This window comes from Streptomyces sp. NPDC048417, from assembly GCF_040651615.1.
In the GTDB taxonomy this organism is placed as follows: Bacteria; Actinomycetota; Actinomycetes; order Streptomycetales; family Streptomycetaceae; genus Streptomyces.
The window spans coordinates 186,152-243,822 of sequence record NZ_JBEZKI010000007.1; the positions used below are offsets into that span (position 1 = coordinate 186,152).

Here is a 57,671-nt window from a genome sequence, read left to right on the forward strand (position 1 = left end):
AGGATGACCGCCCTGGACCTCGCGCTGCCGGCCGCCGCCGCCCTCTGGGGTGCGGCGGCCGGCACCCTGCTGCCGCGCGCCGCGTACCGCTTCTCGGCACCGGCGGGGGAGCAGTGGCGCACCACCTGCCCCGCGGGCCACCCGCTCAGGGGCTGGCTGGGCCGCGCGCGCTGCACGGAGTGCACGACAGCCGAGGGGGCGCAGAACTTCCCCCTCACACCGGCGCACGCGACCGACTGCACGCCGCCCCCCGACGACAGTCCTGGGCCCGGCGCCGAACCCACCGAGGCGGCGCTCACCGACGGCTCCACGCCCGCGCATGCCGACCGCGGCGCGCCCGGCGCCCACACCACCGCGCCGGCTCCCGACGGCAACCTCGCGCCCGCACCCGACGGCCGGTCCGCGCCCGGCGTCCGCCCCGTCCAACCGGCGCCCGACGACGGACCCGCGCCCGGCGCCCACCCCACCCCGCCCGCGCCCGGTGGGCAGCGCACGCCCACCGCTCGTCCGCGCGCGGCCTACGGCCCCCGCACCACCCCCCTCGCCGTCGCCACCGCGCTGGTCTGCGTAACCCTGGCGCTCGCCACCGGTACCCGCCCCGAGCTGGCCGTCTGGCTGGTGCTCGCGCCGGTGGGCGTGCTGCTCGCGGTGGTCGACTTCCGGGTGCAGCGCCTCCCCGACCCCCTCACGCTCCCCCTCGCGGCCGCGGCGCTCGCCCTCCTCGGTGGGGCCGCGCTGCTCCCCGAACACGCCGGCGACTGGCTAACCGCCCTCTACGCGGCCCTCGCGCTCGGCGGCGCCTACTTCGTCCTCTTCCTCATCAACCCCGGCGGGATGGGCTTCGGCGACGTGAAGCTCGCGCTCGGCATGGGCGCCGTCCTCGGCTGGTACGGCTGGCCCACCGTGCTGCTCGGCACCTTCGCCGGCTTCCTGTTCGGCGCGCTGTACGGCGGTGCGCTCGTCGTCGTACGGCGGGCCGGGCGCAAGACGGCGATCGCGTTCGGGCCGTTCCTGATCGCGGGCGCGTTCGCGGGGCTGCTGGTCGGCGCGTACACGGCCTGAGGTCCGGCCGCTCGGAGGCCTGGCGTAGGCTGGCCGGGTCTGTCCACAACCCTTGACGAAAGGGACGCCCAGGTGACCGAGAAGGCCGACCTCCAGTCTGTCCTCGACCGTGCCGCCGCCGGTGGGCGGATCACCCCGGAAGAGGCGCTCGACCTCTACCGCGACGCGCCTCTGCACGCGCTGGGCGCCGCCGCCGACGCCGTACGCCGCCGCAGGTACGCGGGTACCGAGCACATCGCCACGTACATCATCGAGCGGAACATCAACTACACGAACGTGTGCGTCACGGCGTGCAAGTTCTGCGCCTTCTACGCGGCCCCCAAGGACACGGCCAAGGGCTGGACCCGCGACCTCGACGACATCCTGCGCCGGTGCGCGGAGACGATCGAGCTGGGCGGCACCCAGATCATGTTCCAGGGCGGCCACCACCCCGACTTCGGCGTCGAGTACTACGAGCAGAACTTCAAGGCGATCAAGGACGCGTTCCCGCAGCTGGTGATCCACAGCCTGGGGGCGTCCGAGGTCGAGCACATGGCCCGGATCTCCGGCGTCTCGGTCGAAGAGGCCATCACCCGCATCCACGAGGCGGGCCTCGACTCCTTCGCGGGCGCCGGCGCGGAACTCCTCCCCGCGCGCCCCCGCAAGGCCATCGCGCCCCTCAAGGAGAGCGGCGAGCGCTGGCTGGAGATCATGGAGGCGGCGCACAACCTGGGCGTGGAGTCCACGTCGACGATGCTCATGGGCACCGGCGAGACCAACGCCGAGCGCATCGAGCACCTGAGGATGATCCGGGACGTCCAGGACCGCACGGGCGGCTTCCGGGCCTTCATCCCGTACACCTACCAGCCCGAGAACAACCATCTGAAGGGCCGCACGCAGGCGACCCTCTTCGAGTACCTGCGGATGATCGCGATCGCCCGGGTCTTCCTCGACAACGTCGCCCACATCCAGGGCTCCTGGCTGACGACCGGCAAGGAGGTCGGCCAGCTCTCGCTCCACTACGGCGCCGACGACCTCGGCTCGATCATGCTGGAGGAGAACGTCGTCTCGTCGGCCGGCGCCAAGCACCGCTCCAACCGCCTGGAGATCATCGACCTGATCCGCAAGGCGGGCCGCGTCCCGGCGCAGCGCGCCACGACGTACGAGCACCTCGTCGTCCACGACGACCCGGCGAACGACCCGGTGGACGAGCGGGTGATGTCCCACATCTCGTCGACGGCGATCGAGGGCGGGACGGCGCACCCGGAGTTGAAGCTTCTCACCTCCAACTGACCGGGCCGTGGAGACGATTCACACGGCGGACCGGGTCTTCGCCGCCTGGGACTCCGAGCCGATCGAGAACGGCGCCGTGGTGGTCGTACAGGACCGGATCGGCGCCGTGGGTACGTACGAGGAGCTGCGCGGGGCGTTCCCGCAGGCGCGGGTACGCCGGTGGCCGGGGTCCCTCGGCCCCGCCCGGCTCCACGACGGCCCCCTTCCGGACGCCCCCAGCCCGCGCGAGCGCGTGCACGCCGTGCTGAAGCGGGGAGCGGTGGTGGTCCTGGAGGCGTACGTCGACTCACCCGGACTCCGGGCGGCGGCGGAACGCAACGATGTCTCCGTGGTCCTGGCACCGCGCCCCGCACGGCTCGTCGAGACAGCCAGAGCCGACCTGGCCGTGTTCGACGAGGCGGGGGCGTGCGTCGCGACGGTGTGCGCGGGGCGACTTGTCCACAGACGGAAGTAGCAGCGCCCCGTAAGGGGCGCGGGGCCGTATCGGTATGCGGCTCCGCCGTGTGTGCGCGATCCGCCCCCACCGGCCCGCGGACGGCACTCAGCCCGCGAACGCCTTCGCGAACGCCCCCGAACTCTGACTGACCCCACTGCAGTCGGTCGCGGCGTCGTCGTCACCCGAACTCCCGCTCTCGCACTGCTGGTCCCGGAACGTCGACCACATCGAGACCCAGGCGATGCCCTTCTCGTCCGCGAAGCTTCGCACGTCGGCGGCGTCCGACAACGTGAGCGTCTCCCCGTCCACGTCGTTCACCCCGATCATCGAGGTCAGCGCCATCCCGCCCCACGCCCCCGCGTCGGACAGCCCGAACACCTTCTTCAGCTGCGTGTGCGTGGCCTTCGCCGAGGTGACCGCGTAGTCGCCCATGTCCCCGTCGTACGACTCGCCGTAGTTCATGGTCATGATGTCGACCGTCGAGACCTGCACGTCGTACTTGTTCGCGGACTCCAGCAGCGCGAGGCCGTCGGAGTCGAGCCCCGACGGCATCACGGGCAGGGTGAAGGAGACCTCCAGGTCCGGCCGTTCCTTCTGGAGCTGCGCGATCGCCTGCGACCGCAGGGCGACCGAGTCGGAGTCGGTCAGCGTGTCGCCCTCGATGTCGAAGTCGGCCTGGGTGGAGCCCGCGGCGTCCAGCGCGGCGCCGTACGCCGCGGCGAGCTTCGACGCGCTGGAGCAGGTCGTCGCGAGCTCCTTGCCCGAGGCCCCGCCGAAGGACACCCGGACCGACGCGCCGTCCTGCTTCAGCTCGGAGATCCGGGACTTCACGGCCGAACTGCCGATCGCGGTCGTCCCGTTCCACTTCGGCGTGCAGCTGCTGCCGTCGGAGATCACGAAGGCCAGGTTGTACGCCGACGGTGAGCCCGCGTCGTCCGTGCCGGCGGCCTCCGTTGCGCTGACGTAAGGCGCGTAGGACGTACTCGATGTATCGGATGTGCCTGATGTGTCTGATGTGCCGGACTCGGCGGTGGCGCTCGGCGAGGCCGAACCCCGCTTCGACGGTGCGGGCGCCGCGTCCGACGTGCCGTCGGAGCCCGAGGAGCACCCCGTCACTGCCATGGCAAACAGGCAGGTAAGCCCAGCGGCCGGCCTCAGGAAACCCCGCATTAAGATGCACCCGCTCTCGTGATTTGTGTCTCAGGACCGAAACAAACCCTGATTCCAAAGGAAAACGTCTCACACGTACGTGGTGTTCAACCGTTCGATCAATACATAGAAAACTCATGGAATGAAGGGTGCGAATCAGATGAACAGGGCGATGTAAAAGGGGCGTTGAGTAGGTTTCCCCTCCCGTGTGGTCTCCGCAGGTGTTCACAGAATCTCTCAGCGAAAAGACAGGTAAAGGCGTTTCTCATGGGCGCCTCACAAGAACTCTGAAGGCGATCACATAAAGGCTCCCTAATATCTCGGGATATGCAATCCGAGCCTGCCATCGAAAGCCGCGCCGCCGGGCGCGGTCGCCGCCGCAAACAAGGCAACGGGTCTGCCGAGGGGCCCGTTTTCGTCGACTCTTCGGGACGCCGGTCCAAGCTGCTGCGCCGCGTCGGCCTTCTCCTCGGCGTCGTCTGCCTCGCCTACACGGGCGTGCTCGGCGCCGCCTTCATGGGCTGGGGCACCTCGCTCACCCCGGACTCGCTGCTCCCCGACTTCGCACGCGCGGGCAACGCCCCCGGCGGCGAGCGCCCGCAGGGCGGCATCGGCCGTCAGGCCGGCCTGCCCAGCGGCCGCCCGACGGCGCCGCCCTCGACAACGGCCGCCCCGTCGGCATCCGCATCCGCATCCGCATCCGTGTCCGCCTCCGCCACCGCCAACTGACCGGAACGCAGGCCCCTTTCCCATGACTACACCGACCTCCTCACGCGGCCGCAGGCGCGCCCCCTCCCGCATCGAGCGGGCGGCCGGCCGGGCCGCGGCGCTGCAGAAACCACGTGTCATCCTCGCCCTGCTGCTCCTGCTGGCGCTGACCTGCGTGATGCTGCTCGACGGCTATCTGCGCGCAGAGGTCGGCGGCGACCAGCGGGTCCGCACCGGCGCCAGCTCCAGCAAGGTGCCGGACAAGGTCCTCGACGGCGGCCCGATCCTCACCTTCCGGGGCGGCCAGGCGACGACGATCTCGGTCCCCTCCAAGACCATCGCCCTCACCTTCGACGACGGCCCGAACCCGACCTACACCCCGCAGGTCCTCAAGATCCTCGACCAGTACGACATCCCGGCCACGTTCTTCCTGGTCGGTTCGATGGTGTCGCGCTACCCGAGCATCGTGAAGACCATGGTCGAGCAGGGCAACGAAGTGGGCATCCACACCTTCACGCACGTCGACCTGTCGTACCAGAGCGACGCCCGGGTCAACCGTGAGATGCAGCAGACCCAGCTGGCGCTCGCGGGCGCGGCCGGGATCACGACGACCCTGTTCCGCGCGCCGTACTCCTCGGAGACGGACGCCATCGACAACTACAGCTGGCCCGTCTACCAGAAGCTCGGCAAGGAGGGCTACACCAGCGTCTTCGTCGACACCGACAGCGACGACTGGAAGAAGCCGGGCGTCTCCAAGATCATCAACTGGGCCACGCCGAAGAAGAACAAGGGCGCCTCGGTGCTCTTCCACGACGCCGGTGGCGAGCGCTCGCAGACGATCAAGGCGCTGCCTCAGTACATCAAGAAGATGAAGGCGAAGGGCTACACCTTCACCACCATCAGCGGTGTCATCCAGAAGCAGGGCACGGGCAACGGCCAGTCCGCCACGACGGCCGGAGGTACCGGCGGCACCGGAGCTACCAGCGGCACGTCCGCCACCGGAGTCGCCGAGGCCGGCGCCCTCACCGGCACCGCAACGGGCTCCGGCAGCGGAAACACCGGCGGAAACGGCACCGGCACCGGTACCCCGCCCAGCGGAACCACCCCGAACGGCGAGAACGCCCCGAGCGCGGGCGCGGGCGCGGGCACGGGCAACAGCAACAGCAACCGCAACCGCAACCCCCTCACCACCGGCCTCCAGGCGGCCCACCGCACCGCCACCGGCATGACCCTCTACGAGGGCAAGGCGCTCCTCGTGGCGGTCGCGATCGCCGAATGGGCGCTGCCGGTGCTGTCGGTCCTGCTACTCGTCGTCGGCGTCGCGGTCATGGGCCGCTTCGGCATGATGCTGCTCATCGCCCGCCGCCACTACCGGCTGCGCAACAAACGCCGGTTCAGCTGGGGGCCGACGGTCACCAGACCGGTGAGCGTGATCGTCCCGGCGTACAACGAGAAGGAGTGCATCGCCAACACCCTGGAGTCGCTGGCGCAGAGCACCCACCCGATCGAGGTCATCGTCGTCGACGACGGCTCCACGGACGGCACCTCGGAGATCGCCCGCGCCGCCGCCGACAAGCTCGGCATGGCCAACGTCCGGGTCATCCGCCAGGAGAACGCCGGCAAACCGGCCGCCCTCAACAACGGGGTCCGCAGCGCCAGTTACGACATCGTCGTGATGATGGACGGCGACACGGTCTTCGAACCGGAGACGGTACGACACCTCGTGCAGCCCTTCGCCGACCCCGAGGTCGGCGCGGTCGCCGGCAACGCCAAGGTCGGCAACCGCAACACGATCATCGGTGCCTGGCAGCACATCGAGTACGTGATGGGCTTCAACCTGGACCGCCGCATGTACGACCTGTTGCGCTGCATGCCGACGATCCCCGGCGCGATCGGCGCGTTCCGCCGCGAGGCGGTGCTGGAGGTCGGCGGGATGAGCGAGGACACCCTCGCCGAGGACACCGACATCACCATCGCCATGCACCGCGCGGGCTGGCGGGTCGTCTACCAGGAGCACGCCAAGGCCTGGACCGAGGCGCCCGCTTCGCTCAAGCAGCTGTGGTCCCAGCGCTACCGCTGGTCGTACGGCACCATGCAGGCCCTGTGGAAGCACCGCAAGTCCCTGACGGACAAGGGCCCCTCGGGCCGCTTCGGCCGGGTCGGCATGCCGCTGGTGGTGCTCTTCCAGATCGTCACGCCCGTCTTCGCCCCGCTCATCGACGTCTTCACGGTCTACTCCATGATCTTCGTCGACTTCGAGGCGGCCCTGCTGGCCTGGCTGGCGGTCCTCGGCATCCAACTGGGCTGCGCGGCCTACGCGTTCCGGTTGGACAAGGAGCGCTACCGCTACCTCCTGATGATGCCGCTCCAGCAACTGGCCTACCGTCAGATGATGTACCTCGTCCTCATCCACTCCTGCATCACCGCCCTCACCGGCGGCCGCCTGCGCTGGCAGAAACTCAAGCGCACCGGCGAGGTAGGCACGCCGGCGGGGGTGAGCGGCTGATGACCTGGGACCAGCAGCAGAACCCGTACCAGCAGGGCTACGGCTACGACCACGGCGGCTACGACCACGGCGGCTACGACCACGGCGGCTACGACCACGGCGGCTACGACCGCGGCGGCTACGACCATGGCGGCTACGGTCAGCAGCCGCAGTACGGTCAGCAGCAGTACGCGCAACAGCCGTATCCGCAGCAACAGCAGTACGTCGAGCACGGGCCCACCCCGGTGGCGGAGCAGACGGCCCCGCTTCCGGCGGTGGCACCGGAGCCCGAGCCGGGGCCCGTGTCCGAACCGGAGTCCCCTGCCCATGAACCGGCACCCGCTCCCGATCCGCGGCCCAAGCCCCCCGGCAGGGACCGCTACTTCGACACCCTCCGCGCGGTCGCCCTGATCCGTGTCGTCACCTACCACACCTTCGGCTGGGCCTGGTGCGGCATGGTGTTCCCCTCCATGGGCATCATGTTCGGCCTGGCCGGCACGCTGATGGCGAAGTCCCTGGAGCGTCCGGCGCTGAAGGTGGTCAAGAGCCGGCTGCGTCGTCTCCTCCCGCCGTTCTGGTTCTGGGGCTTTTTCGTCGTGCTGGCGATGCTGGTCCACGACTGGATGCCGGGCTGGCAGATCGTCTACTGGGTCGTGCCGCTCGGCGACCCGCCGGGCAACGCGTGGGGCGAGCAGGCCTGGGAGATCCTCTGGTACCTGCGGACGTACCTCTGGTTCGTCCTCCTCTCCCCGGCCCTGCTGTGGATCTTCCGTAAGGCGCCCGTCCCGGTCCTCGTCCTCTCCCTCGTCCCGATCCTGATCCTGAACTTCGTCTGGTCCGGCCCGGACAACCGGCTCGGCAGCGCCCTGTGGGACCTGTCGACGTACCTCTTCTGCTGGATCCTCGGCTTCGCCCACCGCGACGGTGTGCTCCAGCGGATGAAGCCGGCCCTGGTGGTCGTCGCCTCGCTCGCCGCCATGGGGTACGGCGGCTGGTACGCCTTCTCGCACCAGGCCGACTTCGGGACCTACGACCTGGACGAGAACCCTCTCGCGCAGGCCTTCTGGTCGGCCGGGTTCGTGCTGCTGCTGATGTGGGCGAAGGCGTATTTCAGGATCGACTTCGCCTGGCTGACCCGCTTCCGGCGGCTGGACCGCACGGTCACCGTCTTCAACGCCCGCGCGGTGACGATCTACCTCTGGCACGAGATCGCGCTGATCCTGGCGGTCCCGCTGATCGACCAGATGTGGAACGTGCCCGCGTTCGAGAAGTGGCTCCCGCTGGACAGCCAGTGGTTCATGTTCGGCGTCGGCTGGATCCTGATCGCCGTGTTCATCCTGCTGTGCGGCTGGGTGGAGGACGTGGCGGCGAAGAAGAAGCCCCGGCTTCTGCCGTGAGGGAGGGCTGCAAGAATGGCGAGGTGACCCGCGCCTCCCTGAACAAGCAGCCGCACGAAGTCGCCTCGATGTTCGACGACGTGGCGGAACGGTACGACCTGACCAACGACGTGCTGTCGCTCGGCCAGGACCGGCACTGGCGGAAGGAGGTCGCCCGGGCGGTCGACGCGCGACCCGCGCAGAAGGTCCTCGACCTGGCGGCCGGCACGGGCACCTCCTCCCAGCCGTTCGTCCGGGCCGGCGCCTACGTCGTGCCCTGCGACTTCTCCCTCGGCATGCTCCAGGTCGGCAAGCGGCGCACCGCCTGGATGCCCTTCACCGCCGGGGACGCCACCCGGCTGCCGTTCAAGGACGACACCTTCGACGCCGTCACGATCTCCTTCGGCCTGCGCAACGTCCAGGACACCGACGCGGCGCTGCGCGAGATGTACCGGGTGACGCGCCCCGGCGGCCGGGTGGTGATCTGCGAGTTCTCGCATCCCACCTGGGCGCCCTTCCGGACCGTCTACACCGAGTACCTGATGCGCGCGCTGCCGCCGGTCGCCCGCACGGTCTCCTCCAACCCGGACGCCTACGTCTACCTCGCCGAGTCCATCCGAGCCTGGCCCGACCAGCCCGCGCTGGCCGGACGGCTGCGTGAGGCGGGCTGGTCGAAGGTGGCCTGGCGCAACCTCACCGGCGGAGTGGTCGCCCTGCACCGGGGCTTCAAGGAGGCCTGAACCCGCCTCCGCGAAGCCCGAGCCCCGTCCTGGGCGTCACCCGCCGATCACCTCGAAGGTGTCACCGGGCTGGTCCAGCTCCCGTTGCAGCCCGCCCGTCGGTGGCCGTGGGATGCGTGGCTCGCGCACGCCTCCGCCGCCCTCGCCCTCACCGAAGTCGAACCACACGTACACCAGCGAGTCCCGCGGCACCTCGGCACCGGCCTGCGGGAACTGGCGTACGACGTAGTCGACGACCGCGAGATGGAAGTCCGGCCGGTCCGGCGCGTTGAGGAACAGTCCCCGCGCCTGGGCGGTCTCGCGCGCGTCCACGGCCATCAGTCCGACCAGCCGTGGCACGCGCACTTCGGGTGTTTTGGGTGTTATATGCACAGATGTCACCCCCAGCGGTACTGGAAGGGTAACCCCGGGCACGCGGCACTCGGAAGCTGCGAGTGTCTTTCTGTAACAGATCGTTACTCTATGTTACCATCTCGCAGGTCGAGCCGGAAGCAGAGCGCGTCCTCCTGGAGCCGAGGGTGCGGGAACGTCTCCGCGAGCTCCATCCCGAGGCGCCGGGCGACCGCGACCGACCGCTCGTTCCCGGGCCGCACCATCGCCACCACCTTCGGCACGCCCGCCGCCCGCAGCCGCTCCAGCGTCGCCAGCGCCGCCGCCGTCGCGTACCCCTGGCCCCAGTGCTCCCGGCCGAGCCGCCAGCCGATCTCGATCTCGCCCTGGGGCCCCCAGTCCCGCGGCCACGGCTGGGCTCCGGTGAAGCCGATGACCCGCCCGGACTCGTCGGCCATCGTCCACAGGCAGAAACCGAACTCCGCGTCGTGCCGGCGCTGCCGGGCGGTGAGCTCCTCGTAGACGGACAGCTCCGCGGACCTGCCGCCGTGGAACTCTATGACGTCCGGGTCGTCGAAGACCCGGTACCAGGCGAACGCGTCCTCGTGCGTGGGCACACGCAGCCTTACCGCGGGGAGAGCTCGGTTCACAGGAGCAGCCCTTCAGCCGGGTGATCAGTACCGCTGAATAGACTGCCCATGTCCAGTGCCGGTCGGCACGCAGATTTCGAGCCTTGGGGAGCCCCCGCCGTGACCGAGCCCCTCTCCGAAAACACCGCCGATGTCATCGTCGTCGGCGCGGGGCCAGCCGGCTCCACGACGGCGTACCACCTCGCCAAGTCCGGTCTGGACGTACTCCTGCTGGAGAAGACCGAGTTCCCGCGCGAGAAGGTGTGCGGCGACGGACTCACCCCGCGGGCGGTGAAGCAGCTGGTCGCCATGGGTGTCGACATCTCCGAGGAGGCCGGCTGGCTGCGCAACAAGGGCCTGCGCATCGTCGGTGGCGGCAACCGCCTCCAGCTGGACTGGCCGGATCTCGCCTCCTTCCCCGACTACGGTCTGGTCCGCAAACGCGACGACTTCGACGAACAGCTCGCCCGCCAGGCGCAGAAGGCGGGCGCTCGCCTCTTCGAGCGCTGCAACGTCGGCGCCCCGATCATCGACGACCGCACCGGCCGGATCACCGGTGTGCACGCCAAGCTCGGCGAGGAGAAGCGCGAAGTCACCTTCCACGCGCCGCTCGTCGTGGCCGCCGACGGCAACTCCACCCGCCTCTCCCTCGCGATGGGCCTGCACCGCCGCGAGGACCGCCCGATGGGCGTGGCCGTCCGGACCTACTTCACCTCCCCCCGTCACGAGGACGACTACCTGGAGTCCTGGCTGGAACTCTGGGACCGCCGCGGCCCCCAGGACCGCCTGCTGCCCGGCTACGGCTGGATCTTCGGCATGGGCGACGGCACCTCCAACGTCGGCCTGGGCGTCCTGAACACCTCCGACTCCTTCAAGGAACTGGACTGGCGCGAGGTACTCAAGGCCTGGTGCGCCTCCATGCCCGCGGACTGGGGCTACACCCCGGAGAACATGACCGGCCCGATCCGCGGCGCGGCCCTTCCCATGGCCTTCAACCGCCAGCCCCACTACACGCGTGGCCTGCTCCTCGTCGGCGACGCCGGCGGCCTGGTGAACCCCTTCAACGGCGAGGGCATCGCCTACGCCATGGAATCCGGCCAGATCGCCGCCGAAGTCATCGTCCAGGCGCACGCGCGGGCCACGCCCGGCCAGCGCGAGACGGCCCTGCAGCGCTACCCGCAGGTCCTCAAGGACACCTACGGCGGCTACTACACGCTGGGCCGCGCCTTCGTGAAGCTCATCGGCAACCCGAAGGTCATGCAGATCGCGGCCCAGCGTGGCCTGACCCACCCGCTGCTGATGAAGTTCACCCTGAAGCTCCTGGCGAACCTCACCGACCCGACCGGCGGCGACGCGATGGACCGCATCATCAACGGCCTGAGCAGGGTGGCCCCGAAGGCGTGAGTGCCGCTACGGGGCGAGGGCCGGTACCGCTAGGCGGTGAGTGCCGGTACGGGGTGAGCGCCGCTAGGCGGTGAGTGCCTCGATGGTGGCGGCTCTGTGGGCGTAGACCTCCTCCCGCCGGGCCGCCACCTGCCGCAGTGCCTCCTTCCGGTCCCGCCCCGAGAGCCGGTCGAGAAACACGCGTCCGTTCACATGGTCGGTCTCGTGCGCCAGGCAGCGGGCGAAATACCCCCTTCCCTCAAGGGTGAGCGGATTGCCGTCCTTGTCCTGTCCGTGTACGACCGCCCGGTCCGGGCGGGGTACGTCCATGACCGCACCCGGCACCGACAGGCAGCCCTCGCTGTCGTCGAGCAGCCGCCGCCCGCCCGGGTCCGGTGTCTCCAGCACGGGGTTGACGACGTGCCCGACATGTCGGACACCGTCGTCATCGGGGCAGTCGTACACGAACAGCCGCAGATCGACCCCGACTTGGTTGGCCGCGAGGCCGGCTCCGTCGGCGATGTACATGGTGAGGAACATGTCGTCGATGAGTGCGGCGAGGTCGGGTCCGAACTCCGTGACGTCCCGGCACGGCTTGTGCAGGACTTCCTCACCGGTCTCGGTGATCCGGCGCACCGAACCGCGCCGGGCCTCGGGGGCGTGACGGGGGTAGTAGTCCAGGGGGTTGCCCTGGACGAAGACGCGTGGCATCGCGGTGTCCCCTTCTCGGGTCTCGGGCCGCTCCGTGCGAGCGGCATGCATCGAGGATCCCAGGAGTCACCGGATCACGGGCAGGCCTGTGGAAAACCCTGGCGGGGGGCCTGTGGAAAACCGGGACAGGGCGGCCCGTGGCCGGACGACCCGCGGTGGGACGGCCTGCGGTGGGGCGGCCCGCGGCCGGACGACCCGCGGTGCGGGCCCGTCGTAGGGCGGCCGCACGCGGCCGTCGCGGGGCCGTCGCGGGGCGAGCGCGCCGGAAGGGCCGCTGCCCCCGAGCGGCTGCGGCCCTACCGTGCTTGTGCGATGCCCGAGTTGCCTCGGGTTGTATCGGGTTGCCCTTGTTGTCAGAGCACCCGCACCGCGCCGGTCGGCGGGTCGTAGTCCAGCGGGTGCTCCCCGACGCCGCTGGAGGGGTTCTGCGCGCCCACGAACATGCCGTCGCCCACGTACACGGCCACGTGGTACGCACTGCCGGCGCTGCCCCAGTAGAGGATGTCGCCGGGCTGGAGGTTGCTCAGCGAGACCTGGGTGCCCTGCGTCGACTGGTCCTGGGAGACGCGCGGCAGGCTGACGCCGACCGACTTGAAGGCGGCCTGCACGAGACCCGAGCAGTCCCACGAGTTGGGGCCCGTGCCGCCGGAGACGTAGGCGTCGCCGATCTGTGCCTTCACGAAGGCGACCACAGCGGCCGCCGAACCGGTCGCCGTGGACGTGCTCGTGGAGGCGCTGGAGCTCGTGGAGGTGGCGCTGAGCGTGGTCCGCTCGGCGCTGCGCGAGGCGGCACGCTCAGCGGCTTCCTTGCGGGCCTCCTCGGCCTTCTTCTTGGCCTCGGCCTTCTTCTTCGCCTCAGCGAGGTCCGACTTGGCCTGCTTCGCGGCCTTTGTTGCGGCCGCGTCGCGCTCGGCCTGGAGCGCGTAGTTCGCGGCGGCCTGCTGTGTGGCGTCGGCGGACTGAGCCACCTGGGTGGCCAGATCGGCCGTCAGAGTGGGCAGTTCGAGCGTCTGCGTCACGGGTTCGGCGGCACTCGCCGAGGCCGCGCCCGCCGCTGCCATGCCGAGGACGCCACTGGCAACTCCGGCGCGCACGGCGATGCTTGTCGTCGCGCTGCGGCGGGCTTTCCGGTGGCTGCGTATGTGAGCGGTGTGGGACATGGGAACAACCGGTACCAGGGGCTCCTTCATATCTTCAAGAAACGTGTGCTGCGCCACAGTTGTTCAATCGGGGCTGTGAATGCTGTGCGGGTGGTTCTTTATTGACGCCGTAACGGACATTGCGGGCGCCCGCGATCACGCCTGTGATCACGTTCTTTCGTCATAACGTCCGAATTGCCCCCCGCCTACCATCGGTTGAGATGATTGGCCAAGCCCGGTTCTCAGGGTCCTCTCATCAATGTGGCGGAGGTCACGGAACGGTTACCGGGAGGGGTGCGTCTCGTGTGCGGGTCGAGCCCGCCCGAGTTCGTGAACGTGTGCACGCGTCCACATCACCTCCCGCACCTCCCTCTGATGTGTGAACGCGGTCCCCTATCAAGACGGTCCGTCCATCGCGAATTTGCATGCAGAGGAACCCTCTTGATATAGAGACGCCTGCTCGAAACCGGCTCCCGCCTGCGCGGACAGTGGAAAATGTCACCTCTGGTGATCAGCTGAACGCTTCGGGTGCGAAGATCACCACTCATCCGACTTCATGATCGATCGTCAGGTGGTGGAGATCACAAAGCTTGTGTAATACCCCGTGTCGCAGATCACAGAGCGACGGGCATAAGATGCGAGGCAGCTGGGCTTGTGACCTGCTTCACATGTTCGCGATCTTCGCCCGGGACGTGCGGGGTTCGCGTGACGGATGAGGCAAGTGGGGCCCGGTCGAACCGCCACCAGTCAGTGCCGACTGAGAGGAGCGAGGAGCGGTGAACGCGTATGCGCCCATCCTCGTACTGGGAGCCCTCGGGGCAGGCTTTGCGATCTTCTCCGTGGTCATGGCCACGCTGATCGGTCCGAAGCGGTACAACCGCGCCAGGCTCGAAGCCTACGAGTGCGGAATCGAGCCGACCCCCACGCCGGCCGGCGGCGGGCGTTTCCCGATCAAGTACTACCTGACGGCGATGCTCTTCATCGTCTTCGACATCGAGATCGTCTTCCTCTACCCCTGGGCCGTCACCTTCGACGCCCTGGGTGTTTTCGGGCTCGTGGAGATGCTGCTCTTCGTGCTCACCGTCTTCGTCGCGTACGCGTACGTATGGCGGCGCGGCGGCCTGGAATGGGACTGAGGAGCTTTTAAGTCATGGGACTCGAAGAAAAGCTGCCGAGCGGTTTCCTGCTGACCACCGTCGAGCAGGCCGCGGGCTGGGTACGCAAGGCGTCCGTCTTCCCCGCCACCTTCGGCCTCGCCTGCTGCGCCTTCGAAATGATGACGGCGGGAGCGGGCCGGTACGACCTGGCGCGGTTCGGCATGGAGGTCTTCCGCGGTTCACCGCGCCAGGCCGACCTGATGATCGTCGCCGGCCGGGTCAGCCAGAAGATGGCGCCCGTCCTGCGGCAGGTCTACGACCAGATGCCCAACCCGAAGTGGGTGATCTCCATGGGCGTCTGCGCCTCCTCGGGCGGCATGTTCAACAACTACGCCATCGTCCAGGGCGTCGACCACATCGTCCCGGTCGACATCTACCTGCCCGGCTGCCCGCCCCGCCCCGAGATGCTGTTGGACGCGATCCTCAAGCTCCACCAGAAGATCCAGTCCTCCAAGCTCGGCGTCAACGCCGAGGAAGCGGCCCGCGAGGCGGAGGAGGCGGCGCTCAAGGCTCTGCCCCTGATCGAGATGAAGGGGCTGCTGCGGTGAGCGACGCGAACGGCCACAACGGGGCCAACCCCGAGAAGGACCTCGCCACCGACAACCTCCCCGGCCAGCGCGGCCAGGGCGGCGAGGAGATCCGTGTCCAGCGCGGCATGTTCGGCGCGAACAACGGCGGCGACACCTCCGGCTACGGCGGCCTGGTCCGCTCGGTCCGGCTCCCGGGACCGGCGACCCGTCCTTACGGCGGCTGGTTCGACGAGGTCGCCGACGAACTGGAGGGCGCCCTGGAGGAACAGGGCCTGCTGCCCGGCAACGCCATCGAGAAGACGGTCGTCGACCGCGGCGAGATCACCTTCCACATCGAACGCGAGCACCTGCCGCGCGTCGCCCGCACCCTGCGCGACGACCCCGCGCTCCGGTTCGAGCTGTGCACCGGCGTCAGCGGCGTCCACTACCTCCACGACAAGGGCCGTGAGCTGCACGCCGTCTACCACCTGCGCTCGATCACCCACAACCGGCTGATCCGGCTGGAGGTCAGCGCCCCGGACGCCGACCCGCACATCCCGTCCCTGGTCTCGGTCTATCCGACCAACGACTGGCACGAACGGGAGACCTACGACTTCTTCGGGATCGTCTTCGACGGTCACCCGGCCCTGACCCGGATCCTCATGCCCGACGACTGGCAGGGCCATCCGCAGCGCAAGGACTACCCCCTCGGCGGCATCCCCGTCGAGTACAAGGGCGCCCAGATCCCGGCTCCGGACCAGCGGAGGTCGTACTCGTGAGCACACAGTCAGCATCCGCCGCGTCGACCGCCTCGGCGCGCGAGACCACCGAGGGCACCGTGTACACGGTCACCGGTGGCGACTGGGACGAGATCGTCCAGTCCGCGGCCCGCGCCGACGACGAACGCATCGTCGTCAACATGGGTCCCCAGCACCCCTCCACCCATGGGGTGCTCCGGCTGATCCTGGAGATCGACGGCGAGACCGTCACCGAGACCCGCTGCGGCGTCGGCTATCTGCACACCGGCATCGAGAAGAACCTCGAGTACCGCACGTGGACGCAGGGCTCCGCCTTCGTCACGCGCATGGACTACCTGACGTCCTTCTTCAACGAGACCGCCTACTGTCTCGGCGTCGAGAAACTCCTCGGCATCGAGGACCAGGTCCCCGACCGCGCGACGATCATCCGGGTGCTCCTGATGGAGCTGAACCGGATGTCCTCGCACCTGGTCGCCATCGCCACCGGCGGCATGGAGCTGGGTGCCACCACACTCATGATCTACGGATTCCGTGATCGTGAAATGATTCTCGACCTCTTCGAGCTGGTCACCGGCCTGCGGATGAACCACGCGTACGTCCGCCCCGGCGGACTCGCCCAGGACCTGCCGCCCGGCGCGGTCGACCAGATCCGCGAGTTCATCAAGAAGATGCGGAAGAACCTCCCCGAGTACGACAAGCTCGCCACCGGGAACCCCGTCTTCAAGGGCCGTATGCAGGGCATCGGCTATCTGGACCTGGCCGGCTGCATGGCCCTCGGCGCCACCGGGCCCATCCTGCGGGCCACCGGCCTGCCGCACGACCTGCGCAAGTCCCAGCCCTACTGCGGCTACGAGAACTACGACTTCGACGTCGCCGTCGCCGAGACCTGCGACGCCTACGGCCGCTTCCTGATCCGCCTGGAGGAGATGCGCCAGTCGCTCAGGATCGTCGAGCAGTGCCTGGACCGGCTCCAGCCCGGACCGGTCATGGTCGCCGACAAGAAGATCGCCTGGCCCGCTCAGCTCGCCCTGGGACCGGACGGACTCGGCAACTCCCTCGACCACATCAAGAAGATCATGGGCACCTCCATGGAAGCCCTGATCCACCACTTCAAGCTGGTCACCGAGGGCTTCCGGGTCCCGCCCGGACAGGTCTACACGGCCATCGAGTCACCCAAGGGCGAACTCGGGGCGCACGTCGTCTCCGACGGCGGCACCCGCCCCTACCGGGTCCACTTCCGCGACCCGTCCTTCGCCAATCTGCAGGCCATCGCGGCGATGTGTGAGGGCGGCCAGGTGGCCGACGTCATCGTCGTCATCGCGTCCATCGACCCGGTACTGGGAGGCGTCGACCGGTGAACACCTCTTCTTCGGAGCGGGGCGTCAGCCTGGGCATGCCCGAGCTGCCCGCGCCCGCGTATCCGGACGACGTCCGGGCCCGACTGGAGACGGACGCGCGCGACATCATCGCGCGCTACCCCGACTCCCGGTCCGCGCTGCTGCCGTTGCTGCATCTCGTGCAGTCGGAGGAGGGACACGTCACGCGCACCGGGATGCGGTTCTGCGCCGACGTACTGAAGCTGACCACGGCGGAGGTCACCGCGGTCGCCACCTTCTACACCATGTACCGGCGCAAGCCCTCCGGCGACTACCAGGTGGGCGTCTGCACCAACACCCTGTGCGCGGTGATGGGCGGCGACGCCATCTTCGAGACCCTCCAGGAGCACCTGGGCGTCGGCAACGGCGAGACCACCGACGACGGCAGCGTCACCCTGGAGCACATCGAGTGCAACGCGGCCTGCGACTTCGCGCCGGTCGTGATGGTCAACTGGGAGTTCTTCGACAACCAGACCCCGGCGAGCGCCCGGCGCCTGGTCGACGACCTGCGCGCCGGCCGGGACGTCGAGCCCACGCGCGGGGCCCGGCTGTGCACCTTCAAGGAGACCGCGCGGATCCTGGCCGGCTTCCCCGACGAGCGGCCCGGGGCCGTCGAGGAGAGCGGAAGCGCCGGACCCGCGTCCCTGGTGGGCCTCCGCCTGGCCAGGGGAGAGTCCGCACCCGCGCGCGTGGTCCATCCGCGCCCGGGTCCGCAGGACCGGACGGTGCACGAGCCGTCACCGGCCGAGCACCTCAGTTCCCATGATGCGCCGCAGGAGACCTCGGCCTCCGACCCGTCGCACCCGGCAGGGCCTGCCGCCGAGGAGGGGGAGTGATGACGGTGGTACCCGACCTCAAGGACACCAGCCCCGAGAAGCTGCTCGCACCCGTGCTGTCGGCCTTCTGGGACGAGGACCGGTCCTGGTCCCTGGACGTCTACCGAAGGCACGAAGGATACGAGGGGCTCCGCAAGGCGCTCGCCATGTCTCCGGACGACCTGATCGCCTACGTCAAGGAGTCCGGTCTGCGCGGCCGTGGTGGCGCGGGATTCCCGACCGGGATGAAGTGGCAGTTCATTCCGCAGGGAGACGGCAAACCGCACTATCTGGTTGTCAACGCCGACGAATCGGAGCCCGGGACCTGCAAGGACATCCCGCTCCTCTTCGCGAACCCGCACAGCCTCATCGAGGGCATCGTGATCGCGTGCTACGCCATCCGGTCGTCGCATGCCTTCATCTACCTGCGTGGTGAAGTCGTCCCCGTCCTGCGGCGGTTGCACGAGGCCGTGCGCGAGGCCTACGCGGCCGGCTACCTCGGCGAGAACATCCTGGGCAGCGGTCTCGACCTGAACCTCACCGTGCACGCCGGCGCCGGCGCGTACATCTGCGGTGAGGAGACCGCACTGCTCGACTCGCTCGAAGGCCGCCGTGGTCAACCGCGACTGCGTCCCCCCTTCCCGGCTGTCGAAGGGCTCTACGCCTGCCCGACTGTTGTGAACAACGTCGAGTCCATCGCCTCGGTTCCCGCCATCCTGCAAAAGGGCAAGGACTGGTTCAGGTCGATGGGGAGCGAGAAGTCACCCGGCTTCACGCTCTACTCCCTCAGCGGCCATGTCGCCAGCCCCGGCCAGTACGAGGCACCGCTCGGCATCACCCTGCGCCAGCTCCTCGACATGAGCGGCGGAATCCGCACCGGCCACCGCCTGAAGTTCTGGACGCCGGGCGGCTCCTCGACGCCCATGTTCACCGACGAGCACCTCGACGTCCCTCTCGACTACGAAGGAGTGGGGGCCGCCGGTTCCATGCTCGGCACCAAGGCCCTCCAGTGCTTCGACGAGACCACCTGCGTGGTGCGCGCCGTCACCCGCTGGACCGAGTTCTACGCCCACGAGTCCTGCGGCAAGTGCACCCCGTGCCGCGAAGGCACCTACTGGCTGGTGCAGTTGCTGCGCGACATCGAGGCAGGCAAGGGCGTGATGTCCGACCTCGACAAGCTGAACGACATCGCCGACAACATCAACGGCAAGTCCTTCTGCGCCCTCGGCGACGGCGCCGCGTCCCCCATCTTCTCCTCACTGAAGTACTTCCGCGAGGAGTACGAACAGCACATCACGGGCCGGGGCTGCCCCTTCGACCCGGCCAAGTCGACGGCCTGGGCGGACCGCCCGGAGGTGAACGCATGACCGTGACCACGAGTTCCCCCTCCTCAGGGGGAACGGCGGCGGTCCCGCCGCAGGACCTCGTCACGCTGACGATCGACGGCGTGGAGATCAGCGTGCCCAAGGGCACCCTGGTCATCCGCGCCGCCGAGCAACTCGGCATCGAGATCCCGCGCTTTTGCGACCACCCCCTGCTGGACCCGGCCGGTGCCTGCCGCCAGTGCATCGTCGAGGTCGAGGGCCAGCGCAAGCCCATGGCGTCCTGCACGATCACCTGCACCGACGGCATGGTCGTGAAGACCCATCTCACCTCCCCGGTCGCCGAGAAGGCCCAGCACGGGGTGATGGAGCTGCTGCTCATCAACCACCCCCTGGACTGCCCGGTCTGCGACAAGGGCGGCGAGTGCCCGCTGCAGAACCAGGCGATGTCCCACGGCAACACCGAGTCCCGTTTCCACGGCAAGAAGCGCACCTTCGAGAAGCCCGTCCCGATCTCCACCCAGGTGCTCCTCGACCGCGAACGGTGCGTGCTGTGCGCGCGCTGCACCCGGTTCTCCAACCAGGTCGCCGGCGACCCGATGATCGAGCTCCTGGAACGCGGCGCGCTCCAGCAGGTCGGCACCGGCGAGGGCGACCCGTTCGAGTCGTACTTCTCCGGGAACACCATCCAGATCTGCCCGGTGGGCGCGCTGACCTCGGCGGCGTATCGCTTCCGCTCCCGCCCCTTCGACCTGATCTCCTCGCCGTCCGTGTGCGAGCACTGCTCGGGCGGCTGCGCCACCCGCACCGACCACCGGCGCGGCAAGGTCATGCGGCGGCTCGCCGCCAACGACCCCGAGGTCAACGAGGAGTGGATCTGCGACAAGGGACGCTTCGCGTTCCGCTACGGGCAGCAGAAGGACCGCCTGGAGACCCCGCTGGTCCGCAACGCCCAGGGCGTGCTCGAACCCGCCTCCTGGCCGGAGGCGCTCGACGCGGCCGCCCAGGGACTGGCCGCCGCCCGCTCCCGGGCCGGCGTCCTCACCGGCGGCCGGCTCACCATCGAGGACGCCTACGCGTACAGCAAGTTCGCGCGCGTGGCGCTCGACACCAACGACATCGACTTCCGCGCGCGCGTGCACAGCGGCGAGGAGGCCGACTTCCTGGCCGCGCGGATCGCCGGCCGCGGCCGCGATCTCGACGGCACGGGCGTCACGTACACCGCCCTGGAGAAGGCGCCGGCCGTGCTGCTGGTCGGGTTCGAGTCCGAGGAGGAGGCGCCCGGCGTCTTCCTGCGGCTGCGCAAGGCCTGGCGCAAGCGCAAGCAGAAGGTGTTCTCCCTCGCCACGCACGCCACCCGCGGCCTGGAGAAGACCGGCGGCACGCTGCTGCCGGCCGCCCCCGGCACCGAGACCGAATGGCTGGACGCCCTCGCGGGCGGCGTCGGCCTGGAGGAGCCCGGCACACAGGCCGCCGAGGCGCTGCGCGCCGAGGGCGCGGTCATCGTCGTGGGTGAGCGGCTGGCGTCGGTCGTCGGCGGCCTGACCGCCGCCGTACGGGCCGCCACCGCCACCGGCGCACAGCTGGTGTGGATCCCGCGCCGGGCCGGGGAGCGCGGCGCGATCGAGGCGGGCGCGCTGCCGTCGCTGCTGCCGGGCGGCCGCCCGGCCACCGACCCACGCGCGCGTGACGAGGTCGCCGCCGCTTGGGGCGTGTCCGAACTCCCGCTCCGCTACGGCCGCGACACCGGCCAGATCGTCGAGGCCGCCGCCCGCGGCGAACTGTCGGCCCTCCTGGTGGCCGGCGTCGAGGTCGCCGACCTGCCCGATCCCACGCGCGCGCGTGCGGCCCTCGAGGCCGTCGGTTTCCTGGTGTCGCTGGAGCTGCGGCCCAGCGAGGTCACCGAGCGCGCCGACGTCGTCCTCCCGGTCGCCGCCGTCGCCGAGAAGGCCGGCACCTTCCTCAACTGGGAAGGCCGGGTGCGGTTCTTCGAGGCCGCGCTCAAGCCCGAGCAGATGACCCGGCGGCTGGCGCCCACCGACGCGCGCGTGCTGCAGATGCTCGCCGACGCCATGGACGTCCACCTCGGCCTGCCCGACCTGCGCACCACGCGCGCGGAACTCGACCGGCTCGGCGCCTGGGACGGGCCGAAGGCCTCCGAACCGCTGGAGACGGCCGGACCGCTGCCGCGGCCGGCGGCCGGAGAGGCCGTGCTCGCCGGACACCGGCTCCTCCTCGACCAGGGCGTCCTCCAGGAAGGCGACGAGGCCCTCGCCGGCACCCGGCACACCGCCCACGCGCGCCTGTCCGCCGCGACCGCCGCCGAAGCCGGCATCGACAACGGCGACCTCGTCGCCGTCACCTCGGCCGCCGGCACCGTCGAACTCCCGCTCAGGATCACCGAGATGCCCGACCGCGTGGTCTGGCTCCCGCTGAACTCCGTGGGCGGCGGCGTCGCCTCCGACACCGGGGCGCTGCCCGGCTCCCTCGTCCGTATCGGCCCGGCGGCCACCGCCGGTGAGGCCCCCAAGGAGGTGGAGGCATGAACCCGTACCTCGCTGCTGAAGACCTCTCCATGTTCGGCCGCGACCCCTGGTGGCTGGTCGTCATCAAGGCGGTCTTCTGCTTCGCCTTCCTGATGGTGACCGTGCTGATCTCCATCGTCATGGAGCGCAAGGTCATCGCCTGGATGCAGCTGCGCATCGGCCCCAACCGGCACGGCCCCTGGGGCATGCTCCAGTCGCTCGCCGACGGCGTGAAGCTGATGCTCAAGGAAGACCTCATCGTCAAACGCGCGGACAAGGCCGTCTACATCCTCGCGCCGATCGTCGCGGCCATCCCCGCGTTCATGGCCATCGCGGTTATCCCGTTCGGACCGGCCGACAACCAGGTCTCGATCTTCGGCCACCGCACCACGATGCAGCTCACCGACCTGCCGATCGCGATGCTCTACATCCTCGCGGTCGCCTCCGTCGGCATCTACGGCATCGTCCTCGCCGGCTGGAGCTCCGGATCCACCTACCCGCTCCTCGGCGGCCTGCGCTCCTGCGCGCAGATGATCTCCTACGAGATCGCCATGGGCGCCGCGTTCGCGTCGGTGTTCCTGTACTCGGGCTCGATGTCGACGTCCACGATCGTCGCCCAGCAGCAGGGCCGCTGGTACATCGTGCTGCTGCCGGTCTCGTTCATCCTCTACGTCGTCACCATGGTCGGCGAGACCAACCGCGCCCCCTTCGACATGCCGGAGTCCGAGGGCGACCTGGTGGGCGGCTTCAACACCGAGTACTCGTCGATCAAGTTCGCGATGTTCATGCTCGCCGAGTACGTCAACATGGTGACCGTCTCGGCCGTGTCGACGACGCTGTTCCTCGGCGGCTGGCGGGCCCCCTGGCCGCTCAGCACCGTCTGGGCGGGCGCCAACCACGGCTGGTGGCCGATGCTCTGGTTCGTCGCCAAGGTCGTGCTGCTGCTGTTCGTCTTCGTCTGGCTGCGCGCCAGCCTTCCGCGGGTGCGCTACGACCAGCTGATGAAGCTCGGCTGGAAGGTCCTCATCCCGGTCTCGGTCGTCTGGCTGATGCTCGTCGCCACCGTACGGACCCTCCGCAACGAGAACTACGACTTCGCCGACATCGCCCTCTACGTCGGCGGCGGAGTCCTCGCCCTGCTGCTCCTGTCCTTCGTCGTCGACATGTTCCGCGACAAGGGCGGCAAGGAGGCCGCGCAGCCCGCCGCCGAACCGGTCGCGTTCGACCCGATGGCAGGCGGGTTCCCCGTGCCGCCGCTGCCCGGGCAGGAGCTGCCGCCGGTGCCCCGGCGCAGCCCGCGCCGGGAGCGGGAGCTGATTGTCAGTGGCGGGCCGGACACTGTCAGTGACGGATCTACGGATGGAAAGGAGGCGTCCGATGGCTGAGGAGCCCAAGGAGACCGAGCCCGGTTTCCTGAATCCCGTCGCCGGCTTCGGCGTGACCTTCAAGGCCATGTTCAAGAAGCGGCTGACCGAGCAGTACCCGGAGCAGAAGAAGACCACGGCCCCGCGGTTCCACGGACGGCACCAGCTCAACCGCCATCCGGACGGCCTGGAGAAGTGCATCGGCTGCGAACTGTGCGCCTGGGCCTGCCCCGCCGACGCCATCTACGTGGAGGGCGCCGACAACACCGACGAGGAGCGTTACTCGCCGGGCGAGCGCTACGGCCGCGTCTACCAGATCAACTACGCCCGCTGCATCCTGTGCGGCCTGTGCATCGAGGCGTGCCCCACGCGCGCGCTCACGATGACCAACGAGTTCGAGCTCGCCGACACCAGCCGCGCCAACCTCATCTACACCAAGGAGCAGCTGCTCGCCGGCCTGGAGGACGGCATGGTCGACAGCCCGCACGCGATCTTCCCGGGCACCGACGAACAGGACTACTACCGGGGCCTGGTGACCGAGGCCGCGCCCGGGACCGTCCAGCAGGTGGCCGTCTCGAAGGGCGAGAAGCCGGACGAAGAGGGGGTGGAGGCATGATGGGCCCGCAGCTCGCCGCCTACACCACCTCCACCGGGGAGGCCTTCCAGTTCTGGGTCCTCGGCACCGTCGCCGTGATCGGCGCCCTGGGCACCGTCCTCATGAAGAGGGCCGTGCACAGTGCCCTCTGCCTCGCCGGCACCATGATCGTCCTGGCGGTGTTCTACCTCGCCAACGGCGCCTACTTCCTGGGCATCGTGCAGATCGTCGTCTACACCGGCGCGATCATGATGTTGTTCCTCTTCGTGGTGATGCTGGTCGGCGTGACCGCCGCCGACTCCCTGACCGAGACCATCAAGGGCCAGCGCTGGCTGGCCCTTCTGTGCGGGGTCGGCTTCGGCGTCCTGCTCTTCGCGGGCATCGCCAACGCCTCCCTCAAGAACTTCAACGGCATCGGCCAGGCCAACGCCAACGGCAATGTGGAAGGCCTCGCCGCCCTCATCTTCACCAAGTACGTCTTCGCCTTCGAGATCACCGGCGCCCTGCTCATCACCGCGGCCGTCGGCGCCATGGTGCTCACCCACCGTGAGCGCACCGAGCGCGCCAAGACCCAGCGCGAGCAGTCCGAACAGCGCGTCCGCGACGGCAAGCACCTGCCGCCGCTGCCCGCCCCCGGCGTCTACGCCCGGCACAACGCCGTCGACATCGCCGGCCTGCTGCCCGACGGCACCCCGTCCGAGCTCACGGTCAACAAGACGCTGCGCGACCGCGGTCAGATCCGTGACGTGTCCGCGGAGGCCCTCAACGACCTGCGGGCCCTGGAACAGCGCGCCGAGGAACGGCTGGAGCGGACCCCGATCGAGCCGGAGAACCTCAAGCGGCCCGAGGAGGCGTCGAAGTGAACCCGGTCTACTACCTCTATCTCGCCGCCCTGTTGTTCACGATCGGCGCCACCGGTGTGCTGATCAGACGGAACGCGATCGTCGTCTTCATGTGCATCGAGCTGATGCTCAACGCCTGCAACCTCGCGTTCGTCGTCTTCTCCCGGATGCACGGCAATCTCGACGGCCAGATCATCGCCTTCTTCACGATGGTCGTCGCCGCCGCGGAGGTCGTGGTCGGGCTCGCGATCATCGTGTCGCTGTTCCGTACCCGCCACTCGGCCTCGGTCGACGACGCCAGCCTGATGAAGTTGTAAGGGGTCGCTGAATCGTGGAGAACCTGATTGCGCTGCTGATCGCGGCGCCCCTGCTCGGAGCGGCCGTCCTGCTGGTCGGCGGCCGCCGCCTGGACGGCGTGGGCCACTGGATCGGCACGCTCCTGTCGACGACCTCCTTCGTGTTCGGCGTGATCCTCTTCGCCGACCTGCTGGGCAAGGACCCCGAACACCGCACCCTGATGCAGCACCTGTTCACCTGGGTCCCGGTCGCCGGCTTCCAGGCGGACGTCACCTTCCGCCTCGACCAGCTGTCGATGACGTTCGTCCTGCTGATCACCGGCGTCGGCTCGCTCATCCACCTGTACTCGATCGGGTACATGGAGCACGACGAGCGCCGCCGCCGCTTCTTCGGCTACCTCAACCTGTTCCTCGCGGCGATGCTGCTGCTCGTCCTCGCCGACAACTACCTGCTGCTGTACGTCGGCTGGGAGGGCGTCGGTCTCGCCTCCTACCTGCTGATCGGCTTCTGGCAGCACAAGCCCAGCGCGGCCACCGCCGCGAAGAAGGCGTTCCTGGTCAACCGGGTCGGCGACATGGGCCTGTCGATCGCGATCATGCTGATGTTCACGACGTTCGGCACGTTCGCCTTCGGCCCGGTCCTCAGCCACGCGACCGACGCCTCCGAGGGGAAGCTCACCGCGATCGGCCTGCTGCTGCTGCTCGCCGCCTGCGGCAAGTCCGCCCAGGTACCACTGCAGTCCTGGCTCGGGGACGCCATGGAGGGCCCGACCCCGGTCTCGGCCCTCATCCACGCGGCGACCATGGTGACCGCCGGCGTCTACCTCATCGTCCGCTCCGGAGCGGTCTTCAACGCGGCCCCCGACGCGCAACTGGTCGTCACCGTCGTCGGCGCCGTCACGCTCCTGTTCGGTGCGATCGTCGGTTGCGCGAAGGACGACATCAAGAAGGCCCTCGCCGGCTCGACCATGTCGCAGATCGGCTACATGGTGCTCGCCGCCGGCCTCGGCCCGATCGGCTACGTCTTCGCGATCATGCACCTGGTGACGCACGGCTTCTTCAAGGCCGGGCTGTTCCTCGGCGCGGGCTCCGTCATGCACGGCATGAACGACGAGGTCGACATGCGCAAGTACGGCGGCCTGCGCAAGTACATGCCGGTCACCTTCATCACCTTCGGCCTCGGCTACCTCGCCATCATCGGCTTCCCGGGCCTGTCCGGCTTCTTCTCCAAGGACAAGATCATCGAGGCGGCGTTCGCCAAGGGCGGCACCGAGGGCTGGATCCTCGGCGCCTGCGCCCTGCTCGGCGCGGCCATCACCGCCTTCTACATGACGCGCGTGATGCTGATGACGTTCTTCGGCGAGAAGCGCTGGCAGCCCGATGAGCACGGTCATGAGCCGCACCCGCACGAGTCCCCGAAGGTCATGACCATCCCGATGATCGTCCTGGCGATCGGCTCGGTCTTCGCCGGCGGCTTCTTCAGCATCGGCGACCGCTTCCTGCACTGGCTGGAGCCGATCACCGGCCACAGCGAGGGCGACTCCCCGATCAGCGCGGGTGTCGTCACCGGCGCCACCATGGTCTGCCTGATCATCGGCGTCGGCATCGCCTACCTGCAGTACGGTCGCCGTCCCGTCCCCGCCGTCGCCCCGCGCGCCTCGCTCCTCACCCGAGCGGCCCGCCGCGACCTCCTCCAGGACGACTTCAACCACGTCGTCCTGGTCCGCGGCGGCGAACACCTCACCCGCTCCCTTGTATATGTCGACCACACCCTGGTTGACGGCGTCGTCAACGGCACGGCGGCGGGCTTCGGTGGGCTGTCCGGCCGGCTGCGCAAGCTCCAGAACGGCTACGCGCGCTCGTACGCGGTCTCGATGTTCGGCGGCGCTGCCCTCCTGGTCGCCGCGACCCTGCTGATGAGGGCGGTCTGATACCGATGTCCTTTCCTCTGCTGACAGCGACGGCGGTGCTCCCCGCCGTCGGGGCCCTCGCCACGGCCGCCGTACCGGCCGCACAGCGCACCGCCGCGAAATGGCTTGCGCTGCTGGTCTCGCTCGGCACGCTCGTGCTGGCGATCGTCGTCCTGGTCCGCTTCGACCCGGGCGGCGCCCGCTACCAGCTCACCGAATCCCACGCCTGGATCAGTGACTTCGGCGTCCGGTACGAACTCGGCGTCGACGGCATCGCGGTCGCCCTGCTCGCACTGACCGCCCTGCTGATCCCGTTCATCATCCTGGCCGGCTGGCACGACGCCGACCCGCTGGAGACCGGAAGCAAGCGGTGGCGCCCCACCCAGGGCTTCTTCGCCCTGATCCTGGCCGTCGAGGCGATGGTGATCATCTCCTTCGAGGCCACCGACGTCTTCCTCTTCTACATCTTCTTCGAAGCCATGCTGATCCCGATGTACTTCCTCATCGGCGGCTTCGGGGACCGTGCCCACGCGGGCTCCGACGAGAACGCGGCGGCCCAGCGGTCGTACGCCGCCGTGAAGTTCCTCCTCTACAACCTGGTCGGCGGCCTGATCATGCTGGCCGCGGTGATCGGCCTCTACGTGGTCGCCGGGAACTTCTCCCTCGCCGAGATCGCGCAGGCCCGCGCGAACGGCTCGCTGCACATGGCGACCAGCACCGAACGCTGGCTGTTCCTCGGCTTCTTCTTCGCCTTCGCGGTGAAGGCGCCGCTGTGGCCGCTGCACACCTGGCTGCCCAACGCCATGCAGGAGTCCACCGCCCCGGTCGCCGTGCTCATCACGGCGGTCGTCGACAAGGTGGGCACGTTCGCGATGCTCCGCTTCTGCCTCCAGCTGTTCCCGGAAGCATCGAAGTGGGCGACACCCGCCATCCTCGTCCTCGCCGTGATCAGCATCATCTACGGCGCGCTGCTCGCCGTCGGCCAGCGGGACATCAAGCGCCTGGTCGCCTACGCGTCCATCTCGCACTTCGGCTTCATCATCCTGGGCATCTTCGCGATGACCAGCCAGGGCCAGTCCGGCGCCACCCTCTACATGGTCAACCACGGCATCTCCACGGCCGCGCTGATGCTGGTCGCCGGCTTCCTGATCTCCCGGCGCGGCTCGCGGCTCATCGCCGACTACGGCGGTGTGCAGAAGGTCGCCCCGGTGCTCGCCGGCACCTTCCTGATCGGCGGCCTGGCCACCCTGTCGCTACCGGGACTCGCCCCCTTCGTGAGCGAATTCCTGGTCCTGGTCGGCACGTTCACGCGCTACCCGGCCATCGGCATCATCGCCACCTTCGGCATCGTCCTCGCCGCGCTCTACACCCTCGTCCTCTACCAGCGGACGATGACGGGCCCGGTGAAACCGGAGGTCTCCGCGATGTCCGACCTACGCGCGCGTGAACTCGTGGTCGTCACCCCGCTGATCGTCCTGCTGATCTTCCTGGGCGTCTACCCGAAGCCCGTCACGGACATCGTCAACCCGGCGGTCAAACAGACCATGTCGGACGTACACAAGACCGACCCCAAGCCCGCAGTGGAGGCGGCCAAGTGAGCGCAGCAGCCGTCCACAGCCTGTGGACAACCGCGGCCGAGCCGATCTCGAAGATCGACGCGCCGAAGATCGAATACGGACAGTTGTCCCCCACCCTGATCGTGCTCGGCGCGGCGCTCGTCGGGGTGCTCGTCGAGGCGTTCGTCCCACGCAAAGCCCGCTACTACGCGCAGGTCTTCGTCTCCGCCGTCGCCCTGTGCGCGGCCTTCGCGGCGGTCGTCGCACTCGCCGCGGACGGATACGGCACCACCAAGGCCCACATCGCCGCGATGGGCGCCATCGCCGTCGACGGACCGTCCCTGTTCCTGCAGGGCACGATCCTGCTGGCCGGCCTCCTCGGCCTGTTCACCTTCGCCGAACGCCGCCTCGACCCGGCCGCCCACGGCAACCGCGTCGACTCCTTCGTCGCACAGGCCGCCTCCGTACCCGGCAGCGACAGCGAGAAGGCCGCGGTGAAGGCCGGTTTCACCACGACCGAGGTCTTCCCGCTGCTCCTCTTCGCGGTCGCCGGCATGCTGGTGTTCCCCTCGGCCAACGACCTGCTGACGCTCTTCGTCGCCCTGGAGGTCTTCTCCCTCCCGCTCTACCTGATGTGCGCCCTGGCCCGCCGCAAGCGCCTCATGTCCCAGGAAGCCGCGGTCAAGTACTTCCTGCTCGGCGCCTTCGCCTCCGCGTTCACCCTGTTCGGCATCGCCCTGCTGTACGGCTACGCCGGCTCGGTGTCGTACGCCACCATCTCCCAGGTCGTCGACGGCACCGTCACCAGCATCGACCCCGCCCTCGCCGGCACCATGGGCAACGACGCACTGCTCCTGATCGGCACCGCGATGGTCGTCATGGGCCTGCTCTTCAAGGTCGGCGCGGTCCCCTTCCACATGTGGACGCCCGACGTCTACCAGGGCGCGCCCACCCCGGTGACCGGCTTCATGGCCGCGGCGACCAAGGTGGCCGCGTTCGGCGCGCTGCTGCGCCTGCTGTACGTCGTCCTGCCCGGCCTGCGCTGGGACTGGCGGCCGGTCATGTGGGGCGTCGCCATCATCACCATGCTGGGCGGTGCGATCGTCGCGATCACCCAGACCGACATCAAGCGACTGCTCGCCTACTCGTCGATCGCGCACGCCGGATTCATCCTCGCGGGTGTCATCGCGACCTCGAAGGACGGCGTGTCGTCCGTCCTGTTCTACCTGGCCGGGTACTCCTTCGTGACCATCGGCGCCTTCGCCGTGGTCACCCTGGTGCGCGACGCCGGTGGCGAGGCCACCCACCTGTCCAAGTGGGCCGGCCTCGGCCGTCGCTCACCGCTGGTCGCGGCCGTCTTCGCGGTGTTCCTGCTGGCCTTCGCGGGTATCCCACTGACCTCCGGCTTCGCCGGGAAGTTCGCCGTGTTCAAGGCGGCGGCGGAAGGCGGGGCGGCCCCACTGGTCGTCGTCGGTGTGATCTCCTCGGCGATCGCCGCGTTCTTCTACATCCGCGTGATCGTGCTGATGTTCTTCAGCGAGCCCAGGCCCGACGGGCCCACGGTCGCCGTCCCGTCACCGCTGACCATGGCGGCGATCGGCGTCGGCGTCGCGGTCACGCTGGTACTCGGTGTGGCACCGCAGTACTTCCTGGACCTGGCGAGCCAGGCGGGAGTCTTCGTGCGCTGACCCCTCCCGTGCGGCCGTGGGCCCCGGTTCCCCGCCAGGAGCCGGGGCCCACGCGCGCGTGCGCGGCACAGGGGCCACAGGGTTACGGGGGATACGGGGCCGCAGGGATACGGGCTACCGGCGAGTCACCACGCCGGCCGCGGCTACGGGCAGGTCACCGTCGGGTTCCACGGCGCGAACAGACCGCTCGGGTTGTCCTTCCAGATCCAGGCGCGCAGCGTGTACACGGAGCCGACACCGGGCAGCGTCGCCGGGCCCTGGAACGTCTGTCCGAACAGCGTCGGCGCGGTCGTAGCGCTGCCGGCGCGCACGATCCACTCCACCCCCACCAGGGCACGGCCGCCGTCGCTGTCGGTCTCGTACAGGAGACCAGCGGGCTCGGCCGGGTCGAGGCTGCCGACATGGGCGGCGTTCACGTAGTGGTAGCCCGCGCCTCCCTTGCCGGTCGCGGCGTCCTTGGTGCAGTCGCCGGCGCGCGTGTACCCGTCCGTGACCGCGAACGGCTCGTACTGGTAGTCCGCGGTCGCCGTGTACGTCGGGGTCACATCCGTCCACACGAACGGGTCGGCCTCGGGGACAGGAGTCGCGTCGGCGGGAACCGAGGCCAGAGCGAACGGCACGGCCAGCGCCAGAACGGCGCCGGCGGTGCGGGACCTGAGAGACATCCTGATGCTCCTTGGGGCGGAAGAGGCACGCGAGTGCGGCGCCTCCGTACAACGCGGGCCTCCCCGGTCCCGCCCGTGCAGCATGGCCCGCGCCGCTTCCGGGCCGCCACGCGAGGACGGCCAAAGGACTGAGGACACCGCCCGACGGGGGACCTCGCCCCCGACCCCTCCCCGATCCCCTGCCCGCGTCCGTCCCCATGCCCGTCCCCGCGTTCCTTTCCCGGGCGGCGGGCCTGTGGATAACTCCGGCGCTGTCGGTCCGTGCCCCTATCGTGGAGGCAGTGGTCGAGGGACGACGTACGGGGGACACGACGATGGGTGGGACGGGCGGAACCGACGAGATGCCAGGGACGACCGAGCCGCCGGGGACGCGGCAGACGCCCGGACCGGCGGACAGCGAGGCACTGGCCACGCTGCACAGGGTTTTCGGGTACGACGCCTTCCGGGGCGAGCAGGAATCGATCATCGAGCATGTGGTGGCCGGCGGAGACGCCGTCGTCCTCATGCCCACCGGCGGCGGAAAGTCGCTGTGCTACCAGATCCCCGCCCTGGTCAGACCCGGTACGGGCATCGTGGTCTCACCGCTCATCGCGCTCATGCAGGACCAGGTGGACGCCCTGCGCGCCCTCGGCGTGAACGCCGGGTTCGTCAACTCCACCCAGGACTTCGACGAGCGACGCGTGGTCGAGGCCCAGTTCCTCGCCGGAGAGCTCGACCTGCTCTACCTGGCGCCGGAGCGGCTGCGCCTGGACTCCACGCTGGACCTGCTCGCCCGCGGCAAGATCGCCGTCTTCGCGATCGACGAGGCGCACTGCGTCTCCCAGTGGGGCCACGACTTCCGCCCCGACTATCTGGCGCTCTCCCTCCTCGGCGAACGCTGGCCGGACGTCCCGCGCATCGCGCTCACGGCCACCGCGACCCACGCGACCCACGAGGAGATCACCCAGCGGCTGCACATGCCGACCGCCCGGCACTTCGTGGCCAGCTTCGACCGGCCCAACATCCAGTACCGGATCGTCCCCAAGGCCGACCCCAAGAAACAGCTGCTCACCTTCCTCCGCCAGGAACACGAAGGCGACGCGGGCATCGTCTACTGCCTTTCCCGCAAGTCGGTCGAATCCACGGCCGAATTCCTGACCCGCAACGGCGTGGAGGCCGTCCCCTACCACGCCGGCCTGGACGCCGGCACCCGTGCGGCCCACCAGTCCCGCTTCCTGCGCGAGGACGGCCTGGTCGTGGTCGCCACCATCGCCTTCGGCATGGGCATCGACAAACCCGACGTCCGTTTCGTCGCCCACCTCGACCTGCCCAAGTCCGTCGAGGGCTACTACCAGGAGACCGGCCGCGCCGGCCGCGACAGCCTGCCCTCCACCGCCTGGATGGCCTACGGCCTCAACGACGTCATACAGCAGCGCAAACTCATCCAGTCCGGCGAGGGTGACGAGGCGTTCCGCCGCCGCGCCCAGGCGCACCTCGACTCGATGCTCGCCCTGTGCGAGACCGTCCAGTGCCGGCGCGGGCAACTGCTCAAGTACTTCGGACAGGACCCCGCCCCGGAGGGCTGCGGCAACTGCGACAGCTGCCTCACCCCACCGGAGACCTGGGACGGCACCGTCGCCGCCCAGAAGGTCCTCTCCACGGTGGTACGACTGCAGCGCGAACGTGGACAGAAGTTCGGCGCCGTCCAGATCGTCGACATCCTGCTCGGCAAGCGCACCGCCAAGGTCATACAGTTCGACCACGATCAGCTGTCCGTCTTCGGTATCGGCACCGACCTCGACGAAGGCGAATGGCGGGGCGTCGTCCGGCAGTTGCTCGCCCAGGGGCTGCTGGCCGTCGAGGGCGAGTACGGCACGCTGGTGCTCACCGAGGCCAGCGGCACGGTACTGAGGCGGGAACGGGAGGTTCCGCTCCGCAAGGAGCCGAAGAAGCCCGTGCTCTCCCGGTCCTCCGGGACGTCCGGGACCTCCGGCAAGGGCAAGGCGAAAGCCGCTGCGGCAGAGCTGCCCGAGGACCTGCTCCCCGCATTCGAGGCACTCCGCGCCTGGCGTGCCGAACAGGCCCGCGAACAGGGCGTACCGGCATACGTGATCTTCCACGACGCCACGCTCCGGGAGATCGTCGGCCGGTGGCCCGAGTCGATCGCCGAACTGGCCACCGTCGGCGGCGTCGGCGAGAAGAAGCTCATCACCTACGGGGAGGGCGTGCTCGGAGTGCTGGCGTCCCTGAAGACACCGTCCTCACCTGCCTCCGGCCCCGCCCCCGCGACAGCCGGGACCGGGGACGAGGACCACTGGCCCGAGATGGACGCGGAGCCGGAGCCGGAGGACTGGATATAGCCCGATCCGGCCCCGGCACGGGGGCCCTGCTCAGAGCCCCCGCGCCGCATACGCCCTGACATCCGCGTCCGAATCCGCCGTCGCCGTGGCCAGCGCCGCGCGGGCCTCCTCGGCACCGGAATGCCGGGTCAGGGCGAGAACGGCCGCCTTGCGGACGTCGGCGTTCGGATCAGCGAGCGACTTGGCGAGGGCGGGCACCGCCACGGCGGCACCGGCCGCACCCAGCGCCCGGGCGGCACCGACACGCACCTGCCAGGCGGGGTCGGCCAGCGCGGCCACGGCACTCCCGGCCAGCGGCGGCGGGCAGCCGACGCCGGCCAGCGCCTCGTAGGCGGCGCCGCGAACCAGTACGTCGGGGTCACCGGCGAGGGCGGTGAGGGCGTCCAGGACACCGTCCACCTGAGCGACGGCCCCGGCGGCTCCCACTGTCCCGAGGGCCTTCGCCACCGTCACCCGTACCTCCCGGGACGGATCGGCGACGGCGTCGGCCAAGGCCTCGGCGGCGTCCACCGAGACCAGCGCCCGCACCGCCTCGATCCGCACCGCCGGATCGGCGTCGGACAGAGCGGCGGCGAACAGACCGACATCGCCCAGGCGCAGCGCCCGCAGCACGTCCAGCGCCGCGGCCCGGACGACCGGGTCGGCCACCGCGAGCGCGCCGGCCAGGGCTTCCCGCAACGCCGGCTCGGGCGGAAGCGTCTCGACCAGCTCGCGCAACGAGGCCGCGGCGACCGAACGCACCCCGCCATCGGGATCAGCCAGCGCACCGGCCAGCGCCCGCCCGGTGCCCACCGGAGCCGTCTCCGTCAGCACCGACACGGCGGTACGGCGGACCGAGGCATCGAGATCAGTCAAATAGGGCTCAAGGGCAGCGAGTTCGGGCTCCTCCTCGGCAAGGGCGAGGAGCTCCAGAAGACGGGGCGAGGCCGGCTCGGCCCGGTCGGGCTCCACGGCCCGGACGGCGCCGGCCGCCACCGGCCCCGTGGCCACCGGCGGCACATCACGGGCACCGGCCGTGGCCACGTCCAGCGGACGCACCTCGCCGATGTGCCGGGACGGACCGCCGACCGGGGCGAACTCCTCGACCGGCACCAGATACGGAGCCACGGGACGAGCCGTGAACTCCATCCCACCAGAGGAGGACTTGTGCAGATCGAGATGGTGGAACCAGGAGGCATCGTCGCGCTCGGGGTGATCGAGCCGGTCGTGGTAGAGACCCCAACGGGACTCCGTACGAGCAAGCGAGGCACGAGCGGCCATCTCCGCGCAGTCGCGGATGAAACTCACCTCGGCGCAGCGCATCAGCTCATGCGGGGTGCGGGCACCCATGGCGGCGATGTCGTCCCGCATCCGCTCGAAGGACTCCAGGGCGAGGGAAAGCCGGGCCCCGGACTTCGGCGGAGCCACGTAGTCGTTGACGAAGCGGCGCAGCTTGTACTCGACCTGGGTCTGCGGCGGACCGTCCGGGTTGTGCAGCGGACGGTAGATCAACTCGTGCGCCTCACGCACCTGATCGGCAGGCAGCTCCCCCTCGTACGCCGCGTACTGGGAGGCGTCCGCGCCGGCGAGGTCCCCGAAGACGAACGCGCCGATCATGTAGTTGTGCGGAACGCACGCCAGGTCACCGGCGGCGTACAGCCGGGGAACGGTCGTACGGGCATGGTCGTCGACCCGGACCCCGGAGGCGGAGTGCCCGCCGCACAGGCCGATCTCGGAGATGTGCATCTCGACGTCATGGGTCCGGTAGTCGTGACCCCGCCCGGAGTGGAACGTGCCACGGGTGGGCCGCTCCGTGGAGTGCAGGATGGACTCCAGGGCGGAGACCGACTCCTCGGGGAGATGACTCAGCTTCAGGTAGACCGGGCCGCGGTCGGAGGCGACCTCGGCGGCGAACTCCGCCATCATCTGCCCCGACCAGTAGTCGGAGTCGACGAACCGCTCACCGTGCCGGTTGACCTGGTAACCGCCGAACGGGTTGGCGACGTACGCGCAGGCAGGCCCGTTGTAGTCCTTGATCAGGGGATTGATCTGGAAACACTCGATCCCGGTCAACTCGGCACCGGCGTGGTAGGCCATGGCGTAACCGTCACCGGCGTTGGTCGGATTCTCGTACGTCCCGTACAGGTAGCCGGAGGCGGGCAGCCCCAGCCGCCCGGCCGCCCCGGTCGCAAGAACCACCGCACCCGCGCGGACGGTCACGAACGCGCCGGTGCGGGTGTTGAATCCCACCGCGCCCACCGCGCGCCCCTGCGCCGTCAGCACCCGCACCGGCATCACCCGGTTCTCGATACGGATCCGCTCCCGCATCTCACGACGCCGCAACTGCCGGTACAGGACCTTCTTGACATCCTTGCCTTCCGGCATCGGCAGTACGTACGAACCGGAGCGATGCACCTGGCGGACCGCGTACGCGCCATGCTCGTCCTTCTCGAACTTGACCCCGTACGACTCCAGGCGCTGGACCATGGCAAAACCACGCGTCGCCGTCTGCCGGACCGTGGACTGGTCGACGATCCCGTCGTTGGCACGGGTGATCTCGGCGACGTAGTCGTCGGGCTCGGCACGCCCCGGGACGACCGCGTTGTTGACGCCGTCCATCCCCATGGCGAGCGCCCCGGAGTGCCGGACATGGGCCTTCTCCAGGAGCAGCACGTTCGCACCGCGCTCGGCGGCGGTCAGGGCCGCCATGGTGCCGGCGGTACCACCGCCGACGACAAGAACGTCACAGGTCAGTTCCACGACGTCGGTGACGGCGGGAATCTCCAAGGGGGCGGGCGCGGGGGCGTTCGCGGGGGTCGTCACCGGGATGCCTTTCAGATGCCGAGCGAGGAGAGGACGGCGCGGCGCAGGGCCACGCGGGCCGGGTCGTCCAGGGCGCCCCGGTCACGGGGACGCGGAACGTCACATACGGAGGCCACACGGCCGGCGGCGAGCAGAGCGACCCGGTCGCCGAGGAAGAGCGCCTCGTCCACGTCATGGGTGACGAAAACGACGGTCGCACCCGTGCCGCCCAACACCTCCACCAGCAGGTCCTGCATGCCGGAACGGGTCTGGGCATCGAGCGCGCCGAACGGCTCGTCCATGAGTACGGCCCGGGGCGAACCCGCCAGCGCCCGCGCCAGCTGCGCCCGCTGGCGCTGCCCACCGGACACCCGGTGCGGCAACTGCCCGGCCTGCGCGGCCAGTCCGACCCGGCCCAGCCAGGAATCGGCCTGCGAGCGGCGCTCGGAGCGCCCAACTCCCGCGATGGCGAGCGGCAGTTCGACATTGCCCCGCAACGTACGCCAGGGCAGCAGCGCGTCCTCCTGGAAGACCAGCGCCCGATCGGCAGACGGCCCCGTCAACGGTTCGCCGTCCTGCTCGACCGTCCCGGCCAGCGGCGACAGCAGCCCGGCGAACGTCCGCAGCAACGTCGACTTGCCGCATCCCGACGGGCCCACGACAGTGAGGATCTCACCGGGACGGACAGCCAGCTCGACATCGCGCAGCACCGCCGCGTCCGGACGGCCGAGCACGGCCGCGCCCAGGGTGAGCCCGGCCCCTCGCGCTAGCGCCGGGCCGGCGACCTCAGACGAAGTGCTCATCGCGCGCCTCCTGATCGGTGTCACTGCGGCCCTGCTGCTGGGCATCGGCCTGCTTCTGGGACTCGCCGTCGGCCACCACTACGACCGGTGCGGCGACGGCGGTCACCGGAGTGCGGGGCCGGCCGCCGGGGACGTACGACGCCCGGGGCAGCCAGCGGGTCAGACGCCGGCCGAGGAGCTCGACGGCCGTGGAGGTGACCCAGCCGAGCACACCGATGGTGACCATCCCGACGAACACACCCGGGTAGTTGACGATCGTGTAGTCCTGCCAGGTGCGGTAACCGACGCCGTACTGGCCGGAGATCATCTCGGCGGAGATCACACAGATCCACGAGACACCGATACCGACCGACAGACCACCGAAAATGCCGGGCAGCGCACCCGGCAGCACGACCGAACCCAGGATCCGCCACCGGCCACCGCCCATGGTGCGCACCGCCTCCTCCCACACGGGGGTGAGGGCGCGCACCGCGTGCCGGGTGGAGACCAGGACCGGGAAGAAGGCGGCGGTGCAGGTGATGAAGACGATGCCCTGCTCATTGGAGGGGAACAGCAGGATCGCGACGGGTACGAGAGCGATCGCCGGGATCGGGCGGATCACCTCCAGGACCGGGCCGAGCAGATCCTCGGCGAGGCGCGAGCGTGCCACGAGCACGCCCACAGCCACACCCAGGACGGCGGCCAGCAGGAAGCCGGTGAGGATCCGGGTGAGACTGTCGGTGAGGTCCGTCCAGTAGTCGCCGCGGGAGACCCGGTCGGCGAAAGCATGAGCTATGTCGGTGACCGTCGGGAACTGCGAGAAACGCAGCCATAGGTCGACCTTGAAGCTGGTCAGCAACTGCCACAACCCGAGGGCGGCGGCCAGCGACGCCACCCGCAGGACGTACCGGCTCACGACGCCCGCCGCAGCGCGTCGGCGTAGCTGACGACCTCAGCGCCGCCGTGTGCGGCGACGTACGCTTGCGCGGTCGCCCGGGTCACGAACGGCAGCACCTGCTCGCCGTCGGCCACCCACACCGCCTTGTCGGCGAACCAGAGCGTGCCGGTGGTGGCGTCGGGTACGTAAGCGGCGCGAATGCCGTCACTGTGCTTGGTGACATACGTGAGCAACTCCTTGGGGGAGTTGAAGCTCGTCGTTTTCTCGCTTCCCTTGGGCCACACCTCGCTCGCGGACGCCGCCGGCGTGGCGGCGAGCCGCTTGGTGTAGTCGGAGCTGCCCAGGGCCTTCTTCACGTACTGGTCGTCGACGAACGAGTCCACGTCCACGTCACCGGTCAGCTCGGCGGCCTTGAGAACCGACACGTCCTGCTTCAGCGCGGAGACGAGCGCGGGCTTGACGGCGGGGTCGAACGTGGCGATGCCGTGCGCGCCGTTGTAGAGGTAGACGACCTCGGCGGGCAGATCGGTCGCATCGGCGACCTTCTCGGCGGCGGTCACCGGGTGGGCGTTGAGGTAGTCGGTGGCCTCCGCCTGGGCCTTGAGGAACGCCTCCAGGACGGCGGGCCGCTGCTTCGCGAAGTCCTCGCGGGCGGTGACGCCGTGGAAGGTGGGGAGGTTCAGTTGGGCGCCGTCGTACAGCGCCTTCGCCTTGCCCTGGTAGGCGAGCAACCCCGGCCAGGCCACGAACTGCGACAGCGCGTCCACGCTGCCCGCCGTCAGTGCCGAAGCGCCCACCGCAGGCTGCTGGTTGAGTTTGGAGATGCCTTTGTCCGGGTCGATGCCGACACGCTGCAGGGCACGGACCAGGGTGCCGTCGGCGGCGGAGCCGATGCTCGTCGAGACCTTCTTGCCCTTCAGGTCCGTCAGCGAGGTGAGCTTGGAGTCGGTTGCGGTGACCACGGTGTTGAGGCCGCCGCGCAGGTTGTAGCCGGTGACGGAGACCAGACGCGTGGGCTGCCCGAGCTGTTTGCCGCGGGCCGCGTTGAGCAGTAGTGGGAAGTCACCCATCGAGCCGATGTCGATCTTCCCGGCGGTCATCTGCGCGGTGATCGGTGCGCCCGTGGCGTAGTCCTGCCAGTCGACCTTGTAGGTATGGCCGTCATGGAGGGCGTTGAGCTGCTGCTCGAAGTAGCCGAGGGAACGCAGCAGGGTGCCCGCCGTGACGGTGTTGATGGTCTTGGACTGGTAGCCGACGGTGATGGTGACCGTCTTGCTGTCGCCCGCCACGGCGCTGCCGCCGCAGGCGGTCAACGGCAGCAGAAGGAGGGCTGCGGATGCGGCGATCGCTTTGCGTTTCATGGGAGTTGTGGGCCTCTCACCGGAGCAGATAGGGCATGTTGACCGTCACGGCTCCGGTGGGGCAGCGGGCCGCGCACGGGCCGCAGTACCAGCACTCGTCCACGTGCATGTAGGCCTTGCCGTTGCTCTCGTCGATGGCGAGGGAGTCCAGCGGGCACATGTCCACGCAGAGCGTGCAGCCGTCGATGCACTTCGACTCGTCGATGGTCACGGGCACGTCGGCCCGCTGGGGCGCCAAAGGCATGGCTGTCTCCAGGAAACGGGTCAAGCGGAAGGGGTCAGAGGGAGCGGCGAAGGAGGCCGCTCATGGTGATGCGGTCGCCGCGGAAGCGGATGAACTCCAGGTCGACGGGCCGGCCGTCGGCGAGGTGGGTGAGCCGTTCCAGCATCAGGACGGCCGCTCCGCGCGGGGCCTGGAGTACGGCGGCGGAGTGTGCGTCCGCGTTCACCGCTTCCAGGGTGATCTCGGCGTGGCCCAGGGGCTGGCCGGTGATCGACTCCAGGAGCCGGAAGACGTCGTTGTTCTCCAGGTCGGCGCCGAGGAGCGCGGTGCCGATGTCGAGGGGGATGTAGGTGAGGTCGAGGGAGAGCGGGAGGCCGTTGAGTCGGCGCAGGCGTTCGATGTAGAGGACGTCGGCGCCGGGCGGGACGCGGAGGCGTTCGGCGACGGGGGCGGGTGCCGGGGCGGGGCCCATGGTGCGGACCTCGTTGGTGACCTGGCCATGTTCGCGGAGGGTTTCCGCGAGGCCCATCAGACGGTCGAGCCCGTGTGGGTATTTCCGGGCGACGACCACGGTGCCCACGCCGGGGAGGCGGTCCACCAGGCCTTCCGCCCGCAGCAGGTCCAGGGCCTGGCGGACGGTGTTGCGGGTGGCGCTGTAGTCGGTGGCGAGAGTGGTCTCGTGGGGGAGGCTGCCGTCCGGGAAGGCACCGGCGAGGATCTGGTGGCGCAGAAGGTCGGCGAGCTGCCGGGCCTGGTCCGCACGCAGCCGGCGACGCGTCCGGTGGGCGGCGACCGTGGTGGCGGCGCCCTGACCGGCGTGGTCTCGGATGCGGTCGGTGGCTGGCATGGCTCGAACCATACCCAGGAGGTAGGGAATGGGGTGTTGCCGGATTGTTGCGCCACCTGAGACCTCATCGGACACGCCGCTGAGCTGGTGCTTCGAGGCGGTGTGGCGGAGATCTGCCACCAGGGTGCGGGTTCGTTCACTCGCGCACCCCGGGGCCGTGGCGAAAGTAGATCTTGGATGATCAGGCCCGTGAGGGCGCGGCGGTCTCACGGAAAGCCAGTGGGCTCGGCTGGTACCGGACTTCAGTCCTCGACGACGACTACCGTGCCGTCAGAAGGCTGGGCCCGGATCGTGGTGCGGGCCTGCTCGATCCACCCCGCCACGTTCTTGGCGCCGCAGCTCTCGGCGACCACTTCCGCCTCGTCGAGGTGATGGAGCGCGACCGATCTGTTCCCGGTCTCGGCCGCGAGATAGGCCAGTGCCACCAGGCCGGCCGCTTCCCCGGGCCTGAAGCCGATCTTCCGGCGTAGCGACACCGACTCGGTCAACCGTTCACGGGCCTGGTCGAAGTCGCCCGCGTCCCGGTCGGTGAAGCCGAGATGGCGTATCGCATAGGACATCGTCATCCGGTCGTCGACGGATTTCGCCAGCGCGTACGACTGCTCGAAGTACGGCCTGCCGGTGGTGCCGTCGCCCTTCACCACCTGGTGCCAGCAGCCGATCCAGAACAACGCGCCCGCCTCGCCCGACGCGTCCCCCAGCCGCTGGTACAGCTCGGCCGCACGCTCGAACAGCACCAATTCCTGGCCGTTCTCCTCGCGGTCGTTCAGGAAGCGCACATGCAGTACCTTGCCCCGTGCCATGGAGAGCGGCGCCTCGACAGCGTCCAGCACATCGTCGGAACGGCCCAGCGCGGATGTGTCGCCGCCGAACATCGCCGCTTCGAAAAGCTCTCCCGTATGCGCGACCCAGTCCTGCCCTTGCATGTCCTGTTCCTCCCCGTCGGACGATGGTCGTGCCGAGACTATGTCCGCGCCTCTGGCGGCAGCCGAGGGATTTCGCGGGCGGCTGAAGCCCGAGAGCCCACCCTTGGTCCGCGCGCAGGACGTCCCTTCCGCTGCGCCGCCTTCGCGGGACTTCCGGGGAACGACAGGTGCCCTACCCGAGTGCTGTCAGCCCTGGTGCGAACGTGATCAGCAGCGGTAGCAGGGGTACCAGTGCGGCCACCGTCGTCGTCAGGGCCCGCTGGCGGCGCAGCAGCCGTGGTGGTGGTTCCAGGAGCCGGTCGACCCGCTCGCCGAGCAGCCGGCGGCTGGAGGCGCAGGACAGGACCCCGCGGTGCTGGTTCAGTTCGATCAGGGCCAGGGCGGTCGTGAGGTGGCCGCAGCGGCGGGATGCCGCGTCGTCGGCGGCGAGTTCGACGAGCCGGTGGGTCTGGTCGCAGAAGTGGGAGAACAGCGGCACGCGCGGGAAGCCCGTGGCCAGCGCGCTGGACAGGTGGAGCAGCCAGTCGTGGTGGGCGCGGGCGTGGCCCCGCTCGTGGGTGAGTACGGCGTCGAGCTGGTGGTTGGTGAGGCGGTGCAGTGCCCCGGTCGTCACGACCAACTGCGGTGGATGCCCGGGCATCCACCAGGCGTCCGGGTATTCGTCCTCCAGCACCAGCATCGGCCCGCGCGCCGCCGGCAGCCCCGCAGGCAGTTCCGGTGCCCGTTCGCGCAGGTGTGCGCGGGTCTGGTCGCGGTGCCGACGGGCCTCGACCAGCTCGCGGGCGAGCATCGCCGTCGTCCACGCGGCCCCGCACGCGAGCAGCACCGTGAGGGCGACCGCCCACAGGGGCGCGACGGACAGGTCGTACGCCGCGGTGACCGCCGGTGGCGCCGGCGCGAACACCCGGTCGCGCACGGTGTGGAAGACGGCCGCCGCGCCCAGGACGAGCGCGGCCAGGCAGCACATCAGCACGGTGGCGACCAAGCACTGCCACACCCACAGCGCGACCACCGGCTCCCGCTCGGGCCACAGGGACTGCACCAGCGCACGTGGCGCGGGCACTGCGGCCGTCAGGGCGACGACGCTCAGCAGGAGCAGGCAGAAGGTCATGCCGAGGCTCCGTTTCCCGATCGGAGAGGTGTGCGGGCGGCGGGTTGTGCGGGAGTGATGCGCCGTTGCGCGACAGAGTGCGTGCGCCGGCGCATCACGTGACGCGTGCGCCGTCGCCTCGCATGGTGCGCGTGCGGGCGCATCGCATGGTGCGTGTCCCGTCAGTATGACGGGACGGAGCGCTCCGAGTCAGGTGCCGACGAGGATCCGGGTGTCCTCCTCGCCGAACCCCTGCGGACGGCGCGCCGCTGCTCCTGCGCGCACTCCCCGGCCCGACCGCCCCTCACCCCGCCACGACCCGCCCGCTGACCTCGCCGAGTCCCACCCGGCTCCCGCCCGGCCCCGGCGCCCACGCGGACAGCGTCACCACGTCGCCGTCCTCCAGGTACGTCCGCTTGCCGTCCGGGAGTTCGAGTGGGTCCCGCCCGTTCCAGGTGAGCTCCAGCAGCGATCCGCGCTCCGCGGGTTCCGTACCGCTCACCGTGCCGGAGCCGTACAGGTCGCCGGTGCGCAGTGAGGCGCCGTTGACGGTCAGGTGGGCGAGTTGCTGCGCGGCGGTCCAGTACATGGTGGAGAACGGCGGCTCGGACACCACCTGACCGTTGATCGCGATCGACATCCGCAGGTCATAACCCGCGGGTTCCTCGGCGGAGTCGTCCAGGTACGGCAGCAGCGGATGTGTCCGCCGGGGCGGGGCGACCCGTGCGTCCTCCAGCGCGTCCAGCGGGGTGATCCACGCCGAGACAGAGGTGGCGAACGACTTGCCGAGGAACGGGCCGAGCGGGACGTACTCCCAGGCCTGGATGTCGCGCGCCGACCAGTCGTTCAGGAGCGTGAGCCCGAACACGTGCTCCCGGAAGTCGCCCAGCGCCACCGGCCGGCCCTGCTCCGACGGCGTGCCGACGACGAAACCGACCTCGGCTTCGATGTCCAGCCGGACCGACGGGCCGAACACCGGCGCCTCCGAGGGGTCCGAAGACGTCTTCCGCTGGCCCGACGGCCGTACGACGTCCGTCCCCGACACCACGACCGTGCCCGCACGGCCGTGGTAGCCGATAGGCAGGTGCTTCCAGTTGGGGGTGAGCGGTTCGGCGGCGTCGGGGCGGAAGATGTGGCCGGCGTTCCGGGCGTGGTTCTCGGAGGCGTAGAAGTCGACGTAGTCGGCGACCTCGAAGGGCAGGTGCAGGTTCACCGCGTCCAGGGGGTGGAAGAGGGGTTCGATCGCCTCGCGGTGTGCGGGCACGGTCACCCAGGCGGTCAGGGCGCGCCGTACGTCCGACCAGGTGGTGCGTCCCGCGGCCAGCAGCGGGTTGAGGGTCGGGCGGGCCAGCAGCGAGGCGTACGGGGAGCCGAGCGCGAGCGCCGTGGCACCGGCGTCGAGGACGTGGTCGCCGAGGCGGACGCCAACCCTCCGTTCCGTGCTCTCGGGAGTCGAGAACACGCCATAGGGAAGATTGTGCGGGCCGAAGGGGTCACCCTCGGGGACCTCGAAGGGGGGCAAGGGGGGCATGGGGTGGCTGCCTCGCTCTCATCCGTGCCGCGCCGGGCGGTCTATGTGGTGACGTCGCTCTGGCGTTGCGCGGCATTCCATGTGGTCGCGCCACACGTTACGGGTGAGTTGGCTGTCGTGGCAGTGTCTAAAGAGTTCGCAATGTCCGAATAAGCCTTGTCGGAGGTGGCAATTCCGGCTTAGCGTCCTTTGGGGGGACACGGACGGGGTAGGTCCGGTCCGCAGGGGGAGGACACGTGGGGGGACCCGTGGCCAGGAATGCCGTCAGCATGCCGTTCGACGCGGATCGCGACGTGCCCGGCCTGATCGTCAAGTTCGGCGACTATCCGCTGCACCACGGCGGGGTCGGCGCGATTCGCAGTCTGGGCCGCCTGGGCATTCCCATGTACGCGATCACGGAGGACGCCTACACACCGGCGGCCTCCTCCCGTTATCTCAAACGGGCGTTCGTGTGGCCGACAACAGGCGCCGAGGAACCGGATCACCTGGTCGAGGGACTGCTGCGCATCGGCCGCCGCATCGGCCGTCCGACCGTGCTGATCCCCACCGACGAGGAGGCGGCCGTCCTGATCGCCGAGCATCAGGACGCGCTCGGCGACCGTTTCCTCGTCCCGCGTGTGGAGTCCGCACTGCCCCGCCGGCTCGCCAGCAAGCAGGGGCTGCACGAACTCTGTGTCGAACACGGCATCCCCAGTCCGGCGGCCGCCTTCCCGCAGTCGTACGACGAGATCGTCGACTTCGCCGAGAAGGCCCGCTTCCCGATCGTCGCCAAGAACCGAGAGGCGTTCGTCCGGCGCAGTCAGCCCGCCGTCAACGGCACGACGAAGGTCGCCACCCGCGAGGGACTGCTCGCTCTCGCGCGTGACTGGGGCACCCGTCCGGGTGTCATCCTCCAGGAGTACCTCCCGAGGGAGGACGCCGAAGACTGGATCGTGCACGCCTACTTCGACGCCGACTCGAACCCGCGCGCCCTGTTCACCGGCGTCAAGGTGCGCTCGTGGCCGCCGCACGCGGGCATGACCGCGAACGCGTACGTCGTCGACAACCCGGAACTCGCCGACCTCGCCGCACGCTTCATCAAAGAGATCGGCTTCAGCGGCATCATCGACCTCGACCTGCGCTTCGACCGCCGCGACGGGCAGTACAAGCTCCTCGACTTCAACCCGCGCATGGGCGCCCAGTTCCGGCTCTTCGAGAGCGAGTCGGGGGTGGACGTCATCCGTGCCATGCACCTGGATCTGACCGGGCGCCGCGTTCCGGAGGGGGAACAGCGCGCCGGCCACCGGTACGTCGTGGAGAACATCGACCTGCCCGCCCTCCTCGCCTACCGCCGCAGCGGTTATACGACGCCGCACGCGCCCGAGCGGCCGAGCGGGACCGAGCTGGCCTGGCTCGCGGGTGACGACCCGCTGCCGTTCGTCACGATGCTCGCCCGCTTCGTGCGTCCGGGCGCGAAGCACCTCTACCAGCTGTGGCGCACCAACCGCCGCGGCTCCAGCACCGCCACGAAGTAGGCACCACGTTCCTGCGGAGGGACTTCGTGATCCAACCGGTAGCAGTCATAGGTGCCGGGCCCTTCGGCCTGTCCACCGCCGCCCATCTGCGGGCGCGCGGCATCCCCGTCCGGGTCTTCGGCGACCCCATGGTCAGCTGGCGCGACCACATGCCCGAGGGCATGCTCCTGAAGTCGACGCCCGCCGCCTCCAACCTCGACTGCCCGCAGCGCGGGCACACCCTCGCCGACTACTGCGACGCGGCGGGCCTGCGCAGGCTGGTGACCGACGAGGACATCATTCCGGTGGAGACCTTCATCGGCTACGGCGAGTGGTTCCAGGAGAAGCTGGTACCCGAGCTGGAGCGGGTACGGGTGGTCTCCGTGGACCGCGACAAGGCGGCTGGGTTCGAACTCAAGCTGGACTCGGGGGAGGTGTTCACGGCCCGCGCGGTCGTCGTCGCCACCGGTCTGTCGGGGCTCGCCCACGTTCCCGCGGAGCTCGTGGGAGCGACGGCGGACGGGCCCGCGGGACCGGTCTCGCACAGCTCCCAGCACCACGACCTGACCCGGTTCTCCGGCAAGGAACTGATCGTCGTCGGGGCCGGGCAGTCCGCGCTGGAGACGGCCGCTCTCGCGGCCGAAGCGGGCGCCCAGGTGCGGGTGGTCTCCCGCGGACGCGGCAAGGTCGCCTTCGGCGCCCCGCCCTGGGACCAGCCCCGGCTGCGCCCGGAGTCCCCGTTCGGCCGGGCCTGGTCGCTGTGGGCGCTCAGCTACTACCCGCACCCCTACCGCTTCCTCCCCGCGCGGACCCGCCACTACCTGGTCCGCCGGGTGCTCGGGCCGCTCGGCGCCTGGTGGCTGCGCGACCGCTTCGAGGGCAAGGTCCAGGTCCACGCCGTCGTCGGCGTGACCGGCGCCGACACCTCCGACGGTGCCCCCGTCCTCACCGTCCGCACCCATGACGGACGCACCGACCGGCTCACCGCCGACCACGTCGTCGCCGCCACCGGCTACCGCGTGGACACCGCGGCGATGGACTTCCTCGGCCCCGAGCTGCGCACCCGCGTCGCGGTGAGCCGCGGCGCCCCGAAACTCGGCGTCGGATACGTCTCCTCCGTGCCCGGCCTGTACTTCACCGGCCTGCCCGCGGCGGCGTCGTACGGACCGGTGATGCGGTTCGTGTGCGGTACGGAGTTCGCCTCGCCGCGTCTGGCCAAGCACCTGGCCGCTGCCCACGCCTGACACCCGCCCCTGGGCAAGGCCGCCGCCCATCCGGGGCAAGGCCGCCGCCCACCTCTGGGGCCGGGCCGCCACCCGGCTCCGGGGCTACGCCTCCTCGGCCGCCCGCTGCCAGGCCAGGAACTCCTCGATCAGCTCCGGCGGGTTGGCCGCCTCCGTGGCCTCGACCTCCCAGCCCGGGCAGTACATGTCGAAGACCACCACCGGCAGCGCTCGGCCGAGGGCCTTCTCGATACGGCCGCCGGAATGCAGATCCCGCGCCAGCCGTATGCACGCGTCGGCGAAGTGCAGCCCCAACAGGTCGTGCTTCGCGTCCAGTTCGGCGTCGTCGCCGTCCCCGTCGAACCAGAGTCCGAGCCGCCGGACCTCCTCGGTGTACAGCGCGCCGCCGACCGGGTCCTCGGGACAGTTGCCGAGCATCTCGAAGCCGTCGAAGAGCCAGCACGCGTAGTTCCAGCGCGCCTCGCCGGGGTCCGTCGGGTTCCGTTCGGCCTCGTACTGGCTCTCGGTGTTGTAGCCGATCGCCACGTACGGTCTGCGGTCGTCGTCCTCGACCCGCCAGATGCGGAACGACAGCGCGTAGATCTCCGGCCGCGGCTCCCGCGGGAACCGGTCCAGCACCCCGGTCGCCGCCTCCAGCAGATGCGCCCGGAAGTCCCCCGGTACGTCCGTCACCACGCCCGCCCCCGTCCGATCGGTGCCGTCAACACACCGCCAACGTAACGCGCCCCACTGACATCGCCCCATCAAGGCGACGGCTGGCGCCAATTGAGGCCGAAACGCACAGTGAGTCTCAGGGGCGTGCTGTCCGTATTCTCTGATCATGGTCGCACCCTCCCCGTACGCACTGATCGCCACCGACATGGACGGCACGCTGCTGCGCGCCGACGACACCCTGTCGGAACGGTCGCTCGCCGCGCTCGCGCGGGCCGGCCGGGCGGGTGCCCGGCATCTCGTGGTGACCGGCCGTCCCGCGCCGAGAGTGCGCCCCCTCCTGGACGACCTCGGCTGCACGGGTCTCGCGGTCTGCGGCCAGGGCGCGCAGGTGTACGACGCCGGCGCTGACCGGCTGCTGTGGTCGGTCACCCTGGACCGGGAACTGGCGGAGACCGCCCTCGGCAAGATCGAGGCCGAGGTCGGGCAGGTGTACGCGGCGGTCGACCAGGACGGCGTGGACGGGCTCACGCTCATCGAGCCGGGCTATCTGATGCCCCACCCCACGCTGCCCGCGCTGCGCGTCGACCGGCGCGACGACCTGTGGTGCGCGCCCATCAGCAAGGTGCTGCTGCGCCACCACACCCTGTCCGACGACGAACTGGCGGCGACCGCGCGCGCGGTGGTGGGATCGCTGGCGACGGTCACCATGTCGGGGCCGGGAACCGTCGAGCTCCAGCCGTGCGGGGTGACCAAGGCGACCGGGCTGGCGCTGGCCGCCGACCATCTGGGGCTGAGCCCCGAACAGGCCGTCGCCTTCGGGGACATGCCCAACGACATCCCCATGTTCGACTGGGCGTCCTACGGGGTGGCCATGGCCAACGCCCATCTCGAACTCAAGGCGGTGGCCGACGAGATCACTTTGTCGAACGAGGACGACGGCATCGCCGTCGTCCTCGAAAGACTCTTCGGCTGACGGCGCCGGTCAGTACGCGCCGTGCACGTTGTCCATCGAGCCGTACCGCGCGGCGGCGTAGTTGCAGGCGGCGGTGATGTTCGCGACCGGGTCGTAGATGTCGAACGACGTGCCGTCCACGTGGTAGGTCTTGAACGTCGGGTCGATCACCTGGAGCAGACCCTTGGAGGGGATGCCGGCGGCCGCGTTGGAGTCCCAGAGGTTGATGGCCTGCGGGTTGCCGGAGGACTCACGCATCACGTTGCGGTAGATGCCGTTGTAGGAACCCGGGATGTTCTTCTCGGCCATGATCGCGAGCGACTCGCGGATCCAGCCGTCGAGGTTGTTCGGGTACCCGGCAAGCGTCGTGGAAGCCGTCGAGGTGGTGGAAGTGGCGGCGGAGGCGGCGGTCGCCCCGATGAGCGGCAGGGCGAGAACGGCGGCGCCGCTACCGACGACGGCGAGCTTGCGGACGATGCGGTTACGGCGGGGACGGCGGTGCTGGGCGGCAGCAGACATGTCGTGGTTCCTCTCCGTCGCCTGCGGGGTGAGCTGTCGGGTTCGGGCCCGGGGAGTGCCCGGCCGCTCCGCCCTGAGGCGAGGCGACTTCACCCCTAGCCGTTCCGGTACGACGTCCGTCGGTGACATCGGTCGCCCGGTCCGGCGACTTACCTGGTTTCCCCGCTCCTGCCGTGCGAATGGACTCGTCGATGGGTCACGACGGGCGGCGGCAGGATTCGGCGTCCGCCCGGCGAGCGGGAACGTATGCGAGAGCACATGTCCGGAACAAGTACCTGATTCACACAACACGCCGATTGACCTTGATCTGAGTCGTATAGGCCGCTTGATCCTTTGCGGCTGCCAATCCTCAACTCGCCCACAGGGAAAGGTGAGGAAGGGTCGCCTTACCGCCTTTGTGGCACTCCGGGCCACGTGACCTACTTCACGAAACGGCAATTAAGGCGAATCGGACAAGAGGGATTCGCGGAATCCGTTTTTCCCGGCATCAGCGGAAAAGTGCCTCGCAGTCATTCGTGCGGATTGCAGTGATTGGGGTGGAAGAAGTGGCCCGCGTCACAGGCAATTCGGGAGATTGTCCGAATTGCCTTGTTCGGTGGAATTCCGGCTCGATGGGCCGAACCGGTGGGGTCCGGTCGGGTGTGGCTCGGCAGCGGGTTCTGTGCAGCCGGTTCATCCGGTCGTGTGGCCTCTCCGGCGCGCCCTCGTGAACTCCGTGCGGCCCGGGTACGCGCGCGTGCCGCTGATCGTGCGCGGTGGGGAGGTTGACGCCCGGAGGCTTCGTCCGCCCGGGCGTCTCGAAGGCCGTCGGGCGACCCAAGGGCTTGGAATCCGCCGGGAGTTCACCTGTGACGGGCGTACGTGATTCCGCTCACGTCGGAGCAGGGGGTGGCGGGCTCACCGACCCGGCGGCGGGCGGCGCGGCCGTCCACGCGCGTGTGTCCACCGTGAGGGCGGAACCTCCGCCGCACCGCGCGTCGTTGTCATAGTGGCCGTCCGTGGAGGGCCACGGCGACCGCCTTGAGCGGCTCGGGTGCGAGGGCCGCCGTCCGGAGGGACATGCAGCCGTCTCAGGAGGTACCGACCGTGCCGACGCTCGCGTTGCACCGGGGCCGCGCTGTCGGCCGCTCGACGGTCGAGGCCAGCCCCGTCCGTCGGTCGAGGCAAGTCCGGGCTCGTCCGCCACTGGGCGCCACGCGCGCGTGCGCGTGGGGAGCGACGTTCGGACGGCGAACGTCGTGCGGAGGTCCTCGTGCGTGATCTCGTAAGGGGTGCGGGTGCGGATCGGTGCGGTTTGCCCCCGTCGGCTTTGGCGGGCGGCGAAGGGGGTACCTCCGGGCAGGTGACGTCGGGCGGAGAGGGTGTGATCGTCCGTGGTCGGTGGTCTGCCGGACGGTCCGGCGTCGGACCCGGTGACGGCGCTGGTCCGGGACGCGGTCCACGCCTCGGCCGGGGACACGGCTTACGCCCCGGTTCGGGACAACTGTCGGTACTTCCTGTTAAGTCATTGGATGTCAGGTTGTATCGGCTGATCAAAAACATACCGGTCGTGATCCGAAAGCGCCCGAGGTGTAACGGTGGGCGCCCTCGGTGATCGAAACCTGACCGGATACGCTGACTTGAGTGATGGCAGCGACCTATCGACAAACCGTGTAATCGCCAGTGGACACCAGCAGACAGGAGACCCCTCGTGACCGTCGGGCCGTTCGGGCTGAGCGTGCGGGACCAGGCTCTGGAAGCCGATGTCCAGGCCGGATTGACGGCTGTCGAGGAGGGCTTGCTAGAAGCCACCAAAAGTGAGGTCCCGTTCATCACGGAAGCCGCGCAGCACCTCGTGCGGGCCGGCGGGAAGCGGTTCAGGCCGCTGCTGGTGATGCTGGCCGCGCAGTTCGGTGACCCGTACGCGCCGGGCGTGGTGCCGTCGGCCGTGGTCGTCGAGCTGACCCACCTGGCCACGCTGTACCACGACGACGTCATGGACGAGGCGGCCGTGCGGCGCGGGGTCGACAGCGCCAACACCCGATGGGGCAACTCGGTCGCCGTCCTCACCGGTGACTTCCTCTTCGCGCGCGCCTCGCAGATCCTCGCCGACCTCGGACCCGAGGCGGTGCGGGTCCAGGCCCTCGCGTTCGAACGCTTGGTGACGGGCCAGATCCTGGAGACGGCGGGTCCGTCGGACGGGCGTGACCCGGTCGACCACTACCTCGACGTGCTCGGCGGCAAGACCGGCTCGCTGGTGGCGGTCTCCTGCCGCTTCGGCGCGATGATGTCCGGCGCCGACGAGACGGTCGTGGACGTCCTCACCCAGTACGGCGAACGCCTCGGTGTCGCCTTCCAGCTCGCCGACGACGTCCTGGACATCGCCTCCGACTCCCACGAGTCCGGCAAGACCCCGGGGACCGACCTCCGCGAGGGTATCCCCACGCTTCCGGTGCTTCGGCTGCGGGAGCGGGCGGCGCGGCTGGGCCTGGCCGAGGACATCGCACTGTGCGAGCTGCTGGACTCCGACCTCACGGACGACGCGCGGCACGCGGAGGCCCTGACGGCCCTGCGGGCGCATCCGGCCCTGGAGCAGGCGCGCCGGGACACGATCCGGTACGCGGAGGAGGCCCGGGCCGCGCTGGCCCCGCTGGTCGAATGCGACGCGAAGGTGACGCTCCTGGAGCTGTGCGACGCGGTGGTGCACCGGGCGGGCTAGCCCCCTGCCCATGCTGCCGACTTGGTTTCCCGAGAGGCCGAGCCCAGGAGTAAATTCCTGTGACGCACGTCACACTCCTGGACTGAGTCCAATCTAGGATCTGCTCCGTACCCCTCCCCAGAAGCCGACGCAGGGGGCGTCGGCTGACACAGGGGGAGAGAACGGAATCATGGTCATCAATGCAACGCGCCGCAAGAGCCTCGTCGCCGCAGCCGTCACCGTGACCGCTCTCGGCGGTGCCGCCGTCCCGGCATCCGCCGCCACCAGCCACAGTGCAGCCCGGCTCAGCTCCATCAGCCACAGCTCCACCGGCTCCACCCGCTCCGTCGTCCTCGTCGCCAGTCTGCGCGGCGCCAACGAGGTGCCCGTCGCCGGTGGGCCCGCCGTCGGGGACAAGGACGGCGTGGCACTGGAGTTCATCCAGGTCAAGGGGGGCAAGGTGACCGTCGCCGTGACCTGGCGCGGTACCGGCAGGCCGACCGACCTGCACATCCATCAGGGCGCCGAGGGGACCAACGGCGGGGTGAAGATCGACTTCGGGAAGCTGCTGAAGAAGGCCAAGGGGCACAGCGTCACCGGCAGTGTCAAGGTCACCGACAAGGCCCTGCTCAAACAGCTCACCACCGACCCCGGATCCTTCTACGCCAACCTGCACACCGCCGAGTTCCCGGGCGGGGCGGTCCGCGGCCAACTGCACGCCGTCACCACCGTCACCGACCTCGGGGGCGGCGGCCTCCAGGCCTCCGTCATCACCGGCAGGCAGATCTACGAGTGCAAGGCGGCCGACGGCGGCGGCTACGCCTTCGCCCAGCGTGACGTCAGCGCCAAACTCGGCGGCGGCATCCGGCACTCCTTCGTCGCACCCGGCTCCGGCACCCCGCAGTGGGTCGCCCCCGACGGCAGCGCGGTCACCGGGACGGTCCTGACCAAGACGCCGAACGGCGACGGCAACATCCCCGAGCTGGACCTCAGGACCACCCGGTCGGGCAAGAAGCACGGCCTGCTCGCGCACACCGGCGAGATCCTGCGCCTGAACACCGTCGGCGGCGTCGCCCCGGCCGGCTCCTGCACCCCGGGTGCCGTCGTCGGCGTCCCCTACCGGGCCGACTACGTGTTCGTGCAGCAACACTGAGTGAACACGGCACGTGACAGCAAGTGACAGGAGGCGCCTTCGCGCGCGACCCCTACGGGTCGGAGGAGGCGCCTCCACCCTTGTGTCATACCGCAGGCGTACGCGGAGTTGGCTCCCGGGGCTGACGCATCAGAGGCCCCGATTTGGTGAGATGGAAACCACGGAAATCACCACCACTCACCGATTCGGGTGAGAATGGCGGCTCAGGGTGGGAACACGTGCGAGCACAGCCGCCGCCGACGACGGAGGTAAGGCACACATGGCACCGTACGAAACCGAGGGCAGCACGGGGGCCGCGCAGGCCGACGACGAGCTGCGCGCCGAGCGGCGGCGCAAGGCCGCACGATACGTCGTCCCGGTCGCGGTCATGGGGGTGGCCGCGGCCACGATCGGACTGGTTCCGGCGCTCGCCGACTCCGGCGACCCCGACCTGCCGAAGATCACCGCTCAGGAACTCATCGACAAGATCGCCAAGTCGGACGTGCAGCAGCTGTCCGGCACGGTGAAGATCAGCACCGACCTCGGCCTGCCCGACCTCGGTGGTCTGGAGAGCGGCCTGATGTCCGGCGCGGCCCAGGGCGGCGACGGCTCGTCCGCCGACCCGACGACCAAGCTCACCGAGCTGGCCTCCGGCACGCACACGCTGCGCGTGGCCGCCGCCGGCCCCGAGAAGCAGAAGGTGTCGCTGCTGGAGAGCGGCGCCGAGTACAGCCTCATCCACAACGGCACGGACGTGTGGGGCTACGACAGCAAGTCCAACGAGGTCTACCACTCCACCGCCGCCGACTCCGGCAAGGCCGAGCAGCACGAAACCCCGGCCACACCGAAGGACTTCGCCGACGACGTCCTCAAGTCGGTCGACGACACCACGTCGGTGAAGGTCGACGGCACCGCCCAGGTCGCCGGCCGTGACGCCTACCGGCTCGTCATCAAGCCCAAGCAGTCCGGTACGACGGTCGGCGCGATCAGCATCGCGGTGGACGCCAAGACCGGTACCCCGCTGAAGTTCACGCTCACCCCGTCGAGCGGCGGCGCGGCCGTGATCGACGCCGGCTACACCCAGGTCAGCTTCGGCAAGCCGGCCGCCTCGACCTTCGACTTCACCCCGCCCAAGGGCGCCAAGGTCACCGAGGGCGACAGCCTCGACAAGGCGAACCGGGCCGACAAGGGCGACAAGGGCGACAAGATAACGAAGTCGCCGGGCCAGGGCACTCCCGAGGAGCTCGGCAAGAACGGCTTCGACGTCCTCGGCAAGGGCTGGAACTCCATAGCCGTCCTCGACACCGGCAGCAAGGGCGGGCTGCCCACCGGCTCCGCCTCCGGCGGTGGTGACCTCGGCGGCTTCCTCGGCTCGCTCGGCGACCCGGTCTCCGGCAAGTTCGGCAAGGGCACGGTCTTCTCCACCCGGCTGATCAACGCCCTGATCACGGACGACGGCAAGGTGTACGTCGGCGCGGTGGACAAGGCGGCGCTGGTGAAGGCGGCGAACGCGAGGTAGCCAGGGCGGACGGGTACCCCGGTACCCTGTGCCGCACGACGAATCGAGGGAGCCGATGGACCAACCGTCCGCCACGGAGCCGGAGTCGGAGGACCAGGGGCAGGACGACCCGGGCCGGGAGGGCCCGGGCCAGGACGGCCCGGCACACGCGAGCGTCATCGACACCCGCGGCCTCACCAAGCGCTACCGCGGCGGACAGCTCGCCGTGGACGGTCTCGACCTGACCGTCCCGGCGGGCAGCGTCTTCGGCTTCCTCGGTCCGAACGGCTCCGGCAAGACGACCACCATCCGCATGCTGATGGGCCTGATCACCCCCACCTCGGGCACGGCCCGCGTCCTGGGCCGCCCGATGCCGCGCGCCTCCCGCACCGTACTGCCCCAGGTCGGCGCCCTCATCGAGGGCCCGGCGCTGTATGGCTTCCTCTCCGGCCGCGACAATCTGCTGCGGTACGACGCCGCCGACCCGACCGCCGACCCGCGCACCCGGCGCACCCGCGTCGAGGCCGCGCTGGACCGGGTGGGCCTGACGGCCGCAGCCGCGAAGAAGGCGAAGGCCTACTCCCTGGGCATGAAGCAGCGCCTGGGGCTCGCCGCCGCACTGCTCCAGCCCCGCAAACTGCTGGTCCTGGACGAGCCCACCAACGGCCTCGACCCCCAGGGCATGCGGGAGATCCGTTCCCTGGTGCGGGAGCTGGCCGGGGACGGCACGACCGTCTTCCTCTCCTCCCACCTCCTCGACGAGATCGAGCAGGTCTGCACCCACGCCGCCGTGATGGCGCAGGGCCGGCTGATCACCCAGGGCGCGGTGGCCGACCTGGCGGCCGGGGCCCGTGGCCGGCTCGTGGTGACCACCCCGGACACCGGCGAGGCGGCCCGGGTGCTCAAGGAGCAGGGCGTCCCGGATGTCGTCACCGCCGAGGACCGGGTCACCGGCGAGCCGCCCGAGCGCGACCTCGCCGAGGTCAACGCGGCGCTCGTGGCGGCGGGCGTGCGCGTACGCGGCTTCACACTCGAACGGGCCTCCCTGGAGGACGCGTTCGTGGCGCTGACCGGGGAGGGCTTCGATGTCGCAGGCTGACGTGGCGGTCGTGGAACGAACGGCCGTACGGCCGAACCCGCTGTGGACCCTCGGCCTGCTCCGCAGCGAGCTGGCCATCACCCTGCGGCGCTGGCGCACCCTCGCGCTGCTCGGCGTGCTGGCGGCGGTGCCGGTTCTGGTCGGGGTAGCCGTCAAGATCGAGACGGGGGGCGACGGCCAGGCCGGCAGAGGCGGTGGCGGAGGCGGCGGCCCCGCGTTCATCGCGCAGATCACCAACAACGGACTGTTCCTGGTGTTCACGGCACTGGCCGCGACCCTCCCGTTCTTCCTTCCGATGGCGGTCGGGGTGGTGGCCGGGGACGCGATCGCCGGCGAGGCCAGCGCGGGCACCCTGCGTTATCTGCTGGTCGCCCCCGCGGGCCGCACCCGGCTGCTGCTCACCAAGTACGCGACGACGATGGCTTTCTGTCTGCTGGCCACCCTGGTGGTGGCCGCCTCCGCCCTCGCCGTCGGCGCGATCCTCTTCCCGCTCGGCGACCTGACCACCATCTCCGGCACCCGGATCCCGTTCACCGAGGGCCTCGGCCGGGCCCTGCTGATCGCCCTGGTGGTGGCGGCCTCCCTGACCGGCGTAGCGGCGCTGGGCCTGTTCGTGTCCACGCTGACCAGCAGCGGCATCGCGGCGATGGCGACCACCGTCGGCCTGCTGATCACCGTCCAGATCCTCGACCAGATCCCCCAGCTGCACGCGCTCCAGCCGTACTTCTTCTCCCACTACTGGCTGTCCTTCGCCGACCTGGTGCGCGACCCCGTCTACTGGGCCGACCTGGTCAAAAACCTGGAGCTGCAGGCCCTGTACGTGGCGGTGTTCGGGTCCGCGGCCTGGGCGCGGTTCACGACGAAGGACATCACGGCGTAACGGCGGGGGCGGCATCGCCCACCGCGAAGCGGGCCAGTGGTGCCTCCCCGGCGAAGAACTCCTTGGCCCGCGCCAGCGCCTCGGCGTCCTTGAGGACATCCCCTCGCGCGCTGCCGTTGCCGAGCAGCACCCCGCCGAAGCGCATGCCCATGTAGGCGGCCGAGTTGTGGAGCAAGCCGGCGTACGGATCAGCGACCGACGGCTCGTGGTCCGCCAGCACGGCCACCCCCCACAAGGTGCGCCCGGCCAGGGTCGCCCTGAAGTCGAGACCGGGGGTACGCAGCCAGCCCGACCAGTAGTCCAGGTAGCGCTTGGTGAGGCCGGACACCGAGTACCAGTACACCGGCGAGACGATCACGATGTCGGTCGCGGCGAGCGTCGCGTCGAGCAGCAGCCCGGTGTGGGTGCCGGCGGGTGCCCGGACGAAGTCGGCGTCGCGTCGCAGATCCACGAAGTCCGGCAGCGGATGGTCGGCCAGACTGATCCACCGCTGTTCGACGTCCGCGGGTAGCTGCTCGGCGGCTCGGCGTGCCAGCAGTTCGGTGTTGCCGTCGAGACGGGAACTGCCCAGCACGAACAGGAAACGGCGAGTCACGAGATCCCCCAGGTGAGCGGCGTGCGAAGAATAACCGTGTCTGCATCTTATGCGTACGCATTCAAGTTGGCCAGGGTGCCGGCGCCGGGCCGGACGCCGGATGGCCCCCTTCCTGATGCGAGGCTGTGACGTCGCGGTGACGCGTGGGCCGAGGGGAGCGGCCAGACTTGACCGTACGCACGGGTACGACCGGACGGTGACGCCGGGGGAATGAGGGCCGATGTCCCGACTCAGCCGCGAGACGAAGCGGGAAGCTCAGCAGACCGACCGGCCGGCGCAACCGGTCGAGGTCCGCGTGACGGGCGGCGCCGCGACCGTGGACGGCGTACCGCTGTTCCCCGCGCCCGGTGAGGAACCCCAGCAGGCGGTCCTCAACCACCTGCAGCGCCTCGCCCACGCCACCGGCCTTCCCGTCCTCGCCACTGTTCACGACAGTCGCATCGGCTATGTCGTCCGCCTCCAGGTGAACCTGGACGGCTCCAGCAGCTTCACCGGCGACCCGGTACGGATGGCCGTGCCCGGTACGCCGAACGCGCCCGTTCCCCAGGATTCGGCACCGCAGACCGGCCGGGACCGGCCGGCGCATCTCCTGCACGCCGTCGACGAACCGCCGACCGCGGGCACGCCGGGCGCGGGCACGCCGGGCGCGGAGGCGGCGGTTACGGAAGCGGCTCCTACGTTCCCGCTACGGTCGGTCCCCGAACCGCCAGTCGCGGCACCGTCGGCGCCCGGCACGGTCCAGCCGCCGACCGGGGTGTTCGGCCCGCCGCCCGTCATGGACGGAACCCCCACCCCTGCCGTCGTACCCGTCCCCGCCGTCGTCGCCGCCGCCCCCGCCGTCGTACCCCCTCAGCCCGTCACCAGGCCTCAGCCGGCGGCGCCCCGGACCGACCCTGGTGCCGAACGTACAGAGCCCCGCACAGAGCCCCTCGTGGAACGGGAGTCCGCCGGTGTCTTCGACCCCGACCCCAGGCACACCCCGGCCCGCGGTTTCGACGCCGTCGCTGAGGAGGTGCTCGGGGACGAGCCCGTGACCGTGACCGCGGAGGGGGCCGCACTGCTCACCGAGCCGGTGTCGCGGATCAACGAGGCCGTCCGGGCGGGCCGTATCGAAGTGGCGGCCGAGCTCGCGGAGCGCACCGTCGCCGAGGCCTCCGCGACCCTCGGTGACGGTCACACCGAGGTGCTGCACCTGCGCGAGCTGACCGCCTACATCGCCTACCTGGCGGGCGACCCGCTGCGTGCCTTCCACCTCTCCCTCGACCTGGCCCGGCAGCACCGGCAGGCCCGGGACGCCGAGGGGGCGTACGGGAACGTGCGGAGCGCGGCCACCGCCTGGCGCGCGGTGCGCG

51 protein-coding genes and 1 riboswitch (2 of these 52 running past the window's edge) are annotated in these 57,671 nt (G+C 70.0%); of the genes, 33 read left to right on the forward strand and 18 right to left on the reverse strand.

Annotated features, from left to right (window positions below):
• The 4 genes from AB0D59_RS13535 to AB0D59_RS13550 form a co-directional block, all read left to right on the forward strand.
• Window positions 1-7 carry the 3' portion of a hypothetical protein gene (locus AB0D59_RS13535; protein ID WP_362564437.1) on the forward strand. It extends 3,002 nt beyond the left edge of the window, so the window shows 7 of its 3,009 coding nt (coding positions 3,003-3,009); its start codon lies off the left edge, out of view; its stop codon occupies window positions 5-7.
• A complete protein-coding gene (locus AB0D59_RS13540; RefSeq protein ID WP_362564438.1) occupies window positions 4-1,062 on the forward strand; it encodes a prepilin peptidase in 1,059 nt (352 codons plus the stop codon). Before AB0D59_RS13535 ends, AB0D59_RS13540 begins: the two co-directional genes overlap by 4 nt.
• 72 nt (window positions 1,063-1,134) lie before the next feature.
• On the forward strand, window positions 1,135-2,334 hold the full coding sequence (gene mqnC / locus AB0D59_RS13545) for a cyclic dehypoxanthinyl futalosine synthase (RefSeq protein WP_362564440.1): 1,200 nt from the start codon (window positions 1,135-1,137) through the stop codon (window positions 2,332-2,334).
• Between the two features lie 7 nt (window positions 2,335-2,341).
• Entirely contained in the window at window positions 2,342-2,788 is a 447-nt protein-coding gene (locus AB0D59_RS13550) for a hypothetical protein (protein WP_362564441.1), read from the forward strand.
• 87 nt (window positions 2,789-2,875) lie between these two features.
• On the opposite strand, the gene AB0D59_RS13555 is transcribed toward AB0D59_RS13550, so the two are convergent.
• The gene (locus AB0D59_RS13555) at window positions 2,876-3,940 is read right to left on the reverse strand and encodes a chitinase (protein WP_362564443.1); all 1,065 of its coding nucleotides are present in this window, start codon (window positions 3,938-3,940) and stop codon (window positions 2,876-2,878) included.
• Between the two features lie 306 nt (window positions 3,941-4,246).
• On the opposite strand from AB0D59_RS13555, the gene AB0D59_RS13560 reads away from it, so the two are divergent.
• From AB0D59_RS13560 to AB0D59_RS13575, 4 genes are read left to right on the forward strand one after another with little or no spacing between them, the layout of a single operon-like run.
• Window positions 4,247-4,648, forward strand: a complete 402-nt coding sequence (locus AB0D59_RS13560) for a hypothetical protein (RefSeq protein ID WP_362564445.1) — start codon at window positions 4,247-4,249, stop codon at window positions 4,646-4,648.
• Window positions 4,649-4,670: 22 nt separating this feature from the next.
• Window positions 4,671-7,133 (forward strand): glycosyltransferase, encoded by a 2,463-nt coding sequence (locus tag AB0D59_RS13565; protein WP_362564447.1) that lies wholly within the window; start codon window positions 4,671-4,673, stop codon window positions 7,131-7,133.
• Window positions 7,133-8,509 (forward strand): acyltransferase family protein, encoded by a 1,377-nt coding sequence (locus tag AB0D59_RS13570; protein WP_362564449.1) that lies wholly within the window; start codon window positions 7,133-7,135, stop codon window positions 8,507-8,509. The genes AB0D59_RS13565 and AB0D59_RS13570 overlap by 1 nt, the downstream gene beginning before the upstream one ends.
• 23 nt (window positions 8,510-8,532) lie before the next feature.
• On the forward strand, window positions 8,533-9,228 hold the full coding sequence (locus tag AB0D59_RS13575) for a demethylmenaquinone methyltransferase (protein ID WP_362564451.1): 696 nt from the start codon (window positions 8,533-8,535) through the stop codon (window positions 9,226-9,228).
• 36 nt (window positions 9,229-9,264) lie between these two features.
• Here the strand turns inward: AB0D59_RS13575 and AB0D59_RS13580 are convergent, their stop codons facing one another.
• The gene (locus AB0D59_RS13580; RefSeq protein ID WP_362564453.1) at window positions 9,265-9,573 is read right to left on the reverse strand and encodes a PASTA domain-containing protein; all 309 of its coding nucleotides are present in this window, start codon (window positions 9,571-9,573) and stop codon (window positions 9,265-9,267) included.
• A 110-nt stretch (window positions 9,574-9,683) separates the two neighbouring features.
• A complete protein-coding gene (locus AB0D59_RS13585; protein WP_362564454.1) occupies window positions 9,684-10,208 on the reverse strand; it encodes a GNAT family N-acetyltransferase in 525 nt (174 codons plus the stop codon).
• Between the two features lie 48 nt (window positions 10,209-10,256).
• Between AB0D59_RS13585 and AB0D59_RS13590 the strand changes: the two genes are divergently transcribed.
• Complete coding sequence (locus AB0D59_RS13590; RefSeq protein ID WP_362564456.1) at window positions 10,257-11,591, forward strand: geranylgeranyl reductase family protein; 1,335 nt, start codon at window positions 10,257-10,259, stop codon at window positions 11,589-11,591.
• A gap of 63 nt (window positions 11,592-11,654) precedes the next feature.
• On the opposite strand, the gene def is transcribed toward AB0D59_RS13590, so the two are convergent.
• Together def and AB0D59_RS13600 are read right to left on the reverse strand one after the other, a co-directional pair.
• On the reverse strand, window positions 11,655-12,281 hold the full coding sequence (gene def, locus AB0D59_RS13595; RefSeq protein ID WP_362564458.1) for a peptide deformylase: 627 nt from the start codon (window positions 12,279-12,281) through the stop codon (window positions 11,655-11,657).
• A 353-nt stretch (window positions 12,282-12,634) separates the two neighbouring features.
• On the reverse strand, window positions 12,635-13,441 hold the full coding sequence (locus AB0D59_RS13600; RefSeq protein WP_362564460.1) for a C40 family peptidase: 807 nt from the start codon (window positions 13,439-13,441) through the stop codon (window positions 12,635-12,637).
• A gap of 755 nt (window positions 13,442-14,196) precedes the next feature.
• Here AB0D59_RS13600 and AB0D59_RS13605 point away from each other — a divergent pair.
• From AB0D59_RS13605 to nuoN, 14 genes are read left to right on the forward strand one after another with little or no spacing between them, the layout of a single operon-like run.
• The gene (locus AB0D59_RS13605) at window positions 14,197-14,556 is read left to right on the forward strand and encodes an NADH-quinone oxidoreductase subunit A (RefSeq protein ID WP_086791863.1); all 360 of its coding nucleotides are present in this window, start codon (window positions 14,197-14,199) and stop codon (window positions 14,554-14,556) included.
• A gap of 14 nt (window positions 14,557-14,570) precedes the next feature.
• Complete coding sequence (locus AB0D59_RS13610; protein ID WP_362564462.1) at window positions 14,571-15,125, forward strand: NADH-quinone oxidoreductase subunit B family protein; 555 nt, start codon at window positions 14,571-14,573, stop codon at window positions 15,123-15,125.
• Window positions 15,122-15,865 carry an NADH-quinone oxidoreductase subunit C gene (locus tag AB0D59_RS13615; RefSeq protein ID WP_362564463.1) on the forward strand — a complete coding sequence of 248 codons (744 nt, stop codon included), beginning with the start codon at window positions 15,122-15,124 and terminating at the stop codon, window positions 15,863-15,865. Before AB0D59_RS13610 ends, AB0D59_RS13615 begins: the two co-directional genes overlap by 4 nt.
• Window positions 15,862-17,202: an NADH-quinone oxidoreductase subunit D gene (locus AB0D59_RS13620; RefSeq protein ID WP_362564465.1), complete on the forward strand. Its 1,341-nt coding sequence runs from the start codon at window positions 15,862-15,864 to the stop codon at window positions 17,200-17,202. The genes AB0D59_RS13615 and AB0D59_RS13620 overlap by 4 nt, the downstream gene beginning before the upstream one ends.
• On the forward strand, window positions 17,199-18,056 hold the full coding sequence (gene nuoE / locus AB0D59_RS13625) for an NADH-quinone oxidoreductase subunit NuoE (protein ID WP_362564467.1): 858 nt from the start codon (window positions 17,199-17,201) through the stop codon (window positions 18,054-18,056). The genes AB0D59_RS13620 and nuoE overlap by 4 nt, the downstream gene beginning before the upstream one ends.
• Entirely contained in the window at window positions 18,053-19,402 is a 1,350-nt protein-coding gene (nuoF, locus tag AB0D59_RS13630) for an NADH-quinone oxidoreductase subunit NuoF (RefSeq protein ID WP_362564468.1), read from the forward strand. Before nuoE ends, nuoF begins: the two co-directional genes overlap by 4 nt.
• Entirely contained in the window at window positions 19,399-21,903 is a 2,505-nt protein-coding gene (locus tag AB0D59_RS13635; protein WP_362564470.1) for an NADH-quinone oxidoreductase subunit G, read from the forward strand. Before nuoF ends, AB0D59_RS13635 begins: the two co-directional genes overlap by 4 nt.
• The gene (gene nuoH / locus AB0D59_RS13640) at window positions 21,900-23,267 is read left to right on the forward strand and encodes an NADH-quinone oxidoreductase subunit NuoH (protein WP_362564471.1); all 1,368 of its coding nucleotides are present in this window, start codon (window positions 21,900-21,902) and stop codon (window positions 23,265-23,267) included. The genes AB0D59_RS13635 and nuoH overlap by 4 nt, the downstream gene beginning before the upstream one ends.
• Window positions 23,260-23,862, forward strand: coding sequence for an NADH-quinone oxidoreductase subunit NuoI (gene nuoI / locus AB0D59_RS13645; protein WP_351693993.1), 603 nt, complete (start codon window positions 23,260-23,262; stop codon window positions 23,860-23,862). The genes nuoH and nuoI overlap by 8 nt, the downstream gene beginning before the upstream one ends.
• Window positions 23,862-24,704 carry an NADH-quinone oxidoreductase subunit J gene (locus AB0D59_RS13650; protein WP_362564666.1) on the forward strand — a complete coding sequence of 281 codons (843 nt, stop codon included), beginning with the start codon at window positions 23,862-23,864 and terminating at the stop codon, window positions 24,702-24,704. Before nuoI ends, AB0D59_RS13650 begins: the two co-directional genes overlap by 1 nt.
• Window positions 24,701-25,000 carry an NADH-quinone oxidoreductase subunit NuoK gene (gene nuoK, locus AB0D59_RS13655; RefSeq protein ID WP_046726439.1) on the forward strand — a complete coding sequence of 100 codons (300 nt, stop codon included), beginning with the start codon at window positions 24,701-24,703 and terminating at the stop codon, window positions 24,998-25,000. The genes AB0D59_RS13650 and nuoK overlap by 4 nt, the downstream gene beginning before the upstream one ends.
• Window positions 25,001-25,014: 14 nt before the next feature.
• Window positions 25,015-26,910: an NADH-quinone oxidoreductase subunit L gene (gene nuoL, locus AB0D59_RS13660; RefSeq protein WP_362564473.1), complete on the forward strand. Its 1,896-nt coding sequence runs from the start codon at window positions 25,015-25,017 to the stop codon at window positions 26,908-26,910.
• Window positions 26,911-26,915: 5 nt separating this feature from the next.
• Complete coding sequence (locus AB0D59_RS13665; protein ID WP_362564475.1) at window positions 26,916-28,487, forward strand: NADH-quinone oxidoreductase subunit M; 1,572 nt, start codon at window positions 26,916-26,918, stop codon at window positions 28,485-28,487.
• Entirely contained in the window at window positions 28,484-30,133 is a 1,650-nt protein-coding gene (nuoN, locus tag AB0D59_RS13670; protein WP_362564476.1) for an NADH-quinone oxidoreductase subunit NuoN, read from the forward strand. The genes AB0D59_RS13665 and nuoN overlap by 4 nt, the downstream gene beginning before the upstream one ends.
• A 143-nt stretch (window positions 30,134-30,276) precedes the next feature.
• Here nuoN and AB0D59_RS13675 read toward each other — a convergent pair whose 3' ends face one another.
• Window positions 30,277-30,798 (reverse strand): hypothetical protein, encoded by a 522-nt coding sequence (locus tag AB0D59_RS13675; protein WP_362564478.1) that lies wholly within the window; start codon window positions 30,796-30,798, stop codon window positions 30,277-30,279.
• 341 nt (window positions 30,799-31,139) lie between these two features.
• Between AB0D59_RS13675 and recQ the strand changes: the two genes are divergently transcribed.
• Window positions 31,140-33,137, forward strand: a complete 1,998-nt coding sequence (gene recQ, locus AB0D59_RS13680; RefSeq protein ID WP_362564480.1) for a DNA helicase RecQ — start codon at window positions 31,140-31,142, stop codon at window positions 33,135-33,137.
• Between the two features lie 30 nt (window positions 33,138-33,167).
• Here recQ and AB0D59_RS13685 read toward each other — a convergent pair whose 3' ends face one another.
• The 9 genes from AB0D59_RS13685 to fahA all read right to left on the reverse strand — a co-directional run bounded on the left by AB0D59_RS13685 (window position 33,168) and on the right by fahA (window position 43,567).
• The gene (locus AB0D59_RS13685) at window positions 33,168-35,939 is read right to left on the reverse strand and encodes a fumarate reductase/succinate dehydrogenase flavoprotein subunit (RefSeq protein ID WP_362564481.1); all 2,772 of its coding nucleotides are present in this window, start codon (window positions 35,937-35,939) and stop codon (window positions 33,168-33,170) included.
• An 11-nt stretch (window positions 35,940-35,950) separates the two neighbouring features.
• The gene (locus AB0D59_RS13690) at window positions 35,951-36,721 is read right to left on the reverse strand and encodes an ABC transporter ATP-binding protein (protein ID WP_362564482.1); all 771 of its coding nucleotides are present in this window, start codon (window positions 36,719-36,721) and stop codon (window positions 35,951-35,953) included.
• Window positions 36,705-37,616 (reverse strand): ABC transporter permease, encoded by a 912-nt coding sequence (locus AB0D59_RS13695; RefSeq protein ID WP_362564484.1) that lies wholly within the window; start codon window positions 37,614-37,616, stop codon window positions 36,705-36,707. Before AB0D59_RS13695 ends, AB0D59_RS13690 begins: the two co-directional genes overlap by 17 nt.
• Complete coding sequence (locus AB0D59_RS13700) at window positions 37,613-38,959, reverse strand: ABC transporter substrate-binding protein (protein WP_362564485.1); 1,347 nt, start codon at window positions 38,957-38,959, stop codon at window positions 37,613-37,615. Before AB0D59_RS13700 ends, AB0D59_RS13695 begins: the two co-directional genes overlap by 4 nt.
• Window positions 38,960-38,975: 16 nt before the next feature.
• On the reverse strand, window positions 38,976-39,203 hold the full coding sequence (locus AB0D59_RS13705) for a ferredoxin family protein (RefSeq protein WP_010986276.1): 228 nt from the start codon (window positions 39,201-39,203) through the stop codon (window positions 38,976-38,978).
• Between the two features lie 34 nt (window positions 39,204-39,237).
• Window positions 39,238-40,029 (reverse strand): GntR family transcriptional regulator, encoded by a 792-nt coding sequence (locus AB0D59_RS13710; protein WP_362564486.1) that lies wholly within the window; start codon window positions 40,027-40,029, stop codon window positions 39,238-39,240.
• Between the two features lie 242 nt (window positions 40,030-40,271).
• Window positions 40,272-40,955: a tetratricopeptide repeat protein gene (locus AB0D59_RS13715; protein ID WP_362564488.1), complete on the reverse strand. Its 684-nt coding sequence runs from the start codon at window positions 40,953-40,955 to the stop codon at window positions 40,272-40,274.
• A gap of 172 nt (window positions 40,956-41,127) precedes the next feature.
• Window positions 41,128-42,066, reverse strand: a complete 939-nt coding sequence (locus tag AB0D59_RS13720) for a M56 family metallopeptidase (RefSeq protein WP_362564489.1) — start codon at window positions 42,064-42,066, stop codon at window positions 41,128-41,130.
• A 283-nt stretch (window positions 42,067-42,349) separates the two neighbouring features.
• Window positions 42,350-43,567, reverse strand: coding sequence for a fumarylacetoacetase (gene fahA / locus AB0D59_RS13725; protein WP_362564668.1), 1,218 nt, complete (start codon window positions 43,565-43,567; stop codon window positions 42,350-42,352).
• A 278-nt stretch (window positions 43,568-43,845) separates the two neighbouring features.
• Here fahA and AB0D59_RS13730 point away from each other — a divergent pair, with 278 nt between their 5' ends.
• Window positions 43,846-45,090, forward strand: coding sequence for an ATP-grasp domain-containing protein (locus AB0D59_RS13730; protein WP_362564490.1), 1,245 nt, complete (start codon window positions 43,846-43,848; stop codon window positions 45,088-45,090).
• Window positions 45,091-45,116: 26 nt separating this feature from the next.
• A complete protein-coding gene (locus tag AB0D59_RS13735; RefSeq protein ID WP_362564492.1) occupies window positions 45,117-46,313 on the forward strand; it encodes an FAD-dependent oxidoreductase in 1,197 nt (398 codons plus the stop codon).
• Window positions 46,314-46,397: 84 nt separating this feature from the next.
• On the opposite strand, the gene AB0D59_RS13740 is transcribed toward AB0D59_RS13735, so the two are convergent.
• The gene (locus AB0D59_RS13740; protein WP_362564493.1) at window positions 46,398-46,985 is read right to left on the reverse strand and encodes a hypothetical protein; all 588 of its coding nucleotides are present in this window, start codon (window positions 46,983-46,985) and stop codon (window positions 46,398-46,400) included.
• Window positions 46,986-47,133: 148 nt separating this feature from the next.
• Here AB0D59_RS13740 and AB0D59_RS13745 point away from each other — a divergent pair, with 148 nt between their 5' ends.
• Entirely contained in the window at window positions 47,134-47,940 is an 807-nt protein-coding gene (locus AB0D59_RS13745) for an HAD family hydrolase (protein ID WP_362564495.1), read from the forward strand.
• A 9-nt stretch (window positions 47,941-47,949) separates the two neighbouring features.
• On the opposite strand, the gene AB0D59_RS13750 is transcribed toward AB0D59_RS13745, so the two are convergent.
• Window positions 47,950-48,438 carry a transglycosylase SLT domain-containing protein gene (locus tag AB0D59_RS13750; protein WP_362564496.1) on the reverse strand — a complete coding sequence of 163 codons (489 nt, stop codon included), beginning with the start codon at window positions 48,436-48,438 and terminating at the stop codon, window positions 47,950-47,952.
• Between the two features lie 5 nt (window positions 48,439-48,443).
• Window positions 48,444-48,639, reverse strand: a riboswitch (cyclic di-AMP (ydaO/yuaA leader).
• Between the two features lie 1,489 nt (window positions 48,640-50,128).
• Here AB0D59_RS13750 and AB0D59_RS13755 point away from each other — a divergent pair.
• The 5 genes from AB0D59_RS13755 (at window position 50,129) to AB0D59_RS13775 (ending at window position 55,724) form a co-directional block, all read left to right on the forward strand.
• Window positions 50,129-51,136 carry a polyprenyl synthetase family protein gene (locus AB0D59_RS13755; protein ID WP_362564498.1) on the forward strand — a complete coding sequence of 336 codons (1,008 nt, stop codon included), beginning with the start codon at window positions 50,129-50,131 and terminating at the stop codon, window positions 51,134-51,136.
• 169 nt (window positions 51,137-51,305) lie between these two features.
• Window positions 51,306-52,268, forward strand: a complete 963-nt coding sequence (locus AB0D59_RS13760) for a CHRD domain-containing protein (protein ID WP_362564499.1) — start codon at window positions 51,306-51,308, stop codon at window positions 52,266-52,268.
• Between the two features lie 259 nt (window positions 52,269-52,527).
• Window positions 52,528-53,766, forward strand: coding sequence for a DUF2092 domain-containing protein (locus AB0D59_RS13765; RefSeq protein WP_362564500.1), 1,239 nt, complete (start codon window positions 52,528-52,530; stop codon window positions 53,764-53,766).
• A 55-nt stretch (window positions 53,767-53,821) separates the two neighbouring features.
• On the forward strand, window positions 53,822-54,844 hold the full coding sequence (locus AB0D59_RS13770) for an ABC transporter ATP-binding protein (protein ID WP_362564502.1): 1,023 nt from the start codon (window positions 53,822-53,824) through the stop codon (window positions 54,842-54,844).
• Window positions 54,831-55,724 carry an ABC transporter permease gene (locus tag AB0D59_RS13775; protein WP_362564503.1) on the forward strand — a complete coding sequence of 298 codons (894 nt, stop codon included), beginning with the start codon at window positions 54,831-54,833 and terminating at the stop codon, window positions 55,722-55,724. The genes AB0D59_RS13770 and AB0D59_RS13775 overlap by 14 nt, the downstream gene beginning before the upstream one ends.
• Here the strand turns inward: AB0D59_RS13775 and AB0D59_RS13780 are convergent.
• Entirely contained in the window at window positions 55,714-56,319 is a 606-nt protein-coding gene (locus AB0D59_RS13780) for an NAD(P)H-dependent oxidoreductase (RefSeq protein WP_362564504.1), read from the reverse strand. The genes AB0D59_RS13775 and AB0D59_RS13780 overlap by 11 nt on opposite strands.
• Before the next feature lie 220 nt (window positions 56,320-56,539).
• Between AB0D59_RS13780 and AB0D59_RS13785 the strand changes: the two genes are divergently transcribed.
• Window positions 56,540-57,671: the 5' portion of a tetratricopeptide repeat protein gene (locus AB0D59_RS13785; RefSeq protein ID WP_362564506.1), read on the forward strand. It continues 164 nt past the right edge of the window; the window shows 1,132 of its 1,296 coding nt (coding positions 1-1,132); its start codon is at window positions 56,540-56,542; its stop codon lies beyond the right edge, outside the window.

Bases quoted from the DNA above. Each gene is read 5' to 3' on its own strand.
- AB0D59_RS13540 (WP_362564438.1), top strand. From the start codon at position 4: ATGACCGCCCTGGACCTCGCGCTGCCGGCCGCCGCCGCCCTCTGGGGT.
- AB0D59_RS13555 (WP_362564443.1), bottom strand. From the start codon at position 3,940: ATGCGGGGTTTCCTGAGGCCGGCCGCTGGGCTTACCTGCCTGTTTGCC.
- AB0D59_RS13560 (WP_362564445.1), top strand. From the start codon at position 4,247: ATGCAATCCGAGCCTGCCATCGAAAGCCGCGCCGCCGGGCGCGGTCGC.
- AB0D59_RS13565 (WP_362564447.1), top strand. From the start codon at position 4,671: ATGACTACACCGACCTCCTCACGCGGCCGCAGGCGCGCCCCCTCCCGC.
- AB0D59_RS13570 (WP_362564449.1), top strand. From the start codon at position 7,133: ATGACCTGGGACCAGCAGCAGAACCCGTACCAGCAGGGCTACGGCTAC.
- AB0D59_RS13590 (WP_362564456.1), top strand. From the start codon at position 10,257: ATGTCCAGTGCCGGTCGGCACGCAGATTTCGAGCCTTGGGGAGCCCCC.
- def (WP_362564458.1), bottom strand. From the start codon at position 12,281: ATGCCACGCGTCTTCGTCCAGGGCAACCCCCTGGACTACTACCCCCGT.
- AB0D59_RS13600 (WP_362564460.1), bottom strand. From the start codon at position 13,441: ATGTCCCACACCGCTCACATACGCAGCCACCGGAAAGCCCGCCGCAGC.
- AB0D59_RS13610 (WP_362564462.1), top strand. From the start codon at position 14,571: ATGGGACTCGAAGAAAAGCTGCCGAGCGGTTTCCTGCTGACCACCGTC.
- AB0D59_RS13635 (WP_362564470.1), top strand. From the start codon at position 19,399: ATGACCGTGACCACGAGTTCCCCCTCCTCAGGGGGAACGGCGGCGGTC.
- nuoH (WP_362564471.1), top strand. From the start codon at position 21,900: ATGAACCCGTACCTCGCTGCTGAAGACCTCTCCATGTTCGGCCGCGAC.
- nuoI (WP_351693993.1), top strand. From the start codon at position 23,260: ATGGCTGAGGAGCCCAAGGAGACCGAGCCCGGTTTCCTGAATCCCGTC.
- AB0D59_RS13650 (WP_362564666.1), top strand. From the start codon at position 23,862: ATGGGCCCGCAGCTCGCCGCCTACACCACCTCCACCGGGGAGGCCTTC.
- AB0D59_RS13665 (WP_362564475.1), top strand. From the start codon at position 26,916: ATGTCCTTTCCTCTGCTGACAGCGACGGCGGTGCTCCCCGCCGTCGGG.
- AB0D59_RS13675 (WP_362564478.1), bottom strand. From the start codon at position 30,798: ATGTCTCTCAGGTCCCGCACCGCCGGCGCCGTTCTGGCGCTGGCCGTG.
- recQ (WP_362564480.1), top strand. From the start codon at position 31,140: ATGCCAGGGACGACCGAGCCGCCGGGGACGCGGCAGACGCCCGGACCG.
- AB0D59_RS13690 (WP_362564482.1), bottom strand. From the start codon at position 36,721: ATGAGCACTTCGTCTGAGGTCGCCGGCCCGGCGCTAGCGCGAGGGGCC.
- AB0D59_RS13700 (WP_362564485.1), bottom strand. From the start codon at position 38,959: ATGAAACGCAAAGCGATCGCCGCATCCGCAGCCCTCCTTCTGCTGCCG.
- AB0D59_RS13705 (WP_010986276.1), bottom strand. From the start codon at position 39,203: ATGCCTTTGGCGCCCCAGCGGGCCGACGTGCCCGTGACCATCGACGAG.
- AB0D59_RS13710 (WP_362564486.1), bottom strand. From the start codon at position 40,029: ATGCCAGCCACCGACCGCATCCGAGACCACGCCGGTCAGGGCGCCGCC.
- AB0D59_RS13715 (WP_362564488.1), bottom strand. From the start codon at position 40,955: ATGCAAGGGCAGGACTGGGTCGCGCATACGGGAGAGCTTTTCGAAGCG.
- AB0D59_RS13720 (WP_362564489.1), bottom strand. From the start codon at position 42,066: ATGACCTTCTGCCTGCTCCTGCTGAGCGTCGTCGCCCTGACGGCCGCA.
- AB0D59_RS13730 (WP_362564490.1), top strand. From the start codon at position 43,846: ATGCCGTTCGACGCGGATCGCGACGTGCCCGGCCTGATCGTCAAGTTC.
- AB0D59_RS13745 (WP_362564495.1), top strand. From the start codon at position 47,134: ATGGTCGCACCCTCCCCGTACGCACTGATCGCCACCGACATGGACGGC.
- AB0D59_RS13750 (WP_362564496.1), bottom strand. From the start codon at position 48,438: ATGTCTGCTGCCGCCCAGCACCGCCGTCCCCGCCGTAACCGCATCGTC.
- AB0D59_RS13760 (WP_362564499.1), top strand. From the start codon at position 51,306: ATGGTCATCAATGCAACGCGCCGCAAGAGCCTCGTCGCCGCAGCCGTC.
- AB0D59_RS13765 (WP_362564500.1), top strand. From the start codon at position 52,528: ATGGCACCGTACGAAACCGAGGGCAGCACGGGGGCCGCGCAGGCCGAC.
- AB0D59_RS13770 (WP_362564502.1), top strand. From the start codon at position 53,822: ATGGACCAACCGTCCGCCACGGAGCCGGAGTCGGAGGACCAGGGGCAG.
- AB0D59_RS13775 (WP_362564503.1), top strand. From the start codon at position 54,831: ATGTCGCAGGCTGACGTGGCGGTCGTGGAACGAACGGCCGTACGGCCG.